This is a genomic window from Providencia sp. PROV188, assembly GCF_027595165.1.
GTDB lineage: Bacteria > Pseudomonadota > Gammaproteobacteria > Enterobacterales > Enterobacteriaceae > Providencia > Providencia lanzhouensis.
Genome location: NZ_CP097291.1, coordinates 3,460,290 through 3,517,960, shown reverse-complemented (window position 1 = coordinate 3,517,960; position 57,671 = coordinate 3,460,290). Strand labels below are relative to the sequence as shown.

The 57,671-nt window shown below is 44.8% G+C and carries 46 protein-coding genes, 1 tRNA gene and 1 pseudogene (2 of these 48 cut by a window edge); 26 read left to right on the top strand and 22 right to left on the bottom strand.

All coding sequences use genetic code 11. The features are described from left to right. The 5 genes from M5X66_RS16080 to pepA all read right to left on the bottom strand — a co-directional run. Window positions 1-625, bottom strand: the 5' portion of a protein-coding gene (locus M5X66_RS16080; RefSeq protein WP_036949144.1) for a class I SAM-dependent methyltransferase. Its footprint begins 146 nt before the window's first position; only the first 625 of its 771 coding nucleotides appear in the window; the start codon lies at window positions 623-625; the stop codon falls past the left edge of the window. Window positions 626-657: 32 nt separating this feature from the next. Beyond that, entirely contained in the window at window positions 658-1,161 is a 504-nt protein-coding gene (locus M5X66_RS16075) for a GNAT family N-acetyltransferase (RefSeq protein WP_036949147.1), read from the bottom strand. A gap of 163 nt (window positions 1,162-1,324) precedes the next feature. Beyond that, window positions 1,325-4,195, bottom strand: coding sequence for a valine--tRNA ligase (locus M5X66_RS16070; protein ID WP_195848057.1), 2,871 nt, complete (start codon window positions 4,193-4,195; stop codon window positions 1,325-1,327). Window positions 4,196-4,233: 38 nt separating this feature from the next. Next, on the bottom strand, window positions 4,234-4,683 hold the full coding sequence (locus M5X66_RS16065) for a DNA polymerase III subunit chi (RefSeq protein ID WP_036949276.1): 450 nt from the start codon (window positions 4,681-4,683) through the stop codon (window positions 4,234-4,236). Window positions 4,684-5,207: 524 nt separating this feature from the next. Continuing rightward, on the bottom strand, window positions 5,208-6,719 hold the full coding sequence (gene pepA, locus M5X66_RS16060; RefSeq protein WP_036949149.1) for a leucyl aminopeptidase: 1,512 nt from the start codon (window positions 6,717-6,719) through the stop codon (window positions 5,208-5,210). A 276-nt stretch (window positions 6,720-6,995) separates the two neighbouring features. On the opposite strand from pepA, the gene lptF reads away from it, so the two are divergent. Together lptF and lptG are read left to right on the top strand one after the other, a co-directional pair. Beyond that, the gene (lptF, locus tag M5X66_RS16055) at window positions 6,996-8,093 is read left to right on the top strand and encodes an LPS export ABC transporter permease LptF (RefSeq protein ID WP_036949152.1); all 1,098 of its coding nucleotides are present in this window, start codon (window positions 6,996-6,998) and stop codon (window positions 8,091-8,093) included. After that, window positions 8,093-9,169: an LPS export ABC transporter permease LptG gene (gene lptG, locus M5X66_RS16050; RefSeq protein WP_270103731.1), complete on the top strand. Its 1,077-nt coding sequence runs from the start codon at window positions 8,093-8,095 to the stop codon at window positions 9,167-9,169. The genes lptF and lptG overlap by 1 nt, the downstream gene beginning before the upstream one ends. Before the next feature lie 92 nt (window positions 9,170-9,261). On the opposite strand, the gene M5X66_RS16045 is transcribed toward lptG, so the two are convergent. Together M5X66_RS16045 and ampH are read right to left on the bottom strand one after the other, a co-directional pair. After that, on the bottom strand, window positions 9,262-9,774 hold the full coding sequence (locus tag M5X66_RS16045) for a hypothetical protein (RefSeq protein WP_036949157.1): 513 nt from the start codon (window positions 9,772-9,774) through the stop codon (window positions 9,262-9,264). A gap of 241 nt (window positions 9,775-10,015) precedes the next feature. Continuing rightward, a complete protein-coding gene (gene ampH / locus M5X66_RS16040) occupies window positions 10,016-11,242 on the bottom strand; it encodes a D-alanyl-D-alanine-carboxypeptidase/endopeptidase AmpH (RefSeq protein WP_154599684.1) in 1,227 nt (408 codons plus the stop codon). Between the two features lie 419 nt (window positions 11,243-11,661). On the opposite strand from ampH, the gene M5X66_RS16035 reads away from it, so the two are divergent. Next, window positions 11,662-11,746, top strand: a tRNA-Leu gene (locus M5X66_RS16035). 182 nt (window positions 11,747-11,928) lie between these two features. On the opposite strand, the gene M5X66_RS16030 is transcribed toward M5X66_RS16035, so the two are convergent. The 4 genes from M5X66_RS16030 to M5X66_RS16015 form a co-directional block, all read right to left on the bottom strand. After that, window positions 11,929-12,273, bottom strand: a complete 345-nt coding sequence (locus M5X66_RS16030; RefSeq protein ID WP_154610095.1) for a cell envelope integrity protein TolA — start codon at window positions 12,271-12,273, stop codon at window positions 11,929-11,931. A gap of 357 nt (window positions 12,274-12,630) precedes the next feature. Further along, window positions 12,631-13,887: a DUF4225 domain-containing protein gene (locus M5X66_RS16025; protein WP_270103730.1), complete on the bottom strand. Its 1,257-nt coding sequence runs from the start codon at window positions 13,885-13,887 to the stop codon at window positions 12,631-12,633. A 98-nt stretch (window positions 13,888-13,985) separates the two neighbouring features. Further along, window positions 13,986-14,387 (bottom strand): (deoxy)nucleoside triphosphate pyrophosphohydrolase, encoded by a 402-nt coding sequence (locus tag M5X66_RS16020; protein ID WP_108478873.1) that lies wholly within the window; start codon window positions 14,385-14,387, stop codon window positions 13,986-13,988. Continuing rightward, on the bottom strand, window positions 14,384-15,220 hold the full coding sequence (locus M5X66_RS16015) for an HNH endonuclease (RefSeq protein ID WP_196712487.1): 837 nt from the start codon (window positions 15,218-15,220) through the stop codon (window positions 14,384-14,386). Before M5X66_RS16015 ends, M5X66_RS16020 begins: the two co-directional genes overlap by 4 nt. Window positions 15,221-15,726: 506 nt before the next feature. Between M5X66_RS16015 and M5X66_RS16010 the strand changes: the two genes are divergently transcribed. Further along, window positions 15,727-16,719 carry a YeeE/YedE family protein gene (locus M5X66_RS16010; protein WP_036949164.1) on the top strand — a complete coding sequence of 331 codons (993 nt, stop codon included), beginning with the start codon at window positions 15,727-15,729 and terminating at the stop codon, window positions 16,717-16,719. 8 nt (window positions 16,720-16,727) lie between these two features. Next, window positions 16,728-18,104: a rhodanese-like domain-containing protein gene (locus tag M5X66_RS16005; protein ID WP_154599681.1), complete on the top strand. Its 1,377-nt coding sequence runs from the start codon at window positions 16,728-16,730 to the stop codon at window positions 18,102-18,104. A gap of 78 nt (window positions 18,105-18,182) precedes the next feature. Here the strand turns inward: M5X66_RS16005 and fdoI are convergent, their stop codons facing one another. Genes fdoI through fdnG form a run of 3 tightly spaced genes read right to left on the bottom strand, consistent with a single transcriptional unit; the run spans window position 18,183 to window position 22,831 of the window. Continuing rightward, window positions 18,183-18,839 carry a formate dehydrogenase cytochrome b556 subunit gene (gene fdoI / locus M5X66_RS16000; protein WP_036949167.1) on the bottom strand — a complete coding sequence of 219 codons (657 nt, stop codon included), beginning with the start codon at window positions 18,837-18,839 and terminating at the stop codon, window positions 18,183-18,185. Continuing rightward, window positions 18,836-19,774, bottom strand: coding sequence for a formate dehydrogenase subunit beta (gene fdxH, locus M5X66_RS15995; protein WP_036949168.1), 939 nt, complete (start codon window positions 19,772-19,774; stop codon window positions 18,836-18,838). Before fdxH ends, fdoI begins: the two co-directional genes overlap by 4 nt. Before the next feature lie 9 nt (window positions 19,775-19,783). Continuing rightward, on the bottom strand, window positions 19,784-22,831 hold the full coding sequence (gene fdnG / locus M5X66_RS15990) for a formate dehydrogenase-N subunit alpha (RefSeq protein ID WP_071992123.1): 3,048 nt from the start codon (window positions 22,829-22,831) through the stop codon (window positions 19,784-19,786). A gap of 472 nt (window positions 22,832-23,303) precedes the next feature. Here fdnG and M5X66_RS15985 point away from each other — a divergent pair, with 472 nt between their 5' ends. The 13 genes and pseudogenes from M5X66_RS15985 to M5X66_RS15925 all read left to right on the top strand — a co-directional run bounded on the left by M5X66_RS15985 (window position 23,304) and on the right by M5X66_RS15925 (window position 38,814). Next, entirely contained in the window at window positions 23,304-23,921 is a 618-nt protein-coding gene (locus M5X66_RS15985) for a 4Fe-4S dicluster domain-containing protein (RefSeq protein ID WP_036949169.1), read from the top strand. Further along, window positions 23,921-25,936, top strand: coding sequence for a hydrogenase 4 subunit B (gene hyfB, locus M5X66_RS15980; protein WP_036949171.1), 2,016 nt, complete (start codon window positions 23,921-23,923; stop codon window positions 25,934-25,936). Before M5X66_RS15985 ends, hyfB begins: the two co-directional genes overlap by 1 nt. Window positions 25,937-25,947: 11 nt before the next feature. Then, window positions 25,948-26,898 carry a respiratory chain complex I subunit 1 family protein gene (locus M5X66_RS15975; protein ID WP_270103729.1) on the top strand — a complete coding sequence of 317 codons (951 nt, stop codon included), beginning with the start codon at window positions 25,948-25,950 and terminating at the stop codon, window positions 26,896-26,898. A gap of 13 nt (window positions 26,899-26,911) precedes the next feature. After that, window positions 26,912-28,354 (top strand): hydrogenase 4 subunit D, encoded by a 1,443-nt coding sequence (locus M5X66_RS15970; protein ID WP_036949173.1) that lies wholly within the window; start codon window positions 26,912-26,914, stop codon window positions 28,352-28,354. Window positions 28,355-28,366: 12 nt separating this feature from the next. Continuing rightward, the gene (gene hyfE / locus M5X66_RS15965; protein ID WP_154599975.1) at window positions 28,367-29,017 is read left to right on the top strand and encodes a hydrogenase 4 membrane subunit; all 651 of its coding nucleotides are present in this window, start codon (window positions 28,367-28,369) and stop codon (window positions 29,015-29,017) included. 4 nt (window positions 29,018-29,021) lie between these two features. Then, window positions 29,022-30,602, top strand: a complete 1,581-nt coding sequence (locus M5X66_RS15960) for a hydrogenase 4 subunit F (RefSeq protein WP_154599974.1) — start codon at window positions 29,022-29,024, stop codon at window positions 30,600-30,602. A gap of 1 nt (window position 30,603) precedes the next feature. Further along, window positions 30,604-32,337 carry a hydrogenase large subunit gene (locus M5X66_RS15955; protein WP_270103728.1) on the top strand — a complete coding sequence of 578 codons (1,734 nt, stop codon included), beginning with the start codon at window positions 30,604-30,606 and terminating at the stop codon, window positions 32,335-32,337. Window positions 32,338-32,349: 12 nt separating this feature from the next. Then, on the top strand, window positions 32,350-32,901 hold the full coding sequence (gene hyfH, locus M5X66_RS15950; RefSeq protein ID WP_036949180.1) for a hydrogenase 4 subunit H: 552 nt from the start codon (window positions 32,350-32,352) through the stop codon (window positions 32,899-32,901). Continuing rightward, entirely contained in the window at window positions 32,898-33,680 is a 783-nt protein-coding gene (locus M5X66_RS15945; RefSeq protein WP_036949181.1) for an NADH-quinone oxidoreductase subunit B family protein, read from the top strand. Before hyfH ends, M5X66_RS15945 begins: the two co-directional genes overlap by 4 nt. After that, window positions 33,673-34,029: pseudogene (locus M5X66_RS15940) on the top strand (formate hydrogenlyase maturation HycH family protein); the annotation flags it as partial. The gene M5X66_RS15945 and the pseudogene M5X66_RS15940, both read left to right, overlap by 8 nt. A 168-nt stretch (window positions 34,030-34,197) precedes the next feature. Beyond that, entirely contained in the window at window positions 34,198-34,650 is a 453-nt protein-coding gene (gene hycI / locus M5X66_RS15935) for a hydrogenase maturation peptidase HycI (protein WP_154634725.1), read from the top strand. Window positions 34,651-35,530: 880 nt separating this feature from the next. Continuing rightward, window positions 35,531-36,979, top strand: a complete 1,449-nt coding sequence (gene fumC / locus M5X66_RS15930) for a class II fumarate hydratase (RefSeq protein WP_036949184.1) — start codon at window positions 35,531-35,533, stop codon at window positions 36,977-36,979. A gap of 41 nt (window positions 36,980-37,020) precedes the next feature. Beyond that, window positions 37,021-38,814, top strand: a complete 1,794-nt coding sequence (locus M5X66_RS15925; protein WP_036949186.1) for an NAD-dependent malic enzyme — start codon at window positions 37,021-37,023, stop codon at window positions 38,812-38,814. Window positions 38,815-38,948: 134 nt separating this feature from the next. Here M5X66_RS15925 and hybG read toward each other — a convergent pair whose 3' ends face one another. The 3 genes from hybG to hydN are packed head-to-tail and all read right to left on the bottom strand — an operon-like array spanning window position 38,949 to window position 40,140. Then, window positions 38,949-39,221, bottom strand: a complete 273-nt coding sequence (gene hybG / locus M5X66_RS15920; protein WP_036949187.1) for a hydrogenase maturation factor HybG — start codon at window positions 39,219-39,221, stop codon at window positions 38,949-38,951. 18 nt (window positions 39,222-39,239) lie between these two features. Then, window positions 39,240-39,581, bottom strand: coding sequence for a hydrogenase maturation nickel metallochaperone HypA (gene hypA, locus M5X66_RS15915; RefSeq protein WP_036949189.1), 342 nt, complete (start codon window positions 39,579-39,581; stop codon window positions 39,240-39,242). 10 nt (window positions 39,582-39,591) lie between these two features. After that, the gene (gene hydN / locus M5X66_RS15910; RefSeq protein WP_036949191.1) at window positions 39,592-40,140 is read right to left on the bottom strand and encodes an electron transport protein HydN; all 549 of its coding nucleotides are present in this window, start codon (window positions 40,138-40,140) and stop codon (window positions 39,592-39,594) included. 510 nt (window positions 40,141-40,650) lie between these two features. Between hydN and M5X66_RS15905 the strand changes: the two genes are divergently transcribed. Beyond that, a complete protein-coding gene (locus M5X66_RS15905) occupies window positions 40,651-42,246 on the top strand; it encodes a sigma 54-interacting transcriptional regulator (RefSeq protein ID WP_270103727.1) in 1,596 nt (531 codons plus the stop codon). A 448-nt stretch (window positions 42,247-42,694) separates the two neighbouring features. Here the strand turns inward: M5X66_RS15905 and fdhF are convergent, their stop codons facing one another. Continuing rightward, window positions 42,695-44,842 (bottom strand): formate dehydrogenase subunit alpha, encoded by a 2,148-nt coding sequence (fdhF, locus tag M5X66_RS15900; protein WP_270103726.1) that lies wholly within the window; start codon window positions 44,840-44,842, stop codon window positions 42,695-42,697. Between the two features lie 305 nt (window positions 44,843-45,147). On the opposite strand from fdhF, the gene M5X66_RS15895 reads away from it, so the two are divergent. The 4 genes from M5X66_RS15895 (at window position 45,148) to M5X66_RS15880 (ending at window position 50,500) form a co-directional block, all read left to right on the top strand. Beyond that, complete coding sequence (locus tag M5X66_RS15895) at window positions 45,148-46,866, top strand: lysophospholipid acyltransferase family protein (protein WP_036949195.1); 1,719 nt, start codon at window positions 45,148-45,150, stop codon at window positions 46,864-46,866. A gap of 171 nt (window positions 46,867-47,037) precedes the next feature. Continuing rightward, window positions 47,038-47,790, top strand: coding sequence for an ABC transporter ATP-binding protein (locus tag M5X66_RS15890; RefSeq protein ID WP_036949197.1), 753 nt, complete (start codon window positions 47,038-47,040; stop codon window positions 47,788-47,790). 47 nt (window positions 47,791-47,837) lie between these two features. Then, complete coding sequence (locus M5X66_RS15885) at window positions 47,838-48,785, top strand: ABC transporter substrate-binding protein (protein WP_410431431.1); 948 nt, start codon at window positions 47,838-47,840, stop codon at window positions 48,783-48,785. Window positions 48,786-48,847: 62 nt separating this feature from the next. Then, the gene (locus M5X66_RS15880) at window positions 48,848-50,500 is read left to right on the top strand and encodes an ABC transporter permease (RefSeq protein WP_154637228.1); all 1,653 of its coding nucleotides are present in this window, start codon (window positions 48,848-48,850) and stop codon (window positions 50,498-50,500) included. A 42-nt stretch (window positions 50,501-50,542) separates the two neighbouring features. Here M5X66_RS15880 and M5X66_RS15875 read toward each other — a convergent pair whose 3' ends face one another. Next, entirely contained in the window at window positions 50,543-51,019 is a 477-nt protein-coding gene (locus M5X66_RS15875; protein WP_270103725.1) for a carboxymuconolactone decarboxylase family protein, read from the bottom strand. 58 nt (window positions 51,020-51,077) lie between these two features. On the opposite strand from M5X66_RS15875, the gene M5X66_RS15870 reads away from it, so the two are divergent. The 3 genes from M5X66_RS15870 to M5X66_RS15860 all read left to right on the top strand — a co-directional run bounded on the left by M5X66_RS15870 (window position 51,078) and on the right by M5X66_RS15860 (window position 52,636). Beyond that, a complete protein-coding gene (locus M5X66_RS15870; RefSeq protein WP_270103724.1) occupies window positions 51,078-51,563 on the top strand; it encodes a MarR family winged helix-turn-helix transcriptional regulator in 486 nt (161 codons plus the stop codon). A 40-nt stretch (window positions 51,564-51,603) separates the two neighbouring features. Beyond that, window positions 51,604-51,987, top strand: a complete 384-nt coding sequence (locus M5X66_RS15865; RefSeq protein ID WP_036949202.1) for a VOC family protein — start codon at window positions 51,604-51,606, stop codon at window positions 51,985-51,987. Between the two features lie 88 nt (window positions 51,988-52,075). Continuing rightward, entirely contained in the window at window positions 52,076-52,636 is a 561-nt protein-coding gene (locus tag M5X66_RS15860; protein ID WP_154599967.1) for a DUF6630 family protein, read from the top strand. Between the two features lie 166 nt (window positions 52,637-52,802). On the opposite strand, the gene glgP is transcribed toward M5X66_RS15860, so the two are convergent. The 3 genes in view from glgP to glgC are tightly spaced (at most 11 nt apart) and all read right to left on the bottom strand, a layout consistent with a single transcriptional unit that may run on beyond the window. After that, window positions 52,803-55,247, bottom strand: coding sequence for a glycogen/starch/alpha-glucan family phosphorylase (gene glgP / locus M5X66_RS15855; protein WP_154599966.1), 2,445 nt, complete (start codon window positions 55,245-55,247; stop codon window positions 52,803-52,805). Beyond that, window positions 55,240-56,727, bottom strand: coding sequence for a glycogen synthase GlgA (gene glgA, locus M5X66_RS15850; protein WP_270103723.1), 1,488 nt, complete (start codon window positions 56,725-56,727; stop codon window positions 55,240-55,242). The genes glgP and glgA overlap by 8 nt, the downstream gene beginning before the upstream one ends. Window positions 56,728-56,738: 11 nt before the next feature. Next, a protein-coding gene (glgC, locus tag M5X66_RS15845) for a glucose-1-phosphate adenylyltransferase (protein ID WP_154637223.1) crosses the window boundary here: on the bottom strand, window positions 56,739-57,671 show its 3' portion. 378 nt of this gene lie beyond the right edge of the window; the window shows 933 of its 1,311 coding nt (coding positions 379-1,311); the start codon falls outside the window, past its right edge — the gene reads right to left on this strand; its stop codon occupies window positions 56,739-56,741.

The following is a 57,671-nucleotide window of genomic DNA, read 5'->3' as shown; positions in this document are numbered from 1 at the left end:
GTGTCGGAAAGGCAATATCCGATTCAGCGCGGAATATCGAGCCACTCTCACCTTGTTGGTAGAATGTTTGATAGCGAACAATGCCATTTTGTTCGGCAACATCATTCCAAAGAATGATTTCGCCAAATTCTTGGGTCGAGAGTGATTCACGAGATAATTCAGGTGTCCACTCTCTCCACTCTTCAACCGTGGGATTGCGGCTATCAAATACAATCGTGCCATCGGCGGTGAGATGTCGCTGCATGGTTTGCAATGCGGCAATACGCTGTTCTTGAGTCAAAAAAACCTGAAAGGCGTGACCAGATAAAATGATCAAATCAAATTTTATGTCCAGACAGAGCGCTTCAGCCGTGCTGTTCACCCAACGAACGTGATTGGTTTTTTGTTGAGCAATATCCAACATCGCTTGCGCGGGATCGACACCGACCAACGTGGTGTGTGGATATTGCTCCGCAATGGCGGTGAGTAACGTGCCAGTACCGCAGCCTAAATCCAAAATATGAGACGCTGAAGAGGCTAGCTGAAGGTATGCCGCGTAGTCTGCCCGCTGCAAGCTGTTATCTAAATCATAGAAGCGAGCGAGCTTAGGATCTTCATAAAGGGCGTCTTCATACTGTGAGATCATTAGCTACAGTATCCTTTTATTGGGAGCGGGGACTACAGCGCTTTTAGCATGCGAATTTCGCAGTCACTATGGCCAGTATTGCCTAATGGTTCGTCGATAAAATCGAAGCCCAGTTTTTCATACAGTTTAATGGCGGCTTGTAGCTCTTTGGTGGTTTCTAAGTAACAGCGGGTATAGCCTTGCTGCTTAGCAAATTCTAAAGACATTAAAACGATTTGCTTGGCTAAACCCTTTCCACGCAGCACAGAAGAGAGATACATTTTTTGTAATTCAGCAGTATGTTCATCACCACCAGCGACTTGTGAAATGCCGCCACCGCCAACCACGTTACCGTCCATTTCCACCACCCAGTACGCGCTACGTGGCTTGCTATACACTTCATACAACGTATCTAAAATAGGATCCGCGACCGCAAAACCTTTATCGGCAGTGAGCCCATGTTCAGCGGAAACTTCACGAATAACAGCGGCGATCCCTGGATTGTCTTGAGGTTGAATTAAACGAACTTGAACAGTTGAGGTTGTGCTTGTTGTCATAAGAATATCTCTTTTTATTTGCATTATTTATATTTTTAATTGCATCATTTGCTGGTGCAATAATTATGATATTGAGCATGTGATAAAGCTTTTCAACACCCAGATACAAAAAAGCCCTAACTCATCAATGACAAGTCAGGGCTAGAGATTTAAAGCTTAATGATTATAAAGAGGCGATGGTCACTTTTTGCGCTTCAATCTTCGCTTTCGCTTCGATATTTTCCGCTAAACGCGCACGCTCTTTCTCAACCACGGCAGCAGGAGCACGGCTCACAAAGCCTTCGTTTGCCAGCTTGCTTTCGATGGTATCAATTTCTTTCACCACTTTTTCCAGCTCTTTATCTAAACGAGCCAGCTCAGCGTCTTTATCAACCAGACCTGCCATTGGGATCAGCACTTCAGCGCCTGCCACTAATTTAGTCACAGAAACTGGGGCTTCTTCGCCTTCAGCCAGCACGCGAATGCTTGCTAAACGCGCCATTGAACGAAGGAAGTTTTCGTTCTCAGTCACACGGCGAGCAACATCCGCAGAGGTGCTACGCAGCATGACATCCAATGGTTTACCTGGCGCGATGTTCATTTCTGCACGAATATTACGTACAGCTACGATGGTTTCTTTAATCCACTCTAAATCGCTCAGAGCCAGCTCATCTACTTTCGCCACATCGAATTCTGGGAATGCTTGCAGCATGATGGTGTCAGCTTCAATACCTTTCACCACTTTCACGCGCTGCCAGATGGTTTCGGTGATAAATGGAATGATTGGGTGAGCCAGACGCAGTAAGCCTTCCAGTACTTCAATCAGGGTGAAGCGTGCCGCACGAACTTGGGCTTCATTACCTTTATGAACCGCAGGTTTAGACAGCTCTAAGTACCAGTCACAGAATTCATTCCATGTGAAATCATACAGAATACCCGCTGCGATATCGTAACGATGAGTATCTAACGCTTCACGGTACGCTTTCACGGTTTGGTTGAACTGCGCCATGATCCAGCGATCAGCCAATGAGAAGCTCATTTCGCCGCCGTTTTGACCGCAATCTTGACCTTCGGTATTCATCAGCACAAAGCGGCTCGCATTCCATAATTTATTACAGAAGTTACGGTAACCGGACAGACGTTTCATATCCCAGTTGATATCGCGACCCGTTGATGCCAGCGCCGCTAAAGTAAAGCGTAGGGCATCAGTACCGTGTGCTTCAATACCGTCTGGATACTCTTTACGAGTACGTTTAGCAATTTTCTCAGCCAGTTGTGGCTGCATCATGTTGCCAGTACGTTTTTCCAGTAAAGCTTCTAATGAAATACCGTCGATCATATCCAGCGGGTCGATAACGTTCCCTTTGGATTTAGACATTTTCTGACCTTCTTCATCGCGGATCAGACCTGTCATATACACGGTTTTAAATGGAACTTGTGGCTCGCCATTTTCATCTTTGATGAAATGCATGGTCATCATGATCATACGGGCAATCCAGAAGAAAATAATATCGAAGCCGCTGACCAATACATCCGTTGGATGGAAAGTTTTCAGCGCATCGGTATTTTCTGGCCAGCCTAAGGTTGAGAATGTCCACAGACCAGAAGAGAACCACGTATCTAATACGTCATCATCTTGACGCAGTGCCACATCGGCACCTAAGTTGTTTTCGCGGCGAACTTCATCTTCATCACGACCCACGTAAACATTGCCTTTGTCGTCATACCAAGCTGGAATACGGTGACCCCACCATAATTGACGAGAAATACACCAGTCTTGGATATCACGCATCCAAGAGAAATACATGTTTTCGTATTGGCGCGGAACGAATTGGATACGACCATCTTCAACGGCTTTGATAGCGTCTTTCGCTAAAGGCGCGGTGCGCACGTACCATTGGTCAGTCAGCATTGGCTCGATAACCACGCCACCACGGTCACCGTAAGGTACGGTTAAATCGTGAGGTTTGACTTCGACCAGTAAACCTAATTGTTCAAATTCAGCGACGATAGCTTTACGAGCTGCGAAACGCTCCATGCCACGGTAGGCTTCTGGAATTTCGCTGCTGTAATCGGTGCATGGGTTGCCGTTAGTGTCGAACACTTCCGCTTCATGACGAACGTTACCATCTAAGTCCATCATGTTGATCATGGTCAGTTGGTGACGTTTACCGACTTCGTAGTCGTTGAAGTCATGGGCTGGGGTGATTTTCACGCAGCCGGTGCCTTTTTCCATATCGGCGTGTTCGTCACCCACGATTGGAATACGGCGATTGACGATTGGCAGAATGATTTCTTTGCCAATTAAATCTTTATAACGTGGATCTTCAGGGTTAACAGCCACACCAGTATCACCCAGCATGGTTTCTGGACGTGTGGTCGCAACCACTAAATAGTCTTTCCCTTCAGCGGTTTTCGCGCCGTCAGCCAGCGGATAACGCAGGTGCCACATAGAACCTTTAACTTCGCGGTTTTCAACTTCCAGGTCAGAAATTGCGGTGTGCAGTTTCGGATCCCAGTTAACCAGACGCTTACCACGATAGATTAAGTTTTCTTTGTACATACGAACGAAAGCTTCTTTAACGGCTTTAGATAAGCCTTCGTCCATGGTGAAGCGTTCGCGATCCCAGTCAACGGAGTCGCCTAAACGGCGCATTTGTTGAGAGATAGTGCCGCCAGATTCTGCTTTCCATTCCCAGATTTTGTCGATGAACGCATCACGACCGTAGTCATGGCGGTTTTTACCTTCTTCAGCCGCAATTTTACGCTCAACCACCATTTGAGTTGCGATACCCGCGTGGTCAGTACCCGTCTGCCATAGGGTATTTTTCCCTTGCATACGCTGATAACGGATCATGGTATCCATAATGGTTTGTTGGAAGGCGTGACCCATATGCAGGCTACCCGTAACGTTCGGTGGTGGGATCACGACGCAGAAACTGTCTTTTGAGGTATCACCGTTCGGGCGGAAGTAACCGCTTTTTTCCCAGTGGGTATACAGGGACTGTTCGATTTCCGCTGGGTTATAAGTTTTATCGAGGGATGGCTCGATCATTGCGTTGTCTGGTTTCTTTTCCATTTTTATCTTTGTGTTCAGTAAGTTGGCGGCGTCGCCATGGTCAAATTGAAGCCGACGCTCCGGTAAATTTTATACCGGTCACGCGCCAACTGTTTTAAAGTTTCATCGATAGGCACGAAGTCTATCACTTCATGGAAAGCCGTTGCAAAATCTGCGAATTGGCTTTGTAAATTAATCAGGATATCGCGAGGTGTATTGCCGCGTTTATTTGGCCAGCAAATTTCGATCGGCGAACCATAACGAGGACCTTCCCCCGCCAAATTGTGAGGTACAAACTGGTGAGGATCCCGTTGCCAAAGCGCCTCATCCATTTTTTCAGCTTGCAGCTGATCCTCGCAGGCAATCAGAACGCGTTTTCCGTTGCGCCATGCCTCTGCAGCAAGTTCACAAGCGAGCCATTCGTGGGCTTCATATTCCGCTTGTGGGGAGGGCTGTTGGAGTTGGTAGAATGTACCTTTTTTCATATACCCGTCTGTACCCGTCATACTTCAATTTGTAGGGGTGTTGGCTGCGCTCTCTCGCCTCGGTCACATACTTATGTATGCTCCCAAGGTCTCAATCACTTGCCGCCTACCTACAAACTGAATTATCTAGGGTATAACCGTAAACTGTCATACTTCAATTTGTAGGGGTGTTGGCTGCGCTCTCTCGCCTCGGTCACATACTTATGTATGCTCCCAAGGTCTCAATCACTTGCCGCCTACCTACAAACTGAATTATCTAGGGTATAACCGTAAACTGTCATACTTCAATTTGTAGGGGGGGCTGCGTTCTTTCGCCTCGATCACATACTTATGTATGCTCCCAAGGTCGCAGCAAGATTAAATCTGCGCTGAATTATACTCGTTTTTACCACAGCCTCAAAATGGTGTGGTGAGTGTGACCTAACTGCTTGTTGCTTAAAAACAATATCCCGAATCGCAGAACCTGCTCATCGGGATATTATAATAACAACTTAATCAATGGCGATGTTTAATCGTAATTGAAATTACTCGTCACCATTTAAGCCAGCGCGGTTCAGTAAGAACTGAGCTAACATAGAAACCGGACGACCGGTTGCTCCTTTAGCTTTTCCTGAACGCCATGCAGTACCTGCGATATCCAAGTGCGCCCAGTTATATTTACCTGTAAAGCGTGCTAAGAAGCAGCCTGCGGTAATAGCACCACCCGGACGACCACCCGTGTTCGCTAAATCAGCAAAGTTAGAGCTGATTTGCTCATAGTATTCGTCAGCTAACGGTAAACGCCAAGCACGGTCGCCAGCTTGCTCTGAAGCATTTAACAGCTCGTGAGCCAGTGGGTTGTGGTTGGACATTAAACCAGTGTAGTGGCTACCTAAAGCAATCACACATGCGCCTGTTAATGTGGCGATATCGATAACCAGTTCTGGATCGAAACGCTCAACGTAAGTCAGGGTATCACACAGGACTAAACGACCTTCCGCATCCGTGTTTAACACTTCGACAGTTTGACCAGACATAGTGGTTAGGACATCACCAGGACGATATGCGTGCCCACCCGGCATGTTTTCACAGCCAGCCAGTACGCCGACGACGTTAATTGGCAGTTGCAGATCAGTGATAAAGCGCATGACACCGTAAACGGTCGCGGCACCGCACATGTCGTATTTCATCTCATCCATGCCATCAGCAGGCTTGATGGAAATACCGCCTGAGTCGAAGGTTAAACCTTTACCGACCAGTACAATTGGTTTGCACTCTGGATCTGGGTTGCCTTTGTACTCCATGATGGACATCAGAGATTCGTTCTGAGAACCTTGACCCACTGCTAAGTACGCGTTCATGCCCAGCTCTTTCATTTGCTCTTCGCCGATCACGCGAGTAGTCAGTTTGCTGTCAGAAATGTCTGCCAGTTGGCGAGCTTGTGATGCTAAATAGCCAGCGTTACAGATATTTGGTGGCATGTTACCCAAATCTTTAGCCGCTTTAACGCCAGAGGCGATAGCTAAACCGTGGGCGATAGCACGCTCACCGCTGGTCAGTTCACGGCGCGTTGGTACATTGAAGACCAGTTTACGCAGTGGACGGCGGTGTTCAGTTTTGTTACTTTTCAGCTGGTCGAAGACATACAGGGATTCTTTCGCTGTCTCAACGGCTTGGCGAACTTTCCAGTAGTTGTTGCGACCTTTTACATGTAACTCAGTCAAGAAACAAACGGCTTCCATTGAGCCAGTTTCATTCAGAGTACTAATAGTTTTCTGAATGATTTGTTTAAATTGACGCTCATCGAGTTCACGTTCTTTACCGCAACCGATCAGTAAAATACGCTCAGATAGAACGTTAGGCACATGATGCAGCAGCAAGGATTGACCTACTTTACCTTCAAGCTCACCGCGGCGCAGCAGGGCGCTGATATATCCGTCACTAATTTTGTCCAGCTGTTCAGCGATAGGGGACAGACGGCGTGGTTCAAAGACTCCGACAACGATGCAAGCACTACGTTGTTTTTCCGGGCTACCACTTTTTACACTAAACTCCATGCGTTCTCCTGAATCTTAAAGACAAAGGTCGATGCTCCAGTTAAAATTAGCCTTTCGCATGATCTGGCTTATAGAGAATGAACTCTTTGTGTTAAATTGAGCAAATACCTAGTTTCGCTTATATTAAGCATATTCCGATATAGCACTTAGTATAGATAATGCTTTTATATCATTCTAGCCAAACAATAAACCAGAGTATATTTTAGTAAATGGCTGTCATAGAACGAACTTAGCCATTTTCATCCCAAAAGACAAGTTTTCACAGGCGTAATAAGCGTGATCATTATTCGATATTTGGTTCGGGAAACCCTGAAAAGCCAGCTGGCGATACTTTTTGTCCTGCTGCTTATCTTTTTTAGTCAAAAGTCCATCGACATCTTAGGTGCCGCTGTTCAGGGGAATATTCCTTCGAATTTAGTTCTTCCATTATTAGGGTTGGGTGTGCCGGAGATGGCGCAACTTATCTTACCTTTGAGCCTATTCCTTGGGCTATTGATGACTTACAGCAAATTGTACACAGAAAGCGAAATTACTGTGATGCATGCCTGCGGCCTAGGTAAAAGTGTGCTTGTGAAAGCGGCGCTGGTACTTGCTGCATTAACTGCCTTAGTCGCCGTTGCCAATATTACTTGGATGTTGCCTTGGTCATCTCAGTATCAAGAACAAGTTTTGGCAGATGCAAAAGCCAACCCCGGTTTAGCGGCGATGGTGGAAGGGCAGTTTAAAACCACCAAAGATGGCAACTTTGTGTTGTACATCGGCGAAGTCAAAGGCAATGATTTTAAAAATGTTTTCTTAGCTCAGTTGCGTACAGCCAATGAGCAGCGTCCTTCCGTTGTGGTCGCGGATAGCGGTTATATGAAAGAAGACGAATATGGTCGCCAGATGGTGGTGCTAGACCAAGGTACTCGCTACGAAGGCACGGCAATGCTGAGAGATTTCCGCATCACTGACTTCGTAAATTACCAAGCCGTTGTTGACCATAAAGCCACAGATGTCAGTACGGATAAAGTGGAACAAAAAACCATGATGCAGCTGTGGAATGAGAGCAATCCTGAGGTCAATGCTGAATTCCACTGGCGTCTAACCATTGTATTCTCTGTGGTGGTCATGGCGTTGATGGTGGTTCCTCTGAGTGAGGTCAACCCGCGTCAAGGGCGTGTGCTCAGTATGATCCCTGCCATGCTGTTGTACCTGATTTTCTTCTTATTACAAAGTACGTTACGTAATAGCGCAGATAAGGGGGATATCGACCCTAAATATGCAATGTGGGCGGTTAACTTTGGTTACTTGCTATTAGCAGTGATACTGAATTTATGGGATACCGTACCAATGCGCAAAGTGCGTGCTAAGTTGACAAGAGGGGTTGCCTGATGTTTGGTGTTTTAGATAAGTATATCGGTCGAACCATCCTCAATTCGATTTTGATGACGCTGTTTTTGTTGGTTTCGCTTTCAGGGATCATCAAGTTTGTCGAGCAACTTCGCAAAGTGGGTGACGGTGATTACACAGCAATGAGCGCAGGGGTTTTTACCTTATTAACTGTTCCCAAAGATATCGATATTTTCTTCCCAATGGCGGCATTATTGGGCGCATTGCTGGGGTTAGGCGCGTTAGCTTCCCGCAGTGAGCTGGTGGTGATGCAAGCGTCGGGTTTTACCCGTTTGCAAATTGCGATGTCTGTGATGAAAACAGCGATTCCATTGGTTATCGTTACGATGGTCATGGGGGAGTGGATTGCACCTGCAGGCGAGCAGTGGGCGCGTAACTATCGTGCAGAAAAAATTGTTGGTAGCTCTTTGGTGGTTACGGATTCAGGCATGTGGGCGAAAGATGCCCATGACTTTATCTATATCCAACGTATTAAAGATGCGAGCACCATCCAAGATGTTTCTGTTTATCGCTTCGATGACCATCGCAAATTACAGTCTGTGATGTTTGCCGCACGCGGAACTTATGATGCGAATAAAAAGCTGTGGGTGTTATCCCAAGTTCAAGAATCTATCTTGGGTAGCCAGCAAAAAATTACGGGTTCACAGCGTTTAACTTATGATTGGAAAACCAATTTAACCCCAGAGAAATTAGGCATTGTTTCTCTGAATGCGGATTCGCTTTCGATTCGCGGTCTGTATCAGTACATCACCTATTTGAAAGAGAGTGGGCAAGTTGCTTCGGTTTATCAGCTGAGTATGTGGCAAAAAATCCTAGCGCCGCTTTCTGCGGCAGTCATGATGTTGATGGCGGTTTCCTTTATCTTCGGACCTCTGCGTACGGTTCCAATGGGTGTGCGTGTGATTTCAGGGATTGTGGGCGGCTTCTTGTTCTACATCTTAAACCAAGGCTTTGGTAACTGGAGTTTGGTCTATTCCATTCCGCCAGTACTTGCGGCAGCGCTGCCGAGTGTCTTGTTCTTGGGCGTGAGTATCTTCTTGTTAGTGAAACGAAAATAGTCCCTTCCCTTTAAATTGAAAAAGGCTGTAGAATCGAATGATTTTACAGCCTTTTTTATTGCTGATGGCAACTCTCCACTTCAAGAACACACTCATTTTCTGCTGAAGATAAAATTACCGAAATTACTCAGCATCGATTGAATTTTTCCTTGTGGCTTAAATAATACTTGCTGGATCCTTTTTTGTTTCGTCTGAGATGTATATTCACCGATAATGCCAATCACATTTTTTCCACTCTTGTTGGCAATCTGTTGTGCATAAGAGAAAGCACCGCCATTGGCACTGTATGATTTTTCAATCATGTAAGCATTTTTCCAGGTTGCTTGCCTGGTTGCTTGAATGAATGATTGCTTTGCTTCGTTTATGGTATCTGTGAGTAACTTTTTATACTCAGCCGTTGCTTCAATGTTCGGATTATCCGCTTTTTCATTAACCAGTCTTGAAAAATCTATTTCGACATAGTCTGGTTTTTTAGGTTGTGGACAGATTTCTGGATGATTACGTACATTTCTGAGTTGCTGTACTAATTCAGAAATAGTGTTCCTTCCTGATTTTACGGAGCTGGGGCGCACTATGTTATGAGCGAAAAGCGGGATAATTTTCATCTTAGTTCCTTTGCTAATCATAAGTAATAAGGCCTAAGAGTAGCGAAAGGTCATACTAAAATATTGCATAAAAAGCAGACGTCTATCAAAAAAAGCAGTCGTCTAACAAAAATAACAACGAATAAAAAACTGCCTGAAGGGCTCAGGCAGTTGTCACGATAAACGTAAGTACGCGCACAAATCCGCGTTTTAAGGTAGGGGCATAACTCGCCAGTGCATTAATCGCGTCGGCGGTACCCTTTCAATTTTTCCCATACGCATGGTTAGATGATAATGAAGCAACCATATCATTCACACCTGCGGTCAACTTACTGAACTTACTACCATCTTTACGAGTCATCACCACGAATACCGCAATATTTTGCTGTGGGATCATCGCCATATAGGTATTAAATCCGCCGCCGCCGCCGGTTTTCTGGTAGATCCCAGGAATACCGTTTTTAGGCTTCATATATACCCAGCCAAGACCCAATCCATCCGCATAACCTGCAACGTCCATTCCTTTGGCATCTAACAGCTTTTCACGGGGGAAGAAAATACCTTGCTCGCGGGCTGCGGTCGCTTTACGTAGGTTATTATCCGTAGATAAAAATTGCTGCATCCACTTTTGCATATCTGCCGGAGTAGAATACACACCACCGCTTCCTGCTGCTGCAAGGGTGTTATGGCAAGGGCTTGGCTTGGTGCCTTCCATTAAACGGGCGCACTGACTTTTGCTTGGGGTGTAGGTGGTATCCGTCATTTTCGCCGGAGATGTCACGTATTTGCTGAACAATTGCGGGTATGACTGCCCCGTCGCTTTGACCATCGCATCAGCGAGTAAATCATAGGCGAGGTTGGAATAAGCGGCTTCAGTACCCGGTGTAAAATCGAGTTTACCGGTTTTCAGCCATGTCCAACGGTTCTCTTGAGTTGGCCAAATAAAGACAGGGCGACCCCATTTTCCACCCGGTTGTTCACGAGGCAAGCCACTGGTATGGCTCGCTAAATGATACAGTCGGATAGGTTGCCCGCTGTTGTTATCAGGCACGGTAACACCGTTGTAGCTGTATTGCTGTAGCGGGTCGGTGATCGCTAATTTTTTATCTTGCTCCAGCTTAATTAAGATTTCGCTGGTCATTAATTTGCTAACAGAAGCAATGCGGATCAGGGAGTTCGGACCCGGTTTTTGTCCATTACCCGGCGCGGTTTCACCATAATAGCGAGCGAGAGTTTGGTTATTATCAATAACGATAATAGCCATGCCTCGGGCATCACTTTCGTTATAAATTCGATTTGCATACATATCGACGATTTTGGTGACACGCTCGTAAGTTCTTCTATCGCCTTCGAATATTTGCCACTCGGAGTTACCTGCAAGCATGCCACTTGGTGAGCTTTGCGCGGTTTTTTCTGTCGTTGAGGAACAGGCCATCAATGCCGCAGACAGTGCGGATACCGACAAAATTTTAAGAAATGTTTTCTTCATGTTTGAAGCCAGCCGATATGATTGTTTATAAAAGGCTTTTCAGCCAATATTTATTTTTTCTTTGAGAAAATTTTCATGACGATACCAATTAAGATGCCAATAACCAGACCAGTGGCTATCCATCCAACAAAGCTCATAAAATATGCCTTTATTATTTTACATAAGAGTGCGGATAAACTAACAAAAATTACGCTTTGTCGCCAGTCACCGAAGGGTTAAGACAATGAAAATACTCTTAGGAAAATTAGCATAGATATTCAAATGTTGTTGAACATAACAGGGGATATTGCGCTTTTTATGGAAAGATTTTTTCAGGTGCTTTTTTTTTAATCGAACAACCTGATTGTTCAAGATAAATGTTGCCAGTCAGCATAAGGCAAGTATAATGGCACCGTTTTCCAAGAAACACATCACTTCGTGCCGGAGTGGCGGAATTGGTAGACGCAGTTGATTCAAAATCAACCGCCTTCGGGTGTGCCGGTTCGAGTCCGGCCTTCGGCACCAAAAATCAGACGCTTAGAGCGTCTTTTTTTATGTCTGGAATTTGTGAATTGTTGGTTTTTTCCTTTGTTTTTTCATCTATCAAATTTAAGAATCAAGTAATCATTGTTAATGATTATAGATGTGCGGATATTTCGATAGTAGTTAAGGTCGAGCAACCAATATCCTACTCAATAGAATAATTCCTATGGGCGAAGAATAATAAAAAACACATTTTTATCTGATGTTAAGTTATCTTCTGGGGTAGGTAGAAATTGAGTGTTTTCAATTAGCTCTATACCTCGAATGCAAAGCTTTTTGTCATTGTTACTATTTTTATCATGGGCAATAGCTGAAATTAATTTGCCGTCATTATCGAGAGTGACCTTAATTTCGCACTCTTTTCCCTTATAGAGGTCTACATCATAAAACCGACTCTGAATAGATTTTTGGACATTCGAAGCATAGGTATCCATTGGATGATTGTCGGTTGGTGCTGCACTTAAGTGCCCAGTAAAAAGAATGCTAAAAAATAAAAAATACTTCTTCATGAAAAACAACCTCGGGTTTGTATCTCTAATTTTTCTGGGATTGAAACTTAGTAACATCTAACTGAAAGTAATGTACTTTCAGTTAGTTACGTTTCTGTATTGCTTCAAATTGCCAGATAAAAAAAACAAACAAAAATAGCATAAAGATTGATAAAAAATGAAATATAGTATTTTCAGTACTTAGTGTTTTTTCTACTGTTAGATTGATGCCACTATATATCGCAATGAAATAAAAGAATAAAATAGCTGATTTTCTTTTTACATTATAAAGTTTATCTGATCGTAATTGTTTTTTTAGATTTTTCCTTATAAAGAAAAAAACTAAAACACCCAAAAAGACAGTTAGATAATAAGTTATTACCATTCAGGGATCTCCCTGTCTTTATATTTATTTCCATCAGTATCTGTACATTCAACATAGCTTGGTTCATCGCCTCCAAATACAAATACATACTTACAGTCTTCAACGATTTCTTTTACATTTTGTATTTTTTCAGGTTCACGAATGACTAATGTAGTTTGGCCTGTATCCTTATCATAGACCATCATACTTTTGACATCATCCCTAAGCTTTGAAATAGAGATTGCATCACTAATCATTTCAAATACTAGAAATTTACTGCTCATTTGCTTATAAGCATGCTCTAGATCTTTTTGCGCGTATTCTTTAAAGAATAAGTTTTTCTTTGGATTTCCATATTCATTTAGTTTAGGAATTAGCTTTAATTTCCCTTTAACGGAAATACCAAAATCAACAAGGTCATAGGCTAAATTGCCAACAGATTCTTTAAACCCTAGTGCTTTAGCTGCTGACTTATAACCTTCACGTAATGGACCCTGAACATCACTATTGCCTTCATAAAAACCAATGCCGCCTTCATAAATACCATTCGCCCCATGAGCGATTAAAGGTGCCCCAAGCATACAACCCATACCTGTGGAACATAAGGCGATACCAGTACCAACCATAGCCATTCCACCAAGTATTGATAGCCCATTTAAGACCCAATCAGCGGATTGCTGGTATAGATCTTTTTCTTCTTGTTTTAATTCGGCAGAACCGTGCTCGTAGCTTTTTTGACCAGACTCAACCTGATCAACAATTTGATAAGCAAAATTTTCAACATCGCTTTTAAATTCACTTTTTACTTCAGGATAATAGAGATGTTTTTCACATAGCTCATCTGCACAGTCAATCAGGTGTTGTGCATCAATTCTAATTTTGTTGCTATCATTGGCAATAATAGGAGGGCCGTAATGATTACTTGATTGGCTAATTGGTTGCTGAATAGGAGCCTCGGTAGCTACAGGGCTATATGCGCGAGACATCGGTTCATCTTCTTTACTGTAGCAATCGGTGATGGAGTTTATCAGTCTTGCTTTGCATGGGCAGGAGCTGAAGCTATCCAGTGTTCCTGCCATCATTCTACCATTACCCCATACATTGTTAACGCCACCAAGTATGTTGTATGTTCCTGAGTGCTTTCCACAGGTGACTAGATCGCCCTGACGTGCAGCGGATCTTCCATGAAATATAAAGGTATTGTCACCGGTTAAAATTTGACCGCCACATGTTGTTTTATCGCCAACTCGTAAAAAATAGCCTATAGCCATGTTTATCACCATTCCTTTGGTTAACTTAAGTGAAATGAGATTGTTGATTATCAATAGGCAATTAACAAGCTATTTTTTATTATTCGGAATAAATACACTCAAAATGTTGTTAGGATTTTTTCTACCGCAGGAATATCGGCGGATGCCCAATCTACTTTTCTTAATTCTTCTTTAGAAAGCCAAATAAAATCAATGTGTTCTGTAAGATTTATCGTTCTATTTGGTAATTCAATGACAAAGCAATGCATTGTAATATCAAAGTCAGAGTAGCTATGTTCGATAGTTAATAAAAACTTTGGGTCGGTAATTGTAATTTTTAACTCTTCATTTAGTTCTCTGGTAATTGCTTCAACAAGTGTTTCACCTACTTCTACTTTGCCGCCAGGGAACTCCCATTTATGGCTAATATAATCTAGCTTCGAGAAGCCCCTTTGCACGGCTAGAAACTTATCTTTATTTTTCAGCACAGCAGCGACGACTTCAATATGCTTCCTGATCATTGGTTGTTCGCTTCTAATAATTCTTTATTTCGGTTTTTTAGAGTCTCAATATCTTCGTCATTATTAACGATATGCATTTTCTTGTGGCAGTTAGGGCATAGGGCTACGGTATTTTCACATGTATCATCACCACCTTTGGAAAGCCAAACGATATGATGTGTTTCCAGATAAGGCTCGCCTTTAGTATTTTTAAACGGAGCGGGTTGAAGACAAAGTTGACATTGTCCTTTCGCTAATCTTTTAGCCAACTCAGCGATCCAAATATTTCTCTCATAATTTGTCGATTGTTGCTGATAACAAGTCGCTACTTTTCCATTTCCAGCGGCTAATTTTTGAAGCTCCTCGATAGATAATTTTTTTGCTTTGTGAGCTCTAATATTATCTATGTTGTCTCTATCTTTTTGCTGAACTTGCCGTTCGCCTGAAATGAGTGTCAACGGGAAGATATACACTTTTCTAAGCTTTCCTTGTTCATCAGGTTGTGTTTCTTGATATGGAGCACCGTCAAGAATAACTTCACCCATATAGGTGTACTCTTGGTCTTTAAATACCTCAAATAGGTGAATGGAAACTCCGTTAGTTCCTGATTCTGCCAAGGTTTTATTTTGTTGAAAGCTTAGGCTTTGATCACCTTTAGTACCCATGCCGGTATAATGAAGCACATTGTTGGACCATCGGTCATCGTAGATAGATTTGATGTGGTTTGAGATAATAATTAAAGTATTTGTTTTGTGTGCACGACGCATACCGCCTTGGGGGCTACATCCAAATATTTCACAGAGCTCTGCATTGTTAATTTTTGTGCCTATTTTTAGATCATTATATTTATACACAATATTCTTTACTCCATTCTTAGCATATTCAGCATTAACAAATCTTGAATAATTACTAGCCCAATTAACTTTTATACTTTACAGGTGATGGTTGAGCATTGGAATAATGTGTATATTTAATTTTGCAGAATATCTTAATGACTTTGGGTATATGAAAAGCTTTTTTCCTTTAAAAGTTATTGTAACTGTATTATCGGGTTTAAATTAAGGCGAATACTCTATTTATAAATAGAGGTTTATAAATAGAGACCCTAGCACGTAGTCCTTTGATTGAAATCGTGTTGGCTGAAATATCACCGATCTGTACTTTTCCCTTCTAAAATTGATGCAAAACAAGTTAACAAGCTTCAACCAAATTCATTAAGCGCTATCATAGGAAAATCTGTGAAGTATTAAAATATCGGGCTAAAACGACTCTCCCAAGCTCGTTATTGATTCTTCTGATTTCTAAAATAACTATTGAGAAATACCTATGCAGCTTATTACATTACCACAGGGGCTAGTTCATGATTAGTGGCTTATTTATTGGTCTACTTTTTGGTGCGCTACTCCAGTCAGGACAATTTTGCTTTGTTTCTGGCTTCAGAAATATTGTTTATCAGAGAAATACGCGTTTTCTTACGGCACTATTGATTGCTATCTCTATTCAAGCGGTTGGATTTTTTGCTTTGCAATCAATGGGATTGATAACGATTCCAGAAGGCACATTACCTGTAACTGCCACAATTATCGGTGGCTTTTTATTTGGTGTAGGCATGGTATTAGCAGGTTGCTGCGGCAGCGGGGCTTGGTTCCGCTCTGGTGAAGGGTTAACTGGAACATGGCTCACATTATTTGCGTTTATTGTCACGATGGCATCCGCTTGGAAAGGAAGTTTAAAGCATTGGATTGACCCGTTATTAACCCACCCAGCACAGATTGATACCATCGATAAAACATTGAACATCTCTCCGTGGTATCTGGTTGCGATATTAATTATCGTCACGATTGGCTTACTGATTTATCAGCATCGCCACCCGCGCTATTCACCTCCGCCATTAGGAAAATATAAGCAATTACCCCTTAACTTAACGGCGGTATTTATTGGGATCCTCGGGATTATTGCTTGGTATTTGAGTGCGGAAAGTGGACGTAATTTTGGTTTTGGGATCTCAGTGCCTTCTGCGAATGTGGTTCAATATCTCGTCACTGGTCAGCAGCGTTACCTTAATTGGGGAACCTTATTTGTTATTGGTATTTTAGCAGGCTCCATGATCAGCGCCAAGCTCCGAGGTGAGTTTGCATTAACATTGCCCCCTGACGGGAAAACGGTTGTAAAACGCCTAATGGGTGGAGTTGTGATGGGAATAGGGGCAACACTAGCGGGAGGATGCACCGTCACTAACTCACTGGTGGCAACCGCCTATTTCTCTTGGCAGGGGTGGATTTCAACATTTATGGTGATGGCGGGTGTTTGGCTCACAAGTTATTTCATCAGACCGACACAGTGCAGAATATAGGAAAAAAAATGAAGGCAAAATTAGCCATTTTATTATTATCAGTTTGGTTGTCGGGCTGTGATCAGACCGTAGTAAAAGATATTAGTATTGATGAGTTATCGAAGAATCTAAATAATCCAGATTATCTTATTATCGATACCCGACCAGATAGCCTATTTTTTGGTTTTAAAGATAAAGACGCTGCGCGTGGTGGTCATATACAAGGCGCTATGCAATTTACGACGGGCTGGCTGGACTTTATTGATGAAGATAAGTTTACTCACTTCGTGGAAGAAAAAGGAATTACCAAAGAAAAAACACTGGTTTTCTATGATAGCAATCTCGATGATTTAGAACGCGTCACCGCAGAATTTGCAGCTAAAGGTTATAAGGTACTCGCATTTAAAGAGTTCATTAAATATGCCAATGCAGATTATCCGATGGATAAATATCCCAATTATTGGATGAGTGTTTCGCCAAGCTGGGTCAATGCGGCGCTGAAGGGCGAAAAACCTGAAAGCTATACCAGTGACCAAAAGCCTATCATTTTTGAAGTCTCTTGGGGGGATGCGGAGCAGTCAAAATCGTATTCTACTCATATTAAAGGTGCCTACCATTTTAATACTGACTGGATTGAAAATGGGCCAGTATGGAACCTATCCGAACCGAATGTGATTGAACATAATTTATTGAAAAATGGTATCCATAAGGATACGCCAGTGGTGGTTTATTCTGAAAACCAGATGGCCGCATTACGCGTATTATGGGCATTAAAATGGGCGGGTGTGGAAGATGTTCGCTTTCTTAATGGCGGTTTAAATGTCTGGGTTGATGCGGAATTACCAACAGAAACCGTGATGAATATACCTGTACCGATTACAGATTTTGGGACATCTATTCCAGCAAATCCTCAGGTCAACATTTCTATGCCTGCGGAAGCGATACAAGCACAACAAGCGGGATTAAAGCTAATCAGTAATCGTACTTGGGATGAGTATACGGGGAAAATTACGGGGTATGATTATATTCCACGTAAAGGCGAGCCTGCTGGGGCTATCTGGGGATTTGGCGGTAAAAACGCGAACGATATGTCTGACTATTATGATCCTGACGGCACGTTACGTAATCCAGAAGAGATATTTGCCCTTTGGAAAACACAAGGCATTGAGCCATCAGACCACGTTGCTTTTTATTGTGGTACAGGGTGGAGAGCCAGTGTTTCATGGTTTATGACTCAAATGGCGGGATGGGAAAATAGCCAGATCTATGATGGCGGCTGGAATGCATGGCAAATGGATCCTGAATTACCGGTACTCAATAATGCGCAGAGTAAAATCACCAAACCAAGCGCATTGAATGACTTTGGCGAAATCGTGAAAAAACCGGGACAATCTTGTAAAAGCTAATCAGGTCTCTGGTTAAACGGTAAAGTGGGGAAATATCATGGTAGAACAATCACTACCATGATATGACCTCAAATTAACTTAGTGCGATGGGTTATTATCTTCTTTTGACTTCTCTTGTTCTAAGACTTCACGATACCAGCGTGGGTGATGTTTTCTTGCCCACCCCCGCGTTACCCAGCCTTCCACCATGCTACGAATTGAGCCTTTGACCCAAAAAGCCGCATAAGCATGAACGATAACGGTAATGATCAACACTATCGCTGATATTGAATGAGCCAGTAGCGCAATTCGGATCACGCCAATAGAAAAATAATCGGCAAAATAAGGTCGCCAGATAATAATGCCACTGACGGTTAAGATAATGAGGCAGAGACTAAGCGCCCAATAAATACCTTTCTGACCAAGATTATAATGGCCGATATCGCCAGCTTCTTCATTGCGCAGTACTTTATGAATATTCTTTGCCCAAATAAGATCTTGTTTATCCACAAAGTTATGCTTCAAATATCTGAAAAACATGAAGATAAACATGAACGCCATGAGGCATCCAACAAAGGGATGTAACAGCCGCGATAATTGTGGAGTACCTAAAATATTCATAAACCAATTCAATGAGGGGAAAAAGAATCCCAAACCACTGAATGCCGTAAATACAAAGGCAATGACCACTAGCCAGTGATTAATACGTTCTGACGGAGTATGGCGTAAGATTTCATCACTGTTCTTTTTCATCATGGTTGCTCCTCTTTGTGTTCGGATTGTTCCGTTTTAGAAGCGGCTTCCATATCTTTAAGCGCTTCTTCTTCATCTTCTTTGGTTGTGTGGTTTGGTCCAATACCAAAGTAATGGAAAACCGCCCCCGCAAACGTTGCAGCAAAACCAACAGCAGCAAGCGGCTTCCAGATTCCTTTCCAGAATTTAACCGTTTCACTGATTTCAGGATTTTCAGGTAATCCATGATACAAATTAGGTTTATCTGCATGATGAAGAACATACATGACGTGAGTTCCACCAACTCCTTGTGGATCATAAAGCCCAGCATGTTGATAGCCACGGGTATTCAATTCTGAAACACGCTCTTGTGCGAGGTTTTTCATATCCTGCTTGCTACCAAAATGGATAGCACCCGTTGGACAGGTTTTTACACAAGCAGGTTCTTGACCAACATCGACACGATCAACGCATAACGTGCACTTATAGGCGCGGTTATCATCCTGATTGATGCGAGGCACATCAAATGGGCAACCTGCAATACAATAACCACAGCCAATGCAATGTTCAGATTGGAAATCAACAATCCCATTCGCATATTGCACAATAGCCCCTTCTGCTGGGCAGGCCTTTAAACATCCGGGATCTGCACAGTGCATGCAGCCATCTTTACGAATTAACCACTCTAGCTTGCCGTTTTCTTCAACTTCAGAAAAACGCATAACAGTCCATGATTTTGCTGTTAAATCAATAGGGTTATCATAAACACCGATATTCGTACCGACTTTGTCCCGAATATCGTTCCACTCTGAACACGCAACTTGGCAAGCTTTACAACCAATACAGATTGTTACATCAATGAGTTTTGCAACTTCTTCCTGATAATCACGAACTTGAGGCGCAGGCGTTAAGGAGTTAGTCGCAGAGCGACGGATAATATTTTGAGATTGCATTGACATAATTTCTCCTTAGGCTTTTTCAACATTGACTAAAAACGCTTTATATTCAGGGGTGAATGCATTCGCATCACCAACCGATGGCGTCAATGTGTTAGCGAGGAAACCTTTCTGTGTTGCTCCCTCAAAGCCCCAGTGACACGGAATGCCAATGGTTTCGACGACTTTTCCATTAATCGTGAGCGGTCGAATGCGTTTGGTGACGACCGCTTTAGCTTTAATAAAACCGCGTTTGGCGCTGACTCGGACTTCGTCACCTTGTTGAATACCTTTTTGTAAGGCTAGCTGTTCGCCAATCTCAATAAACTGATCTGGCTGCGCGATGGCATTGATCAGAGAATGTTTTGTCCAGTGGCGAAATAGCTCGGTGATGGAGTAGGTTGTTGCCACATACGGAAAATCTTTGGCGTTACCTAAATGGTCTGCATCATAGCTATACAGCCGAGCAACGGGGTTACGAGAAACCGCGGAGTGCAATAAATTATGTTCTACCGGTGATTCAAAGGGTTCATAGAATTCGGGGAATGGGCCATCGGCCATTTTATCCACGGCAAATAAGCGGCCAACGCCTTCAGGTTGCATAATAAAGGGACCAACACCACTGTCTGGTGGCGCGTTACTAAAATCGGGAACATCAAATCCTCCCCATTTTGTGCCATCCCATTTAATCAGTTGTCGATTTTCATCCCACGGTTTACCACTTGGATCAACGGATGCGCGATTATAAAGTACTCGACGATTTTGGGGCCAAGCAAACGCCCAACCCGGCGTACAACCTAATCCGGATGGATCAGCGTTATCGCGGTTTGCCATTTGGTTGCCTTTTTCTGTCCAGCAACCGGAATAAACCCAACAAAAGCTGGCAGTAGAACCGTCAGATTTCAGTTGATGAAAACCATCAATCTGTTGACCTTTCTTCAGTAATAATTTGCCGGAATCATCAAAGATATCTTGCATTGCTTGACCATTCGCTTCTCTAGCGACCTCTTCGGGTTGAGGATCATAAGGGTCAATATAGTTCCAAGAGAGATTCATCAACGGTTCAGGACAAACGCCGCCTTCTTCACGATAAAGTTGGCGTAAGCGCATTAATAAATGCCCAAGAATTTTACCGTCATGCCATGCTTGAGCTGGTGGGCGCGCGCCCGCCCAGTGCCATTGTAACCAACGACCAGAGTTTGCTATCGAGCCGTTTTCTTCAGCAAAGCAAGATGAAGGGAGGCGGAAAACTTCAGTTTGGATATCTGCGGTAGTGACATCATTCATTTCGCCATGGTTTTGCCAGAAGTTAGAAGATTCAGTCACCAGTGGGTCGATGATGACTAAATATTTGAGCTTGGCGAGCGCTGCACTACTTTTATTTTTATCAGGGAAAGCCGCTAAAGGGTTAAAACCTTGAACAATATAGCCATTCATTTTCCCATCAATCATCATCTGGGTTTGAGCCATAATATCGTAGCTTTTATCCCACTTCGGTAGCCAGTGATAGCCCCACTCATTACTTGCTGTCGCACTATCCCCCCAAAAACTTTTCATTAAGCTAATAAAAAAGTCGGGTGTCCTTTTCCAGTAGTTGACTTGGTCTGGCACAATTGCGCTTGGGGTGATTTGTGACAAATAGGTTTGTAGCGAAGTTTGTTTTTCATTCGGCAAAGGCATATAGCCCGGAAGATTTAAAGATAACAACCCTAAATCGCTATAACCTTGAATATTTGAGTGTCCTCGTAACGCATTGACGCCACCACCAGGCATTCCCACATTACCCAGTAACAGTTGGATCATACCTGCGGTACGGATAGTTTGAGCGCCACCAGTATGGTGTGTCCATCCGAGTGCATACAAAATCGTGGCAGTGCGGTTGTTGACTGAGGTTGATGCAAGTTGTTCACAAATATAAATAAAATCTTCAATTGGCGTGCCACATAACGTCGTCACCATTTCTGGCGTATAGCGAGCTACGTGCTGTTTCAATAAATTCCAGACACAGCGTGGGTGCTGAAGAGATTTATCTTTTAGAGCATGACCATTTTCATCCGTTTCATAGTGCCAAGAACTACGATCGTATTGTTGGTTATCTTTATCAAAGCCACTAAAGAGACCATCGTTAAACTGATAATCTTCACGAACGATTAAAGGTGCGTTGGTATAGGCTTTCACATACTCATGTTGGATTTTATCATTTTCAATGAGATAGCGGATAACGCCTAATAAAAATGCGGTATCAGAACCTGCACGAATAGGGGAGTACAAATCTGCGACGGAGGCACTACGGTTAAAACGTGGGTCAACCACAATAACTTTGGCATTATTTTTAATTTTGGCTTCGATAACCCACTTAAAACCAACTGGATGCGCTTCTGCGGGGTTGCCACCCATGATTAAAACCACGTTGGCATTTTTAATGTCGACCCAGTTATTGGTCATGGCGCCACGACCAAAAGTAGGGGCAAGTGCCGAAACAGTCGGTGCGTGACAAAGTCTGGCTTGGCAATCGATGGCTAACATGCCGAGTGACCGCGAAAATTTATTATCGAGGATACCAGTTTCATTACTTGCCGCAGATGAACACAACATACCCGTTGTCAGCCAGCGGTTAACTTCTTGGCCTTTTTCATTGTGAGTCACGAAGTTATCATCGCGATCTTTTTTCATTAATCGCGCAATTTTATCTATCGCTTCATCCCATGAAATTCGCTCCCATTTATCGGAACCTGCTTTGCGATATTCAGGGTATTTTAAGCGGTTTTCACTATGAATATAGTCGATAAGACCGGCACCTTTTGGGCATAGAGAGCCTCGGCTAACCGGATGGTCTGGGTCACCTTCGATATGGTAAATGGATTTATCTACATTCTTGGCGCCGTCACCTAGGCTGTACATCAAGATGCCACAGCCTACTGAGCAGTAAGTGCAGTTATTTCGGGTTTCTATTGAGCGTAATAGTTTATATTGGCGAGTGCTTGCAAAGGATACATTAGGGGCAAAACCGAGTAGTGCGGCAGAGGTTCCAGCCATGCCACCCGCACAAATTTTAAAAAAAGACCGTCGACTGACTTGCATCAGCGTCTCCTTGTAAATTGATTAGAAATACCAAGGCTAGGCAGTTAAAAAAAACAGCCTATCCAGAGTGGGTTTTCATTTTTCAATCATTCAAGACAGACCTGAGCATCATAAGAACTCAATGTAATGAACTACAACATAAAATGATGGGAGCGAATTATAAAGGTTAAAAAAAATAAATCCATATTAATAATATGGTCATACCCACACATAAAAAACAACATATTATTTAACCAATAATAATCAAAAAGTGATCGTGAAATAGCGTTTTAGTCACTATTTATCTTCTTAAAAATAGGGGTAAGTTAGTTATTTAATTTTTTTAAAATTTCCCCATCGTCATTACTGTCGAACTCCTACCTAGTAAAAAGCCAACTAACTGATAAACAACACTATTATTTCTGGCACAAAAAATGCTTAGGTGTCTGCAACAAACTTAAGATCCGACTGATTTTATTGGAGGGGAAAGCGAATGAATCGCTTTGTAATTGCAGACCCACAACTGTGTATCGGATGTAACACTTGCATGGCGGCGTGCTCAGAAACGCATAAAGCCCAAGGATTACAAACACATCCGCGACTAAAGGTGGTCAAAGTTGGCGAGCTAACCGCACCGATGCTCTGTCGTCAATGTGACGATGCCCCGTGTGCGCGTGTGTGTCCGGTCAATGCCATCACCCACGAAAATGACATGATTGTGCTAAATGAAAGCCTGTGCATTGGCTGCAAACTGTGTGGTTTGGTGTGCCCATTTGGGGCAATCACACCGTCAGGCAGCAAACCAGTAGATACACCTGATTTCTTTGAACAATATGTCCCAAAAGAGATGCTATTAGATGTGCCAGATAGCCTCCCAACCATGAACCCTTTCCTGGCGTGGAACGCAGGGATCCGCAATGTCGCCGTGAAATGTGACCTGTGTGATTTCAGTGACGAAGGGCCAGCTTGTGTCAAAGTCTGCCCAACCGATGCCCTCCATCTGGTGGAAGAACACCAACTCGAAAACGAAAGTGCCAAACGCCGCAGCGCATCTGTCGATGCCATGCCGCCAGAGTTCGACATTTTTGTTGCTGATCGGGAGAACCCATAATGACACCTCTTCAGTTACTTTTATGGTCGGTGATTTTCTACGCGGTAGGTGGCTTTGTTTCGTTGCTCTTTAAACGCCAAGAAAAGCTCGCCATTTATGTCGCGGGAATTGCTGCCATGATCGGCGGCGTGCTGGGCTTGTGCAGCTCAATTCCTGTGCTAATGAGCGGGGAAGTGCTTACTTACCTGTCCCAAGGTCCATTCCCGTTCGCCAATTTTGTCGTGAGGCTCGATAGCCTCGCCGCCTTTATGGTGATGGTGATTTCGCTGCTGGTGACCGTCAGCGCCTTATATTCCTTAAACTATGTTCAGGAATATTGCGGTCGCGGCGCGTGGAGCATGGGGTTCTTCCTGAACCTGTTTATCGCTTCGATGGTGGCCTTGGTGGTGATGGACAACGCCTTTTACTTCATCATCCTGTTTGAAATGATGTCACTGGCTTCCTGGTTCTTAGTGATTGCCGACCAAGATGACAAATCCATCCGCGCGGGTCTGCTGTACTTCTTTATTGCCCACGCCGGTTCGATTTTAATTATGATCGCCTTCTTCTTAATGTGGCGTGAAAGTGGCAGCTTAGATTTCGATTCCTTCCGCCAGCTTTCACTTTCACCAGCGATGGCATCCATCGTTTTTTTATTGGGATTTTTTGGCTTTGGCGCCAAAGCAGGGATGCTCCCACTTCACAGTTGGTTACCGCAAGCTCACCCCGCAGCACCGTCTCATGCGTCAGCATTAATGTCTGGTGTAATGGTAAAAATCGGTATCTTCGGGATTATCAAAGTAGGTATCGACTTACTCGGTGCCACTCAAGGCTGGTGGGGTATTGTGGTACTAGCATTCGGTGCAGTCTCCTCGGTTCTTGGGGTTATGTACGCACTGGCTGAGCACGACATCAAACGCTTACTCGCATGGCACACCGTCGAAAATATCGGGATTATCTTGATGGGGGTTGGTGTGGCGATGGTCGGCATGGCAAACAATATGCCAGTGCTTGCGACCATTGGTTTGCTCGGTGCGATTTACCACTTGCTTAACCACGCCGTCTTCAAAGGATTACTGTTCCTTGGTGCGGGCGCCGTGATCTACCGTGTGCATACCCGCGATATGGAAAAAATGGGTGGCTTAGCCAAATTAATGCCACTGACCGCAACCGCGTTTTTAATCGGCTGTATGGCGATTTCCGCGCTGCCACCACTCAACGGCTTTGTCAGTGAGTGGTACACCTACCAATCGCTATTCTCCATGAGTCACGAAGGCACTTTTATTATGCGCATCAGCGGTCCAATCGCCATTGTGATGTTAGCCATCACCGGGGCGTTGGCGGCAATGTGTTTTGTGAAAGTGTACGGCGTCAGTTTTTGCGGTGGTGCTCGCAGTGAGCAAGCCACTCATGCTCGCGAAGTGCCATGGACAATGACCGCCGCGATGCTGATTTTAGCCGCTATCTGTGTGATTTTAGGTGTAGGCGCGACCTATATCGCTCCGGTCTTAGCCAACGTGGCAATGTCCCTGACACACGCCACCGATATCACTGTGGCGCAAGGGGCGATGCTGGTACCAAACAGCGCATCTCAAGCGATGATTTCACCAGCCATGACCTTGATCCTGTTGCTAGCGCTGCCAATCATTCCACTGATTATCTACATGGTATTTAAAGGCAAACAGCTCGACGCGCGCCGTAAAGGGGACGCATGGGCGTGTGGTTATGCGTGGGAAAAAGAGATGTCGGTATCAGCGGGGGGCTTTACCCAGCCGCTGCGTTCTATGTTTGCGCCGCTGTATCGCCTGCGTACTCAGCTCGACCCTTCAGCGCGTTTAGCGCAAACCTTAGAAGTGACGAAAGAGGGGGCAGGGAAGGTAGAACCGTTCTGGGATGAAAAAATTATCTACCCGCTGGTTCGTGTGATTAACCGAATAGCAAAACGCATGCAATGCCTACAAGGCGGGGACTTCAGGCTCTATTGCCTGTATGTGGTCGCGGCCTTGATCGTGCTGCTTGTTGTGATTGCGGCGTAAGGAGAGAAACCATGTCGATTCAAGAAACACCCACATTGATGACAGGGATCTTCGCCGTCGTTCAAGCCGTGGTTTTACTGCTGCTGACGCCGCTGTTCACGGGGATCTCTCGTCAAATTCGCGCAAAAATGCACTCTCGCCAAGGTCCCGGAATTTGGCAAGATTATCGCGACATCATCAAATTGATGACTCGCCAATCTGTGGCGCCGCGTGATTCAGGCATTATCTTTCGCATCATGCCGTATGTGCTGCTGAGCAGCATGTTGCTGCTAGCGATGGCATTGCCAGTGGTCACGAACACGTCACTGTTTAGTAGCGCAGCTGACATCATTATCGTGCTGTATATCTTCGCGTTATTCCGCTTTTTCTTCTCACTTTCCGGTCTCGATACCGGTAGCCCATTTGCGGGTATCGGTGCGAGCCGTGAACTGACACTTGGCGTACTGGTGGAACCGACGTTATTCCTCGGTTTGCTGGTTGTTGCGCTGATTGCTGGTTCCACCAATATTGGCACCATCAGCGCCACGATGAGTGAAGGCTGGGTGTCTCCAACTGCTACGTTATTAGCGCTACTCGCTTGCGGATTCGCGACATTTATTGAGATGGGCAAAATCCCATTCGACGTGGCAGAAGCGGAGCAAGAGCTGCAAGAAGGCCCATTAACCGAATACTCCGGTTCAGGATTCGCGATGGTGAAACTGGGCATTGGTCTGAAACAAGTAGTCGTTGCGGTTCTGTTCCTGTCGATTTTCTTCCCATTCGGCAATGCCAGTACCTTTACCGTTGGCAGCGTATTGTTAGCGATGGGATTATTGCTAGTGAAATTACTGGTGATTTTCGTGCTGGCGTCGCTGGTCGAAAACAGTCTGGCTCGTGGTCGTTTCTTATTAACGCACCATGTGACTTGGTTAGGATTCGGTGTTGCGGTACTCGGATTCGTCTTCTACCTCACCGGTCTATAAGGAGCGACGAAGCATGTTAGAGAATATTGCACTAGCAACCTTGATAATCCCGTTCATCGGGGCGTTGCTGGTCAGTGTGCTACCCACCCGTCTAGCGCCGTGGCTAAGTACCTTAGTGGCGTTGCTAGCCTCTTTGGGAACAGCGGCACTGGGCTGGCTCTATTTAGACGGCGGTAAGGTCGCCACCACACTGGAGTTAATTCAGACGGGTGATGTCGCGCTGTTCGGTTTTACTGTGGATGGCGTGAGCACGCTGATTGCGTTTGCGGTCGTGTTCCTCGGCTTCTTGATTTGCCTCTACTCAACGGGGTATCTCACTGAAGGAAACCGTGAGCACGCTCATGGACCCACTCGTCGCTATTACGCTTTCTTACTGATCTTTATCGGTGCGATGGCTGGGGTTGTGCTCTCTTCCACTATCTTAGGGCAGTTAGTGTTCTTCGAAATTACCGGTGGATGTTCTTGGGCGCTAATTGGTTACTACCAAACTGAAAAATCCCAGCGTTCAGCGATGAAAGCTTTGCTGATCACCCATGTTGGCTCACTCGGCTTATACATGGCGGCGGCAACCCTGTTTATCAGCACGGGTACCTTTGCTCTGAGCGCCATTGACCGTTTGAGTGAATCCCAAAGCCTGATCGTGTTTGGCGGTATTCTGTTTGCAGCATGGGGTAAATCAGCCCAGTTACCACTGCAAGCCTGGCTACCCGATGCGATGGAAGCACCAACCCCAGTTAGTGCTTACTTACACGCCGCCTCCATGGTGAAAGTGGGTGTATATATCTTTGCCCGTGGCTTGATGTCTTCTACCCATGTGCCAGAAATCATTGGTTGGGTGGGTGTCGTGATGGCGGTCATTACGTTGGTGTATGGCTTTATGATGTACCTGCCGCAGAAAGACATGAAACGTCTGCTGGCGTGGTCAACCATCACGCAGCTGGCGTATATTTTCCTCGCTTTATCCTTATCCGTTTTCGGTTCCAAAGAAGCCTTCGATGGCGGTATCGCGTATATCTTCAACCACGCTTTTGCGAAAAGCCTGTTCTTCTTAGTGGCAGGTGCGCTGAGTTATAGCTGTGGTACACGTATGCTGCCGCGCTTACGTGGTTTAGCAAAACGCTATCCATTACTCGGTGTGGGCTTCTGTGTGGCGGCACTCGCCATCGCAGGTGTTCCTCCACTGAATGGCTTCTTCAGTAAATTCCCTATCTTTGCAGCGGGCTTCGCGCTGTCGGAACAGTTCTGGGTATTAACGCCAATTATGGTGTTGGTACTGATTGAATCTGTCGCGAGCTTCGCATGGTTACTGTACTGGTTCGGCAAAGTGGTTCCGGGTGAACCTAGCGAAGAAGTGGCAAACGGCAGCGCAGTTCCTTGGGCAATGCAGTGGGTTATCGGCTTACTGATCGTGATGTCCTTCTGTTCTAGTGTTATTGCCGTCATCTGGCTCGGTTAAGGGAGAGAAAGTATGACTGGTTCAATGATTGTAAATAATTTAGCAGGGCTGATGATGATCACGTCTCTGCTGGTGATCGGCGCGAAAAAGCCGGTGATCTCTTGTTGGTTTTATGCGTTGCAGTCGCTGGTGTTAGTGGCGATTTTCGGCACGCTTTCCTACACCTTAAATGCACCTGAATTGGCAATGTGGGCAGGTACCGCGTTTGCCACCAAAGTGGTTTTGGTTCCGCTGATTATGGGCTACGCCTTCCGAAAATTGTCTGACCCAACCGCGAACGGCGGGGTGATTAGCCCAGCTTGGTTGATGTTAGCGGCAGCGGTAATTGTGGTGCTGTGTTGGTTTGTGGTCGAGCCAATTAAATTGCCACTGGCAGCGGATTTAAAACCCGCTTTAGCGGTTTCTCTTGGGCACTTTATGTTGGGGCTGCTGTGTATCGTGACTCAACGCAATATTCTCAAGCAAGCCTTTGGTTACTGCCTCATGGAAAACGGCTCCCATCTGACCCTAGCGTTACTGGCGTATAAAGCCCCTGAGCTGGTGGAAATTGGTATCGCCACAGACGCCATATTTGCGGTGATCATTATGGCGGTATTGGCTCGTAAAATTTATCGCACGCTCAACACACTGAACGTGGATCAACTGACCGCGCTGAAGGGGTGATGAGATGAGTCAAACAATGTTATTAACCTTATTGATGGCAACTCCGCTGGTGATTTCACTGCTGGCGTTCGCCTGCCGCTTAATGGGTAACGGGGCAAAAATCCCCGTCACCTTGATCCATGCCATTGGGATCACGGTATTACTGGTGTTATCGCTCTGGATGGTTGGCACGATAGATAAAGTCGGTGACTTGCTGATGGCAGGTCATTGGATCCACCTTGATAGCCTCGCAGGGTTATTCCTCGCTATCTTGGGGATCGTCGGTTTCCTGACTGGCTTGTACTCTATCGGTTATATGAACCATGAAGTGCATGAAGGGGAAATCAGTGTTGGAACCTTATGTAACTATTACGGTTTCTTCCACTTGTTCCTGTTCACAATGCTGTTGGTGATCACCAGTAATAACCTGATTTTAATGTGGGCAGCGGTCGAAGCGACCACTTTAAGCTCCGCGTTTTTAGTGGGCATTTACGGTCAACGCTCTTCGCTGGAAGCCGCGTGGAAATACATCATTATCTGTAGCGTGGGTGTGGCGTTCGGTCTGTTCGGTACCATTTTAGTGTATGCCAATGCGGTGAACGTCATGCCGGATCCTGAAATGGCTATCTTCTGGACAGAAGTTCTGAAATATACCGACCTTCTCGATCCAACCCTGATGCACCTTGCCTTTGTATTTGTGTTAATCGGTTTTGGTACCAAAACGGGTCTGTTCCCAATGCACGCATGGTTGCCGGATGCGCACAGTGAAGCACCAAGCCCAACGTCAGCGCTGCTGTCTGCGGTGCTACTGAATTGTGCGTTGCTGATTATCATCCGTTACTACATCATTGTGACCTCATCAATTGGTGGCGAATTTACGCAAACCTTACTGCTGGTATTCGGATTAATGTCCGTGGCGGTGGCAGCGTTCTTTATCTTGGTACAAAAAGATATGAAACGTTTGCTGGCGTACTCCAGTGTGGAAAACATGGGATTGATCGCGGTGGCATTAGGTATTGGTGGACCTTTGGGTGTACTGGCTGCGTTGCTGCATACCTTAAACCACAGTTTGGGTAAAACCTTGCTGTTCTGCGGCTCCGGTAACGTTTTACTGAAATATGGCACTCGCGATATTACGGTGGTGAAAGGGTTACTGCGCACTATGCCATTTACCGCGGTGGTGTTTGCGGGTGGTGCATTAGCACTGGGCGGTATGCCGCCATTCAACGTCTTTTTAAGTGAATTTATGATTGTGGTGGCGGGGCTGGTCGCTAACCATTTCTGGCTAACCTTGCTGGTGCTGATCTTAATTACGGTGGTGCTGGGCGGGTTGATCCGCATGATCTCTAAAACCCTATTTGGCGAACAACCAGAGTGCGTAGCGCGTGGTGAGCTGGGCATTTTAACCACATTACCGATGGCGATTTTGATTGTACTGATGCTGGTGATGGGGACGTATATTCCTCAGCCTGTCAGTCGCTTACTGGAAAATGCCGCGACGATCGTGCTCAAAGACAGCGCGACAGTCGACCACCAAATTACCACCTTAAATTACCAATGGCCGTGGGGTGCAAGCACCTCCGAACCTTCATCGCAGGAGAAATAACGTGAGCTATCAGAATTATACAGATACCCTTCAGGGCGTTCGCAAAGGCGCGGGCTATCTGGCAAAAGTGCGCGAGCAATTTCCTCATGCCATGCTGGAAGAGGAGTGGCAAACCGCCAACCAAGTCACCATTACCGTCAAAACCGAGATGCTGCCAGAAGTGGTGGAATTCCTCTATTACGGCTGCGGCGGTTGGTTACCGGTGTTGTGGGGGAACGATGAGCGTCCTCTAAATGGGCAGTTTGCGGTTTATTACGCACTGTCGATGGAAGAGGGGGAAAAATGTTGGGTGACGGTGAAAGCCTATGTCAGCCCAATCACTCAAGAATTTCCATCCGTAACGCCGCGCGTACCTGCGGCTGTATGGGGAGAGCGTGAAATTCGAGATATGTACGGCTTACGCCCAGTGGGCTTGCCGGATGAGCGTCGTTTAGTGCTACCGGATGATTGGCCGGAAGACCTGTATCCGCTGCGCAAAGACACCATGGATTATCGTCAGCGCCCTGCGCCAACCACTGACACTGAAACCTACGAGTTTATCAACGACAGCAAAACTCAAAGCCGCATCGTGCCAATTGGCCCGCTGCATATCACTTCCGATGAACCGGGGCACTTCCGCCTGTTTGTGGATGGCGAACGTATTGTGGATGCGGATTACCGTATGTTCTACGTGCATCGCGGAATGGAAAAACTGGCTGAAACCCGTATGGGCTACAACGAAGTCACTTTCTTATCTGATCGCGTATGCGGTATTTGCGGCTTCACCCACAGCGTGGCGTACACCACCTCAGTTGAGAACGCATTAGGTATTTATGTCCCTCAGCGTGCTCATACTATTCGTAGTGTGTTACTGGAAGTGGAACGTTTACACAGCCACTTGCTGAATATCGGTTTAGCAAGCCACTTCACTGGGTTTGATACTGGTTTCATGCAATTTTTCCGTGTCCGTGAAAAATCCATGACCATGGCGGAATTACTGACAGGCGCCCGTAAAACTTACGGTACCAACTTAATTGGTGGGGTTCGTCGTGACTTCTTAAAAGAGCAGCGCGTGAAAACCATTCAGTTGGTCAAAGAGATGCGCCAAGATGTGACCCAGCTGGTGGATATGTTGCTGAGCACACCAAATATGGAGCAGCGTACCGTCGGTGTCGGTCGTCTTGACCCACAAGTTGCCCGTGATTACAGCCCAGTAGGACCGATGATCCGCGCCAGCGGCTTCAAGCGCGATGTACGTTTTGATCATCCATTTGCTGACTATGGCAATTTACCAAAAACCTTATTCACCTTAGATGGTTGCGATGTCTATTCCCGCGTGATGGTACGCATTAAAGAGACATTGGACTCTCTGTCGATGATTGAATATGCCCTCGACAATATGCCGGAAGGTCCAATTCTGACCGAAGGCTTTACCTATCAGCCTCATAAATTTGCACTGGGCTATACCGAAGCGCCGCGAGGTGAAGATGTTCACTGGAGCATGCTCGGCGATAACCAAAAACTGTATCGCTGGCGTTGCCGTGCGGCTACTTACGCGAACTGGCCAGTGCTGCGCTATATGCTGCAAGGCAATACCGTTTCTGATGCGCCATTGATTATCGGTAGCCTCGACCCTTGCTACTCCTGTACTGACCGCGTGACGCTGGTGGATGTGAAAAAACGAAAAGCGAAAACCGTGGCATACAAAGAGCTCGAACAGCACAGTATCGAGCGCAAACATTCGATTATGAAATAACGGAGGGACACCATGTTTAAACTTTTCAAAACCCTTCGTAATGCGGGTACCGCAACGGTGAAATACCCGTTCAAACCGCTGGAAGTGGCTCACGGATTTAGAGGCAAACCGGAATACGACCCGCAGCAGTGTATTGCGTGTGGCGCGTGTATTTCCGCTTGCCCAGCCAATGCGTTAACCATGGAAACTGACTTAGAAAGTGGTGAACGCCGCTGGCAGCTGTTTTTAGGTCGCTGTATTTATTGTGCGCGCTGTGAAGAAGTTTGTCCGACTCGCGCCATTCACTTAACGGAAGAGTTTGAAACCGCGGTAATGAACAAAGCGGATTTGTACATGAAAGGGACGTTCCGCCTGCAACATTGTCGCCAGTGTGGCGAAGCATTCGCCCCGAAAAAATCCGTGGAGTATGCCATGGCGCTGATGGTGGCATCGGGGATTGAGGAAGGCGGTATTGAAGCCCTGCGCCCAATGTATGAAACTTGCCCATCCTGTAAGCAAAAAAACAATTTATTGAATAATGATCGTCAGAACTTCCGTTTGCATATTCAGGGAGATAAATCATGAGTTTGCCAAATATCCCCGTAAACCATCATGTTAGCCAGCCGATTGTGCTCGATGAGCAGGTGGCAAAACTGAAAAGCACGCTGCTGAAAGATATTAAGCGTTCAGCCTATGTGTATCGCGTGGACTGTGGCGGTTGCAACGGATGTGAAATCGAAATTTTCTCGGCAATCACCCCCGTTTTCGATGCGGAACGTTTCGGGATCAAAGTGGTGGCGTCTCCGCGCCATGCAGATATTTTACTGTTCACAGGGGCAGTTACCCGTGCGATGCGCATGCCTGCACTGCGCGCGTATGAATCTGCACCGGATCCAAAAATCTGTATCTCTTATGGGGCTTGTGGTTGTGGTGGGGGGATCTTCCACGATCTGTATTGTGTCTGGGGCGGCAGCGAACACATCGTGCCGATTGATGTGTGGATCCCAGGTTGCCCGCCAACGCCAGCCGCGACTATTTATGGTTTCGCGGTGGCATTAGGGTTATTGAATCAGAAATTGGTTGGGCAAGATCACCGCGAAGCCGATGGGGAAAAAGTGGAGCTTTTACTGCCATCAATTCCTCTAGCCACTCGCGTGATGATCGAACGTGAAGCGCGCCGCCAAGCGGGGTATTACCAAGGTCGAGAAATCAGTGATCGCTTCCTGACGCTGCTCGATGGGGCAACCCCAAGCCAAGTGAAAGCCACGATGCAAACATGGATGGACGAGGAGCAAGACCCACGGTTGCGTGAGATTGTGAACCGCCTCGTGACCGTGTTGCAACAAGGGGGCATTAATGAGTGAGTCAGCGACTGAAACGGGGAAAGTAATTTTCTGGTCACTGCGCCAGAAGTTTGTCGACAGTGACGATGATGTGCCTGAAGACGCGCAGCAAGTCATGTATTACTCACTGGCGATAGGTCACCATGTTGGGATGATTGACTGCCTTAAAACCGAGTTAGAGTGCCCGTTAGATGGCTTCCAAGCATGGGTGAATGCGCTTCCTGAAGGGGAGGCGCGTCGCAAATTACAGGGTTTGATCACCTTCGGTGAAATTAATATCGATTCCACCCACACTAATGTGCTGGCGTTAGCATTAGATAGTTTCGCTAAAGACAGTAACTCGCCCTATCAGGCATGGAGCGCCACACTGATTCGATTGCTCGGTGAAATTGAGCGCGAGCCGGCAATATATTTGATCGTGAAACGACAGCCGATGAGCGATGTTGCCAGGCAAACTCAGCCTTCTTTTTCAATGGCAACCGAATCTTCAGCGGAAAATCAGCCTCTTTCAGAAAACCCATCACCCGTGCAAAATTTGATGCTGGCGGTGGGCAATAGCATGATGGGGGATGATGGCGCAGGCCCAATGCTATTCGACCTCATGCAGCAAGCCCCGATTGATGGCTGGGTGGCAATTAACGGTGGCAGCAGTCCTGAAAGTGTTTCTCACCAAGTGCGAGCGTTAAAACCTCAGCGTTTATTAATTGTGGATGCTGCGGATATTGGTTTAGCACCTGGTGAAATCCGGGTTATCGACCCCGATGATATCGCTGAAATGTTTATTATGAGCACCCATAACCTGCCGCTGAATTTTCTTATCGACCAGTTAAAAGAGGATGTCGGAGAAATCATTTTCTTAGGCATTCAGCCCGATTTAGTAGGTTTTTATATGCCGATGAATGACAAAGTGGTTGCCGCCGTCGAGCAAGTTTATCAAGCCTTACCAACATGGGAAGGGGTAGGGGGATTCCGGTTATTTGAGGGTGAGTAACGATAAACTGGAAGCCTTTAATTAAAGGATAGAATATTAAGGGAATAAATAGACCGCGCTACAGGGATGCAGTGCGGTTTTTACTGAAAACCACAACTTTCCACCCTGCAAACTTGGTTATTCCTCCAAAATTGCGTAAATCCAGTGTTTAATATGGCATCGATATGAATATTAAACTCGTCACTCGTTTTGTGCGTGAATCTCGGTTCAATGACTAACTAAGGCGGGTATTATCACTATTATAAAGTGCTTCTCTTCAGTATTGTTGAGTTGTGATGATCTTTATTTTTGCATAAGCATAATTAAGGATGATTTTTTTGAGATTAATGCATATTAAACTGAAGATAAACTCATTGGGCATATCACCTTGTATTTTAAATGAATAACATGTTTTTAGCTCTTTTTTATAATGTTATGTATAATAAATATTATTATTTCATTTATATTTCAGTAGTTATTTTTGTTCTGTTGGTTTATTTTGTAATTCAAGTTTATTTAATTTAAATATTTAACTCAATAAATGAGTTATTTATTTTTATGTCAGTGATTTAACGATATTCTTAATATAATTAAATTATTCAATTTATTTTAATTATCATTAAAAGATAAGATTGATAATACATTATATTGTTTTTAATGCTATTTTGAAACTTTAGTCTTTATATGATTTTTGGATGAAATAGACAGTCTGTTTGCGATAATTATTTTTTATAAAAAATTGGCAGGTAATTTATTTTTTATATTTTAAACTACATTTTTGTTATCTTGATACCTTTAATGTCTTATTTAAACGTATGTTTGGTATTTGATGTTTAATTAATTCTTTTAACTTAGTATAGGAATTGCTCATATGTTTTATATTTAAAATGGAGTTATTGTAATGACAGATTATATTCTAAATAAGAGCATCCCTATTGGTATTAATGAAACAGGCACCCGTGAAGAATTCGATAGCATGGGAAAAGTAAATGTTCCTGCAAATCGTTATTGGGGGGCACAGACTCAACGTTCATTACAGCACTTTAATATTGGCGATGATTTAATGCCAAAATCGGTTTACCACGCGTATGGCTATGTAAAAAAAGCTTGTGCGTTGGTTAACTGCGAAGCAGGTCGATTAGCTGAATGGAAAAAAGAAGCGATCGTTATCGCTGCTGATGAAACTATTCATGGTCAATTGGATGAGCATTATCCGCTTTATGTATGGCAGACAGGCTCTGGCACACAATCTAATATGAATGTGAATGAGGTCATTTCTAACCGAGCTATTCAATTACTCGGTGGCTCATTAGGAACACAATTGCCCGTTGGACCCAATGATGATGTCAACATGGGTCAGTCTTCCAATGATACATTCCCTACTGCAATGCACATCGCCGCTATTTTTGCGCTTGATGAACAATTAATTCCGAGCATTGAAGATTTAATTCAACTTATTGAAAAGAAAGCTGATTCGTGGATGACTGTCGTTAAGATCGGTCGTACCCACCTCGAAGATGCAGTGCCTTTAACCGTGGGACAAGAGTGGCACGGTTGGGCGGGTCAATTACGCGATGCGCTAGATGACATTAAACGTAGTCAGCAAGATCTTTATAAACTCGCTGTTGGCGGCACGGCTGTTGGTACAGGATTAAACGCGCCAAAAGGCTTTTCAAAAGATGTCGCAGATAAGATAGCGGAATTAACTCAAAAACCGTTTATTACAGCACCCAACAAATTTACGGCTCAAGGCTCTCTTGATGCATTAGTTCGCACACATGCGGCTATTCGCGGACTGGCAGTGGCACTGATCAAAATTGCGAATGATATGCGCTGGCTAGCGTCGGGTCCTCGTTGTGGTTTCAGCGAATTAATATTGCCATCTAATGAACCTGGTTCATCTATCATGCCCGGCAAGGTCAACCCAACCCAATGTGAAGCGATGGTCATGATTGGTATTCAGGTTATGGGGAATGATGCTGCGATTGCGATATCAGGTAGCCAAGGTAATTTTGAATTAAATGCGATGAGACCGGTAATTATTAATAACCTCCTGCATTCCATTCGTATTATTTCTGATGGTTGTCGTAAATTTATGGAATATTCAGTAGAAGGCACTGAATTAAATAATACGAAAATAACCGAGTATGTGGACAATAGTGTCATGTTAGTGACGGCATTATCCCCAATTATTGGTTATCAAAATGCAGCGCATATTGCTGAAAATGCAATAGCGAAAAATATCACATTGAAAGAATCTGCAATCGCTTCTGGAAAAATAAGTGAAGAAGATTTTAATAAATATGTTAATCCGATTGATATGACAGGAAATGGTCTATCTGGCGCGTAGTTTTCTCTGAATTATAATATCTAAATTAAAAGGTATTAATTATGTATAATCGACAAGCTAAAGTTGTTGTGGAAAATAACATTCGTAAAATTAAAACCACTGCAAGAGGATATGAAGTATTACGCGATCCATCATTAAATAAAGGAACGGCTTTTACTGAAGAAGAACGCAAAGCGCTGGACTTAAATGGTATTCTTCCTCCTGTTGTAACTGAGGATATGGAAACACAATTAAACCGTGCTTATCACGCTTACCGTGGATGCCATTCTGATTTAGATAAACATATTTACATGTGGCGTTTGCACGATAATAACGTGACATTGTTCTATGCATTATTACAACGTCATATGCTGGAAATGCTGCCAGTTGTTTATGACCCAGTTGTCGGCGATGCTATTGAAAACTATAGCGAGATTATTACTCGTCCTCGCGGGATCTTCCTCAGTATTAATGAACCTGAATTAATCGAAGAAAAGCTGCGTGCATTCGGTGCTGAAGGTGGTGATATTCGATTGATCGTGACCACTGACGCAGAAGAAATCTTAGGTATCGGAGACTGGGGTTCTAATGGTATCGATATTTCAGTCGGTAAGCTGGCTGTTTATACTGCCGCTGCGGGTGTAGATCCTCACAGTGTTATTCCTGTTGTTCTCGATGTCGGGACTAACAATGAAAAACTGTTAAATGATCCATCGTATGTGGGTAATCGTCATGAGCGTATTCAAGGCAAAGTCTATGACGATTTTGTTGATGCTTATGTCAAAGCGGCAAGAAAGCTATTTCCAAATGCAGTGATGCACTGGGAAGATTTTGGTTCAACAAATGCGCGTCGCATTTTGGATAAATACAGAGCGAATTTCGCGACATTTAACGATGATGTGCAAGGCACGGGTGCCATTGTATTGTCGGGCTTATTGAATGCGGTGAAATTAAGTAAAACGCCTTGGACGGAGCAAAAAGTGGTTATCTTTGGTGCAGGAACTGCGGGTTGTGGTATTGCAGACCAAATTCGTGACCAAATGATCCGTAGTGGCCTATCTCGTGAAGAAGCCATTTCTCGCATTTGGTTAATTGACTTGCCGGGACTACTGACAACTGACATGGTCGACAGCTTACTGTATTTCCAAAAAGATTATGCGAAAAACAGCCAAGATGTTGCCAATTATCCAAGAAAGATTGTTGATGTTTCTGTTGAAGCACAAACCCGCTGGCCGGATATGGCGGATATCCTTGCGAAACAGAATAAAGCTAAAGGTATTATTGACTTAGCAACGGTTGTCGAGAATGTAAAACCAACAATTTTAATTGGTACATCAACCACTCCGGGTGCTTTCACTCAAGATATCGTTCGCAGCATGGCAAGCCACGTTGAACGCCCAATTATTTTCCCATTATCAAACCCAACATTACTGCATGAAGCAACACCACAGCATTTAATTGAATGGACTGAAGGTAAAGTGTTTGTGGCAACGGGTGCGCCATTTGATGATGTGATTTATAACGGTGTTTGCTACAAAATCGGTCAGGCAAATAACGCTGCGCTTTATCCGGGGCTAGGCTTCGGTGCTATCGTGTCTAAAGCCACGAAAATTACCGATGAAATGATTTTTGCCGCAGTTCAAGCTGTGGCAAGCCAAGCAACATTAGGCTCAGAAGGTGCATCGTTATTACCATCGAATGAAGATTTACGTATCACTTCAAGTATCGTTGCTCTTGCTGTTTTACGTATGGCGAAAAGCCAAGGTGTAGCAGGGGTTAATGCCAGCGATTCTGAAGTTGAAATGGTGAGAACACAATCTTGGTGGCCGGTTTATGTGCCAGTTGAGGCTATCTAATTACAGAGTGTGATTGATAGTTTGATTGAGTAAAACGGTAATTAATGAAACCTGACACAAAAGTGTGTCAGGTTTTTTTGATGCGTAAAAAGGGGCGAAATACAAAAAGCAGTGGGGGGAATAAACACGTATTATCACGCGTTTCCTCGCAAAAAATATCCTACATCTTCCTCAACTTCTTCCATTGCCATTAACGCTTCTAAGGTATCTCTAGCTTCTTTTTCATCAAGAATACTCATGGCGAAACCGACGTGAACTAATACCCATTTACCGACCATGCTCTCGGTATCCCCTTCGCATACGAGGGCAATATTCACTTCACGCTGGACACCACAAACATCCACTTGGGCACTATCCATGGGGGTTTGACCAACGGCAACCACTTGACCGGGAATACCTAAACACATAACTGGCTCCTAAACGGGTTATTCAACTTCAATCTGCTTCACTTGCATGGCGCTAGCACTGTCGACAATTAAATTTTGGCTGCCGCAATGGGGGCATCCTTCACCAAATTTGGTTATTTGTACCTGATACTGACAATCTCGGCATTGTGCTTGTGCAGGGGAAATCACGATATGTAATTCGGCACCTTGGGCGAGGGTATTACGGCAGATAATATCGAAACAAAAATGCACGGCGGATTCCTCTACGCAAGAGACGGCGCTGAGTTCTAACCACACACCCGTCACCCGCCGAGCATGGTTGCGTTTAGCGTGCTGTTCAATAATCTCAAATGCGCTTTGGCATAAGGCAACTTCATGCATTTGTCATTCCTTAAGACAAAATATCCGCTGGATTTTCAAAGGCTGCGCGACGACGGCGTTCCTTGATAATTTCATCCATTTTATTTCTGTCGACGACCATTAAGGCTTCTGTAGGACAGACTTCTACGCAAGCTGGTCCACCTTCACGGGTATGGCATAAGTCGCATTTATGCGCCTCAGCACGATACTGTGGAATGGTATTGAGTGCGGTGGTGTGCTGTACAACTGGGCGGCTAATCACTTCCATGGTGCCGTAAGGGCAAGCGATAACACAGGTTTTGCAACCAATGCATTTAGATTGGTCTACATACACGAAATCATCTTTACGGCTGATGGCGCCATTAGGGCAAACATTGGCACACGGGGCGTCTTCACACTGGCGACACACCACTGCTGTGCTGACGGTATAGCCTTTGAGTACATGAATACGTGGAAAAAACTCATCTTTTACAACGGTGGCAATCCCTGTTTCTTGCTCTTGGTGGGAGACCACACAAGCCACTTCACAGGTGTGACAGCCAATGCACTTCTTTGGGTCTGCAATGATGAAACGGTTCATCATATTCTCCTGAATGATCGTAAACGGGCATGGGATCCGGTTTATTTCGGTTGCCTCGTCTTATCCTGACAATACCTAGAGATAAGCATGGATCGTGCCAAATTCGTTAAATAAATTAATTTAATAAAATCATTCGGTTAGATATTATCGGGTAATCACGAAAAAATAGAAATTTCATATTCGACACGGTTTTCGACATTATTGACGAGAGGCATGAAATCGATATTAAGCGGATATTGGGTTAAATCAGCCAATATCTAAAATAGGTGAATGGATCAAACTTAAATCAGACTCTGATATTATTTTTTCAAATAATGACTACAATATTAGTATTAAATCAAAAACAGCAATCGCATTAATCACAGTATTAAACTTTTTTATTTTTATTATTGATAAATAAGTCGTTTATAAATGAAAATTTAAAACTCTAACTAATTCTCATTATTGTTAGTCAGAAAAATAAATAAATGACTTAGCAATGCAGCGGATTAGGACGAGATTGGAGATTTTGTGAGCATATCCGAAACCACCGAACAAATTCGTCATGAACGTGACCAATTCAGGATCCTTGTGGACATCACTAACTCAGTGCTTTCTCATCTTGAAATGGATGGGTTAGTGGCTGAAGTTTCGCGAGAAATTTACCGATTTTTTGGTATTAGCCAAATTAGCGTTGCCCTTTGTGATAATGTCAGTTCCGCGGTTTATCTTTGTTATTCAAGCCATTATCAACGCTCAAAACCGGTTAAAAAAAGCCAGTATCATCTTAATGAACTGCATGCGGATCTCGCTCAAGTCTTAGAGAGCAACAAACCGCTGCGCTTAACGCTCGATAGTCAAACTCAAGACCCTCTGTATCAAAATTTGTGTGCTGAAGGGATGACGGAAACTTTGCTGTTACCGTTGGCATTCAATCATAAGCCATTGGGTGTTTTGGTATTATCTCATGAAGATGACCGGATTTTCACCGAAGATAGCTGCACTTTGTTGAAACAAGTGGCGGCACGCTTTGCAATAGCCGTAGACAATGCCGCAGCGTATGGCGAGATCACGCGCCTCAAAGATAGCCTGAAAAATGAAAATTTATGGCTCAATGAGCAAATCCAAAACACCAATAGTTTCAGCGAAATTGTCTTTCAAAGTCAGGCGATGCGTGAAGTGCTGGAACAAGTGGATTTAGTAGCGCGTAGCGATAGCACTGTGCTCATCTTGGGTGAAACGGGTACTGGTAAAGAGTTAATTGCCAGAGCCGTTCATCAGCTTAGCAATCGCCATCAACGTTCACTGATTAAAATGAATTGTGCGGCAATTCCGACAGGTTTATTAGAAAGCGACCTGTTTGGACATGATAAAGGCGCATTTACAGGTGCGACGAGCACCCATATTGGTCGCTTTGAAATGGCGGACAAAAGCACGCTGTTTTTAGATGAAATTGGCGATATGCCATTGGATTTACAACCAAAATTATTACGTGTTTTGCAAGAGCGTGAGATTGAGCGCATTGGTGGCAATAAAGTTATCCCTGTGGATGTGCGCCTTGTGGCAGCGACCAATCGCAATTTAAAGGCGATGACGGAAGGCCGAGAGTTTCGTGAAGACCTCTATTATCGTTTGAATGTGTTCCCGATTGTTATCCCGCCATTACGTGACCGACCTGAAGATATTCCGCTGCTCGCGACCTATTTCACCAAGAAAATGGCGCAGCGTATGAACCGTAAAATTGATTGTATTCCTCGCGATGCATTGGCGCAGCTATCCTTGTACCCATGGCCAGGCAATGTACGAGAACTGGAAAATGTGATTGAACGTGCCGTGATTTTAACCCGTGGGAATACGCTGAATATTCAATTGCATGAGTTAAATATCCCAAAGCCATCTCGTATTAAAGAAGCTCTGAATAAGCCCAGTGCATTAGAGCGAAAAATGCAGACGGATGCACCAGAGAGCGACGATGATGAGCGAAACCGCATTATTGAAGCACTGAAAGCCACCAATGGGGTGGTTGCCGGAGCGAGAGGGGCGGCTATGAGATTGGGATTAAAGAGAACAACGCTGTTGTCGAGGATGCAGAGACTTGGGATTAGTGTTCAAGATCTATTCCAGTAATCTCTTAATCTCGTCATAATTCGCGCTGTGGCGTTGTTGGCTGGCCTTGCTAACTCGAGTCACATACTTAATCTCGTCATACTTCACGCCGTGGCGTTGTTGGCTATCCTTACTAACCCTAGTCACATACTTGTGTATGCTCCTAGGGCTTAGCTGCGTCTGCCGCCTAGCCACAACGCGAATTATTTAGAGATTGGAGAGTATTAAAAAAACAGAAAAAAGAAAAAGGGAAAAAAGAATTGAAAATAAAGGATGTTGATTATTTTGTTGGAAGGTTATTTTTTTATTAAATAGTTTTTAATGGCGATTAATATTTTATTTTAATCGCTTATTGAAGGGCGATGTTTATTATCGCTATGTGATTTTTAATATCGGTAGCTTTTAATATAATTTGCACTGTAGGTCTGCTTTATATACGCATTCCTACAGTGCAAAGCGTCAAAATAAACTACAAACCTTCGGCTGCCTCACGTAAGCGACGCTTGATCCCCGTATACTCCTGAACAACATAATGCTCGGCTTTATGTTGATCCGCGATTGGCTCAACACGCACCGCACAATATTTGTATTCTGGTGTTTTGGTTATTGGGCTTAAGTTCTCGGCGACCAGTTCATTACAAGCACCAATCCACCACTGATACGTCATATATACAGCGCCTTTATTTGGGCGGTCGCTGATATTTGCGCGAGTGATGACTTTACCTTGTCGTGAACAGACCCAAACCAGTTCCTGATCTTTAATGCCCAACGCTTTCGCATCGGCTGTATTGATCTGAACAAAACCCGGTTCGTCAGCAAGAGATGCGAGGGCTTTACAGTTACCGGTCATAGAGCGGCAAGAGTAGTGACCCACTTCACGCACGGTGGCAAGAACCATTGGGTACTCAGTACTGACTTGGTCGATTGGTGGGCGCCATTCGCAAGTAAAGAATTGACCTCGACCATTTGGTGTATCGAAATTACCACCTTTATATAGGTACTCGGTGCCTTCACTTTCTAATGTACGGCATGGCCATTGAATGTATGCCAATCCCGCCATTTTCTCGTAAGTCGCACCAAAATAAATCGGGCAAAGCTCACGTAGCTCATCCCAAATTTCTTTGGTGTTGTTGTAGTGCATTGGGTAGCCCATTGCAGTTGACATTAAACTGATGATTTCCCAGTCAGTTTTCACATCCCCCACAGGTTCAACTGCTTTATAGAAGCGTTGGAAACCACGGTCAGCTGCCGTATAGACACCTTCATGTTCTCCCCAAGACGTTGCTGGGAAAATCACGTCTGCAATCGACGCGGTTTTGGTCATAAAGATATCTTGCACGATTAACAGCTCAAGTTTGTCGAACGTGCGGCGAATCGTTGCTAAATCCGGCTCAGTTTGTAGTGGATCTTCACCCATCACATAGTGCGCTTTTAGAATACCTTCATCGATAAAGTGAGGGACTTCACTCAGCGGAATACCATTTTCATCCGGCATAGCGTCAATGCCCCAGAATTTGGCGAATTTATCGAGAGCCGCTTTATCCGAAACATACTGATAGCCTGGTAGCGTGTTCGGTAAAGCCCCCATATCGCAGGCACCTTGTACGTTATTTTGACCACGTACAGGACCCACACCCACATGCGGCTTACCAAGGTTACCAGTGAGTAATGCCAAGCTGGTGAGAGACTGAACAGTTTCCACCCCTTGATAGAACTGAGTGACACCCATGCCCCATAAAATGGTGGCATTTTCAGCTTTAGCGTACATCCGTGCGGTTCTGCGAATATCTTCAGCTTTGATGCCTGTGATCTCTTCAACCGACTCAGGGGTATACGGCGCCACTAATGCACGATATTCGTCGAATTTGTCGGTATGTGCCTCGATAAAGGCATGGTCATACAGATTTTCCTCGATGATAACGTAGGCTAACGCATTCAATAACGCGATATTCGAACCATTTTTCAGTGGTAAGTGAATATCTGCAATACGCGCGGTTTCAATATAACGCGGGTCGCAGACAATAATTTGTGCCCCTTTTTCTTTCGCTTTTAATATCCGGCGAGCGACAATAGGGTGTGAGTCCGCGGCGTTATAACCGAAGACAAAAATACATTTGGTATCCTCAATTTCAACAATTGAGTTGCTCATTGCGCCATTACCGACCGAACGCTGCAGACCTGCAACCGAAGGGCCGTGTCAGACACGAGCACAGCAGTCGATATTGTTACTACCGACCGCTGCACGAACAAATTTTTGCATCACGAAGTTAGCTTCGTTACCCGGACCGCGGGAAGAACCTGTCGTCATGATGGCTTTTGGACCATATTTTTCTTTGATGGCTAATAAACGGGAGCTTGCAAATTCAATGGCTTCCTCCCAAGAAACGACCTCTAATTTGCCACCACGCTGACGGCGGATCATCGGGTTTTTTAAACGCGGCGTTAAAATTTTCGTGTCATGAATGAAGTCCCAGCCATAGTAACCTTTCAGGCAAAGTTCCCCTTCATTTGTGTGACCATTTGCGCCTTCTGCGCCAATGATCTTCCCGTTCTCCACCTTCAGGTTGATTTTACAGCCTGAGGCGCAATACGGGCAGACGGTGATGACTTTTTCCATCAACATTGCTCCTCTATTTTTGTGTAGCGGTTTCCCGCTCTTTCAAGAGAGCTAATGCAGGGTTTGTGCCAGTTTTTTTAGCGGAGATTGAATTTGTAATTAACTGAATAAAAAGAAAATATTTTTAGGTGAAAAGTAAACAAAAGCTAAATGGAGAGGAAATCGTCAAAAGTGTCGAGGGTTTCTCGGACAATGACGTATAGTTCTTGCATAATTTATTTCATAATCTTGTCACAAAGTGGTTATTTATTCGTCATTATTATGACTTAAATTTGCCAATAACGCGCATGTGAGAGGACTTCATTATGTTTAGTGTTGATGCTTTACTGGAAAGTGCTTTTCCGCAGCAAACACTGCCCGCTTGGAAACGGAAATTATTAAAGCGTTTACTACATGAAAGAGATTTCCAGCAGCTTGCTGAAGATTACCCACATCTAAAAGGGCTCGATCTTGTCGAGCAATTTATGAATGATTTGAATGTCCGTTGCGAATTAGGCGACGGGGATTTAGAAAACATCCCAAGCCAAGGTCCGGTCTTATTTGTTGCAAATCATCCGATTGGCTCTCTTGATGGGCTCGCCATTTTACGCGCAGTCGCAACGGTTCGACCAGATGTCAAAATCGTTGCCAATCAAATGCTCAGTTACCTTGAGCCACTTCAAAGCTTATTTATTCCTGTTGATAATGTTGGCAACCGCACCAACCGCCAGCAAGTCGTCGGTATGCAATCTCATCTTGATAACCAAGGAGCTTTGGTTGTTTTCCCTGCGGGGGAAGTATCTCGCTGGAGCACGAAAGGCATTAGTGATTGCCATTGGCGCACGGGTTTTTTACGTTTAGCCGCCAAATCTCGCGCACCGATTGTTCCTGTGCATGTGCAAGCTCGTAACAGCCTGCTGTTCTACACAACATCCTTGGTGTATAAGCCACTATCGGCTTTGATGCTGGTGAACGAAATGTTCAAGCAGCGCAATAATCGCATCAAATTACGTATCGGTGGGCGCATCCCGTTTTCTCAATGGTATGACGGGCGAACGAATGATAATGAGCTGGCAGAGCGATTTCGTCGTCATGTGTATCTGCTAGGTAAAGGAAAAGCGGGGCTGTTTACCTGTGAAGCCCCAATCGCGTTACCCGAAGATCGTATTGAACTGAAAAAGGCTTTAGCGGCTTGTGAGCAACTAGGCGTGACTCCCGATGGTAAAATTATTTACCTTTATCAGCGTCAGCAAGAAGAGCGAACGCCAATTTTACGTGAGCTAGGACGATTGCGGGAAATCGCATTTCGCGCGGTGGGGGAAGGCTCCGGTCGACGCCGTGATCTCGATAGTTTCGATGACGATTATTACCATCTTATTTTATGGGATGAAGAGGATTTAGAAGTGGTGGGCGCATACCGATTTGTGCCGACGGAGCAGCAGCTAGAGAAAAAAGGGTTAGAGGGGATCTACAGTAATAGCCTGTTCCACTATAACCAAGACATGATGCCTATTTTGGCTCAAGGGATTGAGTTAGGGCGCAGTTTTATTCAGCCTGCCTATTGGGGCAAACGCGGCTTAGATTATCTTTGGTTAGGTATTGGCGCGTATTTAGCGAAGTATCCGCAATATCGTTATCTATTTGGTCCAGTGTCTATCTCTGGAAGCATGCCCGTTGCTGCGCGTGATTTACTGATTGCATTTTATCGCCTCTATTTTTCCTCTGAGTTGGCAATGGCGCAATCTCGTAAGCCTTACCCGGCATCACTACCACAGGTTTTAGCTCAGTTTGATGGTAATAATTACCAAGAAGATTTGGTGAAGCTAAAAAGCTTACTGAGCAATATTGGCTGCTCTATTCCGACGCTGTATAAACAGTACACCGAGCTGTGTGAGCCAGGTGGGGTGCAGTTTATTGATTTTGGTACCGACCCTGCGTTCAACGACTGCATCGACGGTTTAGTTTTGGTGGATTTAAGCCGCTTAAAACCGCAGCGTTATCAGCGTTATATTGCAGTCCATCAAGCGCAATCGACGACTGAATAAAATGACGGGAAGGGTGAAAAGACTCATCCTTTCCTGTTTTATTTATACTATTAATAATTCCGCCAGTATTATTCGCCCTGTCATTATTCCATCATAAATTTGTCATCTCACTGACCCATTCCTTTCGTAGCATCCTCGATAACGATTAAGTCCCAAAGAGGATAACAATGTATGTTAAATGCACTCTCTTCATTGAATGGGAGTCAGGATGCTTTTCAAAAAGCTAACGCAGCGAATGCGCAATTTGCTTCGCAGCATCCGATGATTTCTATTCACAAACTCTCTCAAATTTTTGCTCATCAAACGGTGTTGGATGGGATTGATCTGACTGTTGCAAAAGGCTCTATCTTAGCGCTATTAGGTCCCTCTGGTTGCGGTAAAAGTACCTTATTGAAGCTGTTAGCGGGGTTATTGCAACCAAGCTCAGGTGAGATTTTCTTGAATAAAAAGCTGGTCGCAAGTTCCCAGAGACTTGTCCCGCCGGAACAGCGCAATCTCGGTATGGTGTTTCAAGATTATGCACTTTGGCCGCACATGACCGTATTTCAGAACGTGGCATTTCCTTTACGTATGCGCAAAGTGGCGAGTCAAGCGATAGAGGATAGGGTGAACCAAGCCTTAGAGCGGGTTGGATTAGCGGGGTTTGCTAAGCGTAAACCTGCCGACCTTTCAGGCGGACAGCAGCAACGGGTGGCATTAGCCCGCGCCATTATCGCGGAACCTGAAATTTTACTGTTTGATGAACCCCTTTCTAACCTCGATGTTGCCTTGCGCCGTGCTCTGTGTGATGAGATGGCGCAGTTACTTCGTTCACTAGAAATTACCGCCGTTTATGTCACGCACGATCCGGCTGAAGCCCATGCATTGGCGCATCAAATTGCCCATATCCAAAACGGCAAAATAGACAGTTTGACCACCTTATGAAGAGAGACTCTGTTATGCAAAAGCTAATGTTATCAAACCATTTTTCCATGAAAGGTATCGCAATGAGTTTAGGATTATCCTGTGCACTATTTTCCGTTTCTTCCCAGGCATTGACCGTCTATACCGCAGGTCCAGGGGCGATGGCAAAACAGTTAGCGGCAGGGTATGAAAAGCAAACGGGCGTGAAAGTGGATGTTTTTCAGGCTACGACAGGTAAAGTGATGGCGCGCTTAGAGGCGGAACAAGCCAACCCGCGTGCGGATGTCTTGATCTCTGCTTCATGGGATACCGCGGTAGACCTTCAACAAAAAGGTTGGTTACTGGCGTATGAAAGCCCGAATGCCGAAAAAGTGCCTGCGCAATTTAAAACGCCATACTATGTGGCGCAAGGGATCTCCGCATTGGGGATCGTTTGGAACAGTAAAAGTGGCACGCCGAAACCAACGGACTGGGCAGATTTAGCGCAGCCCGTCTTTAAGGATAAAGTCACCATGCCAGACCCGGCATTGTCAGGGGCATCGTTAGACTTATTGTTGGGATTACAGAATGCGAAACCAGAAGCCGCATGGACACTATTCTCTGAATTAAAAGCCAACGGCATGGTGATTTCTGGTCCGAATGCGCAAGCGTTAACGCCTGTGTTGCAAGGAGCAAAAGCGGCTGTATTTGGTGCAGTCGACTATGTGGCTTATGGTAGCATCGCGGAAGGTGAATCCATCGAGGTGATTTTCCCAAGCAGCGGAACGGCCATCGCACCACGTCCAATGATGATTTTAAATAGCAGTAAACAGCAAAATGAAGCCAAGGCTTTTATTGATTACGTGCTCTCCCCTGAAGGCCAGAAAATCGTGGCAGATGCCTGGTTGATGCCAGCCAGAATGGATGTTGCCGGTAAGCGCCCTGATTTTTCGACGTTAACACTGTTGCCAGAACCGACCACTGATAGTGCAGAGCGCAGCAGCGTGTTATCTCGCTTTAGTGGGATTTTCCGCTAACGGTTTTCTCTTCCTCGCCGCTGGGTGGCATTAGCGACCCAGCAGGAGCTGATTTTCTGATGATGACTCGTCGTTTATTGCCATTCTCGATCTTAATCGCCTTGGCGATTTTAGTGATTATTCCCTTGAGTTTTATTGTGTTACAAGCGCTATTTCCGCATTTTGGACAAGGGGATTCCAGCCAAATTTTTCAACCGATTATCCATCTATTTAATGAACCGGAACTGGCAAATTTACTGCAAAATACGCTTTTACTGGGTTTAGGTGTGGCGCTGGTGAGTGCCGTGATAGCCATTCCATTAGGGGCTTTACGTGGGTTATTTAACCTGCCTTTTGCCCGTATTTGGGACTTACTATTTTTGATCCCATTTTTAATTCCACCGTATATTGCAGGGCTTTCATGGATGTTAACCTTGCAACCGAATGGTTATTCTCAGCAATTATTTGGTATTAGCCCCGGCAGCGCGCTATTTTCCCTTGGGGGAATGGTGGTGATTATGTCATTGAATTTATTTCCCGTTCTTTACTTTGCGGTCTCTCGCAGCATGGCTGCGAATGGCAACCGGCTGGCGGATGTGGCGCAAGTTCATGGGGCATCCGCATGGCAGGCATTTATGCGAGTGACATTGCCTCTCTCTTTGCCCTCGATTGCCGCTGGTTTATTGCTGGTCTTCACTTTAGCGATTGAAGAGTATGGGATCCCCGCAGCGATTGGCTCGCCGAATGGTATTCGGGTTCTGACAACGGATATCGAGCAGCGTCTTGCCGATTGGCCGATAGATTTACCGGGAGCGGCATCGCTGTCATTGGTATTAGCCAGTTTGGCGCTACTGGCTTACACCTTACAGCGTTCGTTAGTATCTGGGCGCAATGTGGCGACGAATACGGGCAAAGCCGCGGCATTGGTGACACGCTCATTGGGTATTTGGCGTATTCCCGTGGTGTGTTTGTTTTCTTTCGTGGCGCTTTGCGCGGTTGGCATGCCGTTACTGGCTATGTTTGGCACGGCATTTTCCAATACGGTTTCTGGCGGATTGACGCTGGATAACCTAACGCTCCGGCATTTTTCTGGGCTATTAAATAGCCATACGGAAGCCCTCGACGCCTTATTGACGAGCGTTTCTCTCGCAACGGCAACAGCGATATTGACGGGGATATTGGGTTTTTTATGTGCATGGCTGGTCGTCGCGCAGCGGATCCGTGGAGCAGCCTTACTGGATGGGCTTTCATTGCTGCCAATTGCCATTCCCGGCATTGTGGTCGCAGTGGGGCTTATTTTGGCGTGGAATCAACCGTTTTGGCCCATCACGCCTTATCATACTTGGGGAATTTTATTGCTCGCTTATAGTTGCTTATTACTGCCTTATCCCGTGCGTTATTGCAGTGCGGCATTCACGCAAATTGGCGGCAGTTTATCCGATGCGGCACGGGTTCATGGCGCAGGGTTAATGACGTCACTGAGACTGATTTTATTTCCGTTGGTTTTACCGAGTTTAGTGGCGGCGATGATGTTGGTGTTTGCGGTGGCATCACGAGAGCTGGTTTCCTCGTTGTTACTGGCGCCTGCGGGTATGCAAACCGTGTCGATTTTTGTTTGGCGCCAGTTTGAGCAAGGTTCCATCGGCAGCGGTATGGCGATGGCCTGTCTGGCAGTATTGATAAGCTTAACCTTGATGCTGTGCGCGCAATTTATTCAGCAGCGGTATAGCCGTTAATCAACCATCCCAAGGGCGATATTCACCTTGGGATGCACGATTTTACAAACTCGATTTAGGAATTGGTGGCGCAAATTGCAGAGCGCCCGCGATGCGGTTCCAAGCGTTAATCGCCCCAATCGCTGAGGTTAGAAACGCAATTTCGGATTCAGTAAATTCATTCTGTAGTGCTTGATAAACATCATCAGAAACATGCTGAGCAGCCATTAGCGTTAGTGATTCTGCCCAAGAAAGCGCCGCTTGTTCGCGGGGAGTATAAATACCGGCATCACGCCAAGTTGGTAAAAGATCCAATTTAGCGGCTTCAATCCCTAATTTACGGGCTAAGTTTAAGTGATACTGCAAGCAAAACGCACAGCCGTTAACTTGGGAAACGCGTATTTTCAGTAACTCAGTGAGCGGTTTTTCAAGCCCTGAATTGCTAACGGCTTTTCCCAGTTCTCCCATCGCAGCAACGACTTCAGGGGCGATTTTTTCAAACTGATTCCAATCACTTCTTCCAATAATTTCAGGTTTCATTCTGTGCTCCAAACAGATAATATAAGAACTCTGATAATAATATTCGAATTCTTACATTATGCGCAAGTCAAAAGTTAATACATCGATGATCCCTGAAATAGGGGAAGGCAAACGTGGGGAATCAGGTCATATTGGCTATTTACTGCGACAGGCTCACGCGGCTCATCGTATTCGCATGGAACAAGTTTTGCAGGATGTGGGTGTAACGCTTCCTCAATTTTCTGTGTTGCTAATGGTTGCAGAATATCCTAAAGCCTCAGGGGCTGATTTAGCGAGGCTATCATTATTAACGCCGCAGACCATGAGTGTGATTGTGAAAAACCTCGAAAAGGCGGGAATGATCTCTAAGTTGCCGCACCCTGAGCATGGGCGGATCCAAATTATTGAAATAACCCAATTAGGGAAAGCATTATTACTTCAATGCAAAGGTGCTGTTAAATCCACTGAAAATAGATTATTAAGTGGAGTGAGCGAGTCTGATGAAAAAGTGATCCGAAAATGGCTGGTGGATATTGCCAAGCAATTTGATATCGACAAAGCCTAATACTCCCTATCTAATACTTCCTATGACGTGAGAGAAAATAATGAAATTCAAATATGCTATTTTGTATGTCGAGAATGTAGAGAAAACCCTCGATTTTTACCAACAAGCTTTTGGTTTTAAACAATCCTTTCTCCATGAAGGTGGTGATTATGGCGAGCTGGATACTGGCAGCACAACGATTTCATTTTCTTCATTGGCACTAATGAACCAACTAGGTAAAGGCGCGGTTGCTCCCAATCCGCATGCTCCTGTTTTTGAACTTGCTTTTGAGACTGATAATGTGGAAAACGCTTTGGCTCAAGCGGTTAAAGCAGGTGCTAAGTTGGTACAAGATGCGCAGGAGATGCCTTGGGGACAAACCATCGGTTATGTTCATGATCTAAATGGCTTTTTGATCGAAATTTGCACGCCAGTGCAGGGTTAATTCATTGTAAATATCGGAATTAGTCGATATACCGAATCACCTATTTTAGTGAGAATACAGATAATTACGCTAAAAATAAGGAACAACGATGCAGGGCATGAACCCAGAAGCGCTCGACCATTTCAATGATATTATGCAGGTGGTTAACAAGCTGGCGAAGCTGTTAAATCCAGATTCAATCGAGAATATGGAAACGGATATCTCTTCATTTGAGGAAGAGTTAAAAGAGTCGATCAGTGAAGACGAAGAGGGGTTCGTCGAACGTATCGAAGAGGGTGAAATTGGCTATTTAATGGCAGATCTTATTGTCAGGTCGAATATGGGAAACAGCTTTTGGATAGACTGGAAAGACAGTGAGTCTGCTGTAGGCTTTTTGGAAAATGCGGTTGAGTTCGAAGGATTGGATATTCAGCTAGATTTTGCCGTTAAAGACCCTAAAAACGATTTAAGACCAGACCAAATTTTTGTTCGCGCTAATCAGCAACTACAAGCTCTTGGTTACTATTTATTGGGTCTGACTTCCGGTAATGATGCTTACCATGAGATCTTAATTCCTTCCGGTATTTTCGAACCATTTATGGACATCATGGAACATTTTGACGTCATGGTTGAGCTGAATGACGAAGAAGTGGATTACAGCGAATATTAATAGTAAAAAGGGGAATACAATAGGTATTCCCCTTCATATATCAATTCAAACTTTTATTAAATCATATATCAGTCGAAGTGAATAAATGAGGCTCTCACAATAACGGGATAATTTTAATTAAAGTAATAAAACGGCAAGAATATATATTTTATGTTTTTTGTTTATTTCACTGAGTGGGTTTCATTTGCCATATCTTTTCAACATATTCATTAATGGTTCTATCGGAAGAGAAGTAGCCCATGTTAGCGATATTATTGAGTGTTTTTTGCGCCCATAACGTTGGGTATTGGTATAGCTTATCGACGGCATCTTGGGATTGAACGTAAGAGTGGTAATCGGCAAGTAATTGATAATGGTCTCCAAAATTAATCAGAGAATCATAAAGCGGGTAATAGCGGTTAGGGTCATCGGGACTGAAAATACCCGAAACAAGGGAATTGAGGACATTGTGTAGGTCTTCATGTTCTTGGTAAATCTTTCTTGGGTCATAGCCTTGTGTACGAATCGCGTCAACTTGCTCGGCGGTATGCCCAAAGATAAACATATTTTCTTCGCCAACATGTTCGCGAATTTCAATATTGGCGCCGTCTAATGTACCGATAGTCAATGCACCATTGAGGGCAAATTTCATATTACCTGTTCCTGACGCTTCGGTTCCTGCAAGGGATATCTGTTCGGATAAGTCGGTGGCGGGAATAATTAACTCCGCTAAGCTGACGCTGTAATTCGGGATAAAAATCACTTTTAAACGATTTTTGATTCGGGCGTCGTGGTTAATCACGTTAGCGACATCATTGATAAGCCGGATGATCATTTTGGCGTTAACGTAGGATGAGGCGGCTTTTCCCGAGAAAATCACCACGCGCGGAACCCAATTCTTTTCGGGAAGTTGCAAGATTCGCTGGTAGCGCCCAATGACTTGCAAGATATTGAGTAATTGGCGTTTATATTCATGAATGCGTTTGATTTGTACATCGAACATGGCGTGAGGATCGACGATGATATTGACGTTTTTAGCGATATAGTCGGCGAGGGCAACTTTGTTCTCTAACTTACAGGTTTTTAACCGCTCGATAAATAGAGGAAAATCTGTGTACTGCTGTAGGCGAGAAAGCTCTGTGAGATCTTCCCGCCAACCTTCACCGATGGTTTCATCAATCAAGCTCGCAAGGGGTTTATTGCACAACGCCAGCCAGCGGCGTGGGGTAATGCCATTGGTGATATTGCTAAAACGCTCAGGAAATACTTTGGAAAAATCAGAGAAAATTTCTTGAGTCATAAGCTCCGAATGCAACTTGGACACGCCATTGACTCGGTAGCTGCCCACGACGGCAAGCCATGCCATGCGAACATAGCGCCCATGGGATTCATCAATCAGAGATAAGCGAGTTAAAAGTTCTGGGTTGTTGGGGTAACGCTGTTTGATCTTAGTGAGAAAGTGGTCATTTATTTCAAAGATAATTTGTAGGTGGCGGGGGAGTAATCGCCCAAGAAGGTCGACAGACCAACGTTCTAATGCTTCTCCCATCAGAGTGTGATTGGTGTAAGAAAAGGTTTTTTCACTCATTTGCCATGCGGCTTCCCACTCATATTCGTGCTCATCGATAAGCAAGCGCATCAGTTCAGGAATCGCTAAAACGGGGTGGGTATCATTCAAATGGATTGCCACTTTATCGGCAAGGTTACTTAACGTGCCGTGGATTCGGTAATGGACATCGAGGATATTCTGCAAGGTTGCTGATACAAGAAAATACTCTTGCCCAAGACGTAAAATTTTCCCCGATTCCGTAGAATCGTTAGGGTAGAGTACGCGGGAGACATTCTCAGAGAAATTTTTCTCTTCAACGGCTGCTGAGTATTCCCCTTGATTGAATTTGTTGATGTTCATCTCATTCGTGGCATGGGCAGACCACAAGCGCAAAGTGTTGGTGGAATCACATCCATAGCCCATGATGATTTGGTCATAGGCGCGAGCAAGCACTTCTTCAGTTTCCACCCAGCGAACGATTTTGCCTTCTTGCTGAAGGCGACCCGCAAAGCGGACTTTATAGCTAAGGTTATAGCGTGGAAACTCCCATGCATTGCCATATTGTAGCCAGCGGTCGGTGGACTCAACTTGTTGGCCATCAATAATATTTTGCTGAAACATGCCATATTCGTAGCGGATACCAAACCCAACGGAAGGGATTTTTAAGGTGGCGAGAGAATCTAAAAAGCAGGCAGCAAGGCGCCCTAGACCTCCATTGCCTAAACCAGGATCATCCTCTTCTTCTAAAATCGCACTCAGTTCAAAGCCCATCTTTTTCAAAGCATCAGACACATCCTCATACATGCCCAAATTTAATAAAGTATTGGAAAGGGTGCGCCCAATCAGAAATTCCATGGATAAGTAAGCGACAGCGCGATCCGATTGAGACAGAGAACGGCGAATGGCACGCAACCAACGGTCAACGGTTAAGTCGCGGATAGCGTAGGAGATGGCATTTAGCCAATCATGTTGGGTGGCAATAATGGGGTCTTTGCCAATCATAAACTTCAATTTGGTTTGGATGGAGTCGATTAGAGTGTTGATTCGCTGTTCGCGATTTTGGATGGTAAATGGATCATTCATGGTCAGCACCTTCCGTCGTTGGCTCAATTAAGTTCCGGTAAAGCGCAAGGTATTTTTTGGCGGAAGCTTGCCAGCTAAAATTCATCTGCATACCTTGTCGGCGTACGCGTTTCCAGCGAGTCGGTTCATTCCAAAGCGCGAAAGCGCGACGCACAGCATCATTGAGTTCGGTAGTTTTTCCATGGTGGGAGCGATAGCCGTGATAGTCATGAAATACAAAACCCGTTGCCGTGCGATCTGCTAAATTTTCGAGGGAGCAATCGGTGACAGTATCGGCTAGCCCGCCCGTGTGGCGAACCAGTGGAAGAGCGCCATATTTCAGACCATAAAGTTGGGTCAAACCACAAGGTTCGTAGCGGCTTGGCACCACAATGACGTCAGCGGCAGCAATCAGTTTATGGGCGTGAAGTTCGTCATAGCCAATAACGACAGAAACCTGTTTTGGGAATTGGTGAGCCAATTGCTCAAAGGCGTGTTGTAAGTCAGCGTCGCCAGTGCCTAAAACTGACAGCTGCCCACCTTGGTGTAGCAAATCGGGGATCACTTCTAGCAAGAGGTCTAATCCCTTTTGTGTACTGAGGCGGCTGACAACGCCGAACAATGGAACTTTATCGGTGACATTAAGTTTGTTTTCTCGCTGGTGAGTCATTTTACAGATGGCTTTGCCGAGCATGTTTTGTCGCCCGTAGTTGTGGGAGATCAACGGGTCAAGTTGCGGATCCCAGACTTGGTAATCCACGCCGTTTAAGATCCCTAAAATATCCTCTTGAGATTGGCGCTGTTTCAATAAACTGGCGAGTCCATAACCGTATTCGGGAATAGTGACTTCTTTGGCATAAGTGGGGCTGACAAAAGTGATTTTATTGGCGTAGAACAGCCCCGCTTTTAGGTAGGAAACTTGCCCATAAAACTCTAAGCCTTCGGGGGAATAAAAGCCATTAGGTAATTGTAATTCAGGAAAATGGGTTGCTGAAAACAGTCCTTGGTAAGCCAGATTATGGACGGTAAACACGCAAGGAACAGGGTAATTTTTGGCGGCAAGATAGGCGGCGCAGAGTCCTGCATGCCAGTCGTGAGCATGAATAATGTCAGGTCGCCAATCAGCATCAAAACCGCAGGCAAGTTCACTGCTTATCCAGCCTAATAAGGCAAACCGCAGATAGTTGTCTCTGTACTCTTGTTGACGATTGTCGTGATAAGGACTGCCTGTGCGTTGATAGAGATGTGGGGCATCAATTAAATAGAGACCGACACCATCATAATGACCAAAACGTAGAGTGATGGGGCCTGCAAATGTATTGATATGGTTGCCAACTAAGGTGTGATGAACCGCATCCAGTAACGCGGGAAAACCGGGTAATACGATACGGACATCCGCTCCTTCGGCAATTTGAGCTTGGGGTAATGCGCCGAGCACATCCGCTAAGCCGCCTGTTTTGAGAAGGGGAAATAGTTCTGAGCCAGCATGAAGTATGCGCATCTGAATCTCCTTTAAGCCGCAAGATTATCGAGCATTTTTTGAGTGACAAGGACGATGCCACCTTCAGAGCGATAGAAATGTTGGGCATCCCATTGTGGATCTTCACCAATCACCAATTTGTTGGGTAACACACAGCCACTATCGACAATGCAGCGTTGTAAGCGGCAGGCATATCCAATAGAGACATCGGGGAGGATCACGCAGGCATCGAGTTGGCTGTGAGCATTCACGCGGACATTTTGGAAAATCACGGAGTTAGCAATTTTGGCGTCTTCAACGATAGAACCAGCATTAATTAATGTGTTGGTAATTTGGGGAGATTGCAGCGATTCACCTTGAATAAACCGAGCTGGTGCCAATGGGGAGTGACCCGTCCGAATCGACCAATGGGGATCATACATATCCAGTGCGGGTTTCGCTGAGACTAAATCAATATTGGCGTTCCAATAGGCATCAATGGTGCCCACATCTCGCCAGTAAGGGGATGCGCCCATATTAAAATTAGAATAGACGCAGGAGCGGCTAAACGGGTGCGCCCAAGCCTTGCCTTGCTGTACTGCCTTAGGGATTAAATTCTTGCCAAAATCATGTTGTGTATTCTGTTGTTGCTGCTCTTCTGCGAGTAATTGATAAAGGTATTGGGCATCAAAAACGTAAACGCCCATGCTGGCTAATGCGGAATAAGGTTTCCCGGGCATCGATGGAGGAAATTGAGGTTTTTCAATAAAATTAATGATTTGTTCGTCATCGTTAATGTCCATAATGCCAAATTCAGATGCTTGGCTACAGGGTACTTCAATACAGGCCACCGTACATTGGCTCCCTTTTTCTACATGGTCTAGCAACATGCGGGAATAATCCATTTTGTAGATATGATCCCCAGCTAACACAATGATGTATTTGGCTTGATATTGGCTAATAACATCGAGATTTTGAAAGATGGC

Bases quoted from the DNA above. Each gene is read 5' to 3' on its own strand.
- M5X66_RS16075 (WP_036949147.1), bottom strand. From the start codon at position 1,161: ATGACAACAAGCACAACCTCAACTGTTCAAGTTCGTTTAATTCAACCT.
- M5X66_RS16070 (WP_195848057.1), bottom strand. From the start codon at position 4,195: ATGATCGAGCCATCCCTCGATAAAACTTATAACCCAGCGGAAATCGAA.
- M5X66_RS16065 (WP_036949276.1), bottom strand. From the start codon at position 4,683: ATGAAAAAAGGTACATTCTACCAACTCCAACAGCCCTCCCCACAAGCG.
- pepA (WP_036949149.1), bottom strand. From the start codon at position 6,719: ATGGAGTTTAGTGTAAAAAGTGGTAGCCCGGAAAAACAACGTAGTGCT.
- lptG (WP_270103731.1), top strand. From the start codon at position 8,093: ATGTTTGGTGTTTTAGATAAGTATATCGGTCGAACCATCCTCAATTCG.
- M5X66_RS16045 (WP_036949157.1), bottom strand. From the start codon at position 9,774: ATGAAAATTATCCCGCTTTTCGCTCATAACATAGTGCGCCCCAGCTCC.
- ampH (WP_154599684.1), bottom strand. From the start codon at position 11,242: ATGAAGAAAACATTTCTTAAAATTTTGTCGGTATCCGCACTGTCTGCG.
- M5X66_RS16030 (WP_154610095.1), bottom strand. From the start codon at position 12,273: ATGAAGAAGTATTTTTTATTTTTTAGCATTCTTTTTACTGGGCACTTA.
- M5X66_RS16025 (WP_270103730.1), bottom strand. From the start codon at position 13,887: ATGGCTATAGGCTATTTTTTACGAGTTGGCGATAAAACAACATGTGGC.
- M5X66_RS16020 (WP_108478873.1), bottom strand. From the start codon at position 14,387: ATGATCAGGAAGCATATTGAAGTCGTCGCTGCTGTGCTGAAAAATAAA.
- M5X66_RS16010 (WP_036949164.1), top strand. From the start codon at position 15,727: ATGATTAGTGGCTTATTTATTGGTCTACTTTTTGGTGCGCTACTCCAG.
- M5X66_RS16005 (WP_154599681.1), top strand. From the start codon at position 16,728: ATGAAGGCAAAATTAGCCATTTTATTATTATCAGTTTGGTTGTCGGGC.
- fdoI (WP_036949167.1), bottom strand. From the start codon at position 18,839: ATGATGAAAAAGAACAGTGATGAAATCTTACGCCATACTCCGTCAGAA.
- fdxH (WP_036949168.1), bottom strand. From the start codon at position 19,774: ATGTCAATGCAATCTCAAAATATTATCCGTCGCTCTGCGACTAACTCC.
- fdnG (WP_071992123.1), bottom strand. From the start codon at position 22,831: ATGCAAGTCAGTCGACGGTCTTTTTTTAAAATTTGTGCGGGTGGCATG.
- M5X66_RS15985 (WP_036949169.1), top strand. From the start codon at position 23,304: ATGAATCGCTTTGTAATTGCAGACCCACAACTGTGTATCGGATGTAAC.
- hyfB (WP_036949171.1), top strand. From the start codon at position 23,921: ATGACACCTCTTCAGTTACTTTTATGGTCGGTGATTTTCTACGCGGTA.
- M5X66_RS15975 (WP_270103729.1), top strand. From the start codon at position 25,948: ATGTCGATTCAAGAAACACCCACATTGATGACAGGGATCTTCGCCGTC.
- M5X66_RS15970 (WP_036949173.1), top strand. From the start codon at position 26,912: ATGTTAGAGAATATTGCACTAGCAACCTTGATAATCCCGTTCATCGGG.
- hyfE (WP_154599975.1), top strand. From the start codon at position 28,367: ATGACTGGTTCAATGATTGTAAATAATTTAGCAGGGCTGATGATGATC.
- M5X66_RS15960 (WP_154599974.1), top strand. From the start codon at position 29,022: ATGAGTCAAACAATGTTATTAACCTTATTGATGGCAACTCCGCTGGTG.
- hyfH (WP_036949180.1), top strand. From the start codon at position 32,350: ATGTTTAAACTTTTCAAAACCCTTCGTAATGCGGGTACCGCAACGGTG.
- M5X66_RS15945 (WP_036949181.1), top strand. From the start codon at position 32,898: ATGAGTTTGCCAAATATCCCCGTAAACCATCATGTTAGCCAGCCGATT.
- hycI (WP_154634725.1), top strand. From the start codon at position 34,198: ATGCTGGCGGTGGGCAATAGCATGATGGGGGATGATGGCGCAGGCCCA.
- fumC (WP_036949184.1), top strand. From the start codon at position 35,531: ATGACAGATTATATTCTAAATAAGAGCATCCCTATTGGTATTAATGAA.
- M5X66_RS15925 (WP_036949186.1), top strand. From the start codon at position 37,021: ATGTATAATCGACAAGCTAAAGTTGTTGTGGAAAATAACATTCGTAAA.
- hybG (WP_036949187.1), bottom strand. From the start codon at position 39,221: ATGTGTTTAGGTATTCCCGGTCAAGTGGTTGCCGTTGGTCAAACCCCC.
- hypA (WP_036949189.1), bottom strand. From the start codon at position 39,581: ATGCATGAAGTTGCCTTATGCCAAAGCGCATTTGAGATTATTGAACAG.
- hydN (WP_036949191.1), bottom strand. From the start codon at position 40,140: ATGAACCGTTTCATCATTGCAGACCCAAAGAAGTGCATTGGCTGTCAC.
- M5X66_RS15895 (WP_036949195.1), top strand. From the start codon at position 45,148: ATGTTTAGTGTTGATGCTTTACTGGAAAGTGCTTTTCCGCAGCAAACA.
- M5X66_RS15890 (WP_036949197.1), top strand. From the start codon at position 47,038: ATGTTAAATGCACTCTCTTCATTGAATGGGAGTCAGGATGCTTTTCAA.
- M5X66_RS15885 (WP_410431431.1), top strand. From the start codon at position 47,838: ATGAAAGGTATCGCAATGAGTTTAGGATTATCCTGTGCACTATTTTCC.
- M5X66_RS15880 (WP_154637228.1), top strand. From the start codon at position 48,848: ATGACTCGTCGTTTATTGCCATTCTCGATCTTAATCGCCTTGGCGATT.
- M5X66_RS15875 (WP_270103725.1), bottom strand. From the start codon at position 51,019: ATGAAACCTGAAATTATTGGAAGAAGTGATTGGAATCAGTTTGAAAAA.
- M5X66_RS15870 (WP_270103724.1), top strand. From the start codon at position 51,078: ATGCGCAAGTCAAAAGTTAATACATCGATGATCCCTGAAATAGGGGAA.
- M5X66_RS15865 (WP_036949202.1), top strand. From the start codon at position 51,604: ATGAAATTCAAATATGCTATTTTGTATGTCGAGAATGTAGAGAAAACC.
- M5X66_RS15860 (WP_154599967.1), top strand. From the start codon at position 52,076: ATGCAGGGCATGAACCCAGAAGCGCTCGACCATTTCAATGATATTATG.
- glgP (WP_154599966.1), bottom strand. From the start codon at position 55,247: ATGAATGATCCATTTACCATCCAAAATCGCGAACAGCGAATCAACACT.
- glgA (WP_270103723.1), bottom strand. From the start codon at position 56,727: ATGCGCATACTTCATGCTGGCTCAGAACTATTTCCCCTTCTCAAAACA.